The 54049-nt window shown below is 37.5% G+C and carries 53 protein-coding genes and 2 pseudogenes; 4 read left to right on the forward strand and 51 right to left on the reverse strand.

The features are described from left to right. From HMPREF1495_RS00320 to HMPREF1495_RS14305, 11 genes and pseudogenes are all read right to left on the reverse strand, one after another. Positions 1 to 186, reverse strand: a pseudogene (locus HMPREF1495_RS00320) (hypothetical protein); the annotation flags it as partial. Continuing rightward, entirely contained in the window at positions 183 to 407 is a 225-nt protein-coding gene (locus HMPREF1495_RS00325) for a hypothetical protein (RefSeq protein WP_034211105.1), read from the reverse strand. The gene HMPREF1495_RS00325 and the pseudogene HMPREF1495_RS00320, both read right to left, overlap by 4 nt. A 52-nt stretch (positions 408 to 459) precedes the next feature. Further along, complete coding sequence (locus HMPREF1495_RS00330) at positions 460 to 876, reverse strand: hypothetical protein (protein WP_034211166.1); 417 nt, start codon at positions 874 to 876, stop codon at positions 460 to 462. Further along, the gene (locus HMPREF1495_RS00335) at positions 876 to 1310 is read right to left on the reverse strand and encodes a hypothetical protein (RefSeq protein WP_242832818.1); all 435 of its coding nucleotides are present in this window, start codon (positions 1308 to 1310) and stop codon (positions 876 to 878) included. Before HMPREF1495_RS00335 ends, HMPREF1495_RS00330 begins: the two co-directional genes overlap by 1 nt. A 151-nt stretch (positions 1311 to 1461) precedes the next feature. Further along, positions 1462 to 3180 carry a leucine-rich repeat domain-containing protein gene (locus HMPREF1495_RS00340; RefSeq protein WP_034211168.1) on the reverse strand — a complete coding sequence of 573 codons (1719 nt, stop codon included), beginning with the start codon at positions 3178 to 3180 and terminating at the stop codon, positions 1462 to 1464. A 15-nt stretch (positions 3181 to 3195) separates the two neighbouring features. Beyond that, positions 3196 to 3444, reverse strand: coding sequence for a hypothetical protein (locus HMPREF1495_RS00345; protein WP_051402789.1), 249 nt, complete (start codon positions 3442 to 3444; stop codon positions 3196 to 3198). Next, positions 3444 to 3740 (reverse strand): hypothetical protein, encoded by a 297-nt coding sequence (locus HMPREF1495_RS00350; RefSeq protein WP_242832819.1) that lies wholly within the window; start codon positions 3738 to 3740, stop codon positions 3444 to 3446. The genes HMPREF1495_RS00345 and HMPREF1495_RS00350 overlap by 1 nt, the downstream gene beginning before the upstream one ends. A gap of 219 nt (positions 3741 to 3959) precedes the next feature. Continuing rightward, positions 3960 to 5579 (reverse strand): leucine-rich repeat domain-containing protein, encoded by a 1620-nt coding sequence (locus HMPREF1495_RS00355; protein ID WP_034211107.1) that lies wholly within the window; start codon positions 5577 to 5579, stop codon positions 3960 to 3962. A gap of 18 nt (positions 5580 to 5597) precedes the next feature. Next, a complete protein-coding gene (locus HMPREF1495_RS00360; RefSeq protein WP_034211109.1) occupies positions 5598 to 5804 on the reverse strand; it encodes a hypothetical protein in 207 nt (68 codons plus the stop codon). A 114-nt stretch (positions 5805 to 5918) separates the two neighbouring features. After that, positions 5919 to 6575, reverse strand: coding sequence for a hypothetical protein (locus HMPREF1495_RS00365; protein ID WP_034211111.1), 657 nt, complete (start codon positions 6573 to 6575; stop codon positions 5919 to 5921). Positions 6576 to 6791: 216 nt separating this feature from the next. Further along, positions 6792 to 7690 (reverse strand): annotated as a pseudogene (locus HMPREF1495_RS14305) (hypothetical protein). Between the two features lie 510 nt (positions 7691 to 8200). Between HMPREF1495_RS14305 and HMPREF1495_RS00375 the strand changes: the two are divergent. Continuing rightward, entirely contained in the window at positions 8201 to 9565 is a 1365-nt protein-coding gene (locus HMPREF1495_RS00375) for a TrpB-like pyridoxal phosphate-dependent enzyme (protein ID WP_034211113.1), read from the forward strand. 73 nt (positions 9566 to 9638) lie between these two features. On the opposite strand, the gene HMPREF1495_RS00380 is transcribed toward HMPREF1495_RS00375, so the two are convergent. From HMPREF1495_RS00380 to HMPREF1495_RS00570, 39 genes are all read right to left on the reverse strand, one after another. Continuing rightward, positions 9639 to 10589, reverse strand: coding sequence for an ROK family protein (locus HMPREF1495_RS00380; RefSeq protein ID WP_034211114.1), 951 nt, complete (start codon positions 10587 to 10589; stop codon positions 9639 to 9641). Beyond that, positions 10586 to 11500 (reverse strand): dihydrodipicolinate synthase family protein, encoded by a 915-nt coding sequence (locus HMPREF1495_RS00385; RefSeq protein ID WP_034211115.1) that lies wholly within the window; start codon positions 11498 to 11500, stop codon positions 10586 to 10588. The genes HMPREF1495_RS00380 and HMPREF1495_RS00385 overlap by 4 nt, the downstream gene beginning before the upstream one ends. Before the next feature lie 183 nt (positions 11501 to 11683). Next, on the reverse strand, positions 11684 to 12034 hold the full coding sequence (locus tag HMPREF1495_RS00390; RefSeq protein ID WP_034211116.1) for an arsenate reductase family protein: 351 nt from the start codon (positions 12032 to 12034) through the stop codon (positions 11684 to 11686). A gap of 89 nt (positions 12035 to 12123) precedes the next feature. Next, positions 12124 to 12468: a protein-export chaperone SecB gene (locus HMPREF1495_RS00395; RefSeq protein ID WP_242832821.1), complete on the reverse strand. Its 345-nt coding sequence runs from the start codon at positions 12466 to 12468 to the stop codon at positions 12124 to 12126. A 43-nt stretch (positions 12469 to 12511) separates the two neighbouring features. Next, positions 12512 to 12766 carry a hypothetical protein gene (locus tag HMPREF1495_RS00400; RefSeq protein WP_007595577.1) on the reverse strand — a complete coding sequence of 85 codons (255 nt, stop codon included), beginning with the start codon at positions 12764 to 12766 and terminating at the stop codon, positions 12512 to 12514. Next, positions 12759 to 13346: a hypothetical protein gene (locus tag HMPREF1495_RS00405; RefSeq protein ID WP_034211117.1), complete on the reverse strand. Its 588-nt coding sequence runs from the start codon at positions 13344 to 13346 to the stop codon at positions 12759 to 12761. The genes HMPREF1495_RS00400 and HMPREF1495_RS00405 overlap by 8 nt, the downstream gene beginning before the upstream one ends. 97 nt (positions 13347 to 13443) lie before the next feature. After that, positions 13444 to 15825, reverse strand: a complete 2382-nt coding sequence (locus HMPREF1495_RS00410; RefSeq protein WP_034211119.1) for a glycoside hydrolase family 31 protein — start codon at positions 15823 to 15825, stop codon at positions 13444 to 13446. A gap of 24 nt (positions 15826 to 15849) precedes the next feature. Beyond that, the gene (locus tag HMPREF1495_RS00415; RefSeq protein ID WP_034211121.1) at positions 15850 to 16533 is read right to left on the reverse strand and encodes a D-lyxose/D-mannose family sugar isomerase; all 684 of its coding nucleotides are present in this window, start codon (positions 16531 to 16533) and stop codon (positions 15850 to 15852) included. Next, positions 16530 to 17837, reverse strand: a complete 1308-nt coding sequence (locus HMPREF1495_RS00420; RefSeq protein WP_034211123.1) for an ABC transporter substrate-binding protein — start codon at positions 17835 to 17837, stop codon at positions 16530 to 16532. Before HMPREF1495_RS00420 ends, HMPREF1495_RS00415 begins: the two co-directional genes overlap by 4 nt. Continuing rightward, positions 17834 to 18487, reverse strand: coding sequence for a response regulator transcription factor (locus tag HMPREF1495_RS00425; protein WP_007595572.1), 654 nt, complete (start codon positions 18485 to 18487; stop codon positions 17834 to 17836). The genes HMPREF1495_RS00420 and HMPREF1495_RS00425 overlap by 4 nt, the downstream gene beginning before the upstream one ends. Further along, the gene (locus tag HMPREF1495_RS00430; RefSeq protein ID WP_034211125.1) at positions 18480 to 19811 is read right to left on the reverse strand and encodes a sensor histidine kinase; all 1332 of its coding nucleotides are present in this window, start codon (positions 19809 to 19811) and stop codon (positions 18480 to 18482) included. The genes HMPREF1495_RS00425 and HMPREF1495_RS00430 overlap by 8 nt, the downstream gene beginning before the upstream one ends. 1 nt (position 19812) lies before the next feature. Further along, on the reverse strand, positions 19813 to 20775 hold the full coding sequence (locus tag HMPREF1495_RS00435; RefSeq protein WP_034211127.1) for a sugar ABC transporter substrate-binding protein: 963 nt from the start codon (positions 20773 to 20775) through the stop codon (positions 19813 to 19815). Further along, a complete protein-coding gene (locus tag HMPREF1495_RS00440) occupies positions 20775 to 21746 on the reverse strand; it encodes an ABC transporter permease (protein WP_007595567.1) in 972 nt (323 codons plus the stop codon). Before HMPREF1495_RS00440 ends, HMPREF1495_RS00435 begins: the two co-directional genes overlap by 1 nt. 12 nt (positions 21747 to 21758) lie before the next feature. After that, the gene (locus HMPREF1495_RS00445; RefSeq protein WP_034211128.1) at positions 21759 to 23243 is read right to left on the reverse strand and encodes a sugar ABC transporter ATP-binding protein; all 1485 of its coding nucleotides are present in this window, start codon (positions 23241 to 23243) and stop codon (positions 21759 to 21761) included. A 93-nt stretch (positions 23244 to 23336) separates the two neighbouring features. After that, entirely contained in the window at positions 23337 to 24347 is a 1011-nt protein-coding gene (locus tag HMPREF1495_RS00450; protein ID WP_034211129.1) for a sugar ABC transporter substrate-binding protein, read from the reverse strand. Positions 24348 to 24452: 105 nt separating this feature from the next. After that, positions 24453 to 25292, reverse strand: coding sequence for a class II fructose-bisphosphate aldolase (locus HMPREF1495_RS00455; RefSeq protein WP_034211130.1), 840 nt, complete (start codon positions 25290 to 25292; stop codon positions 24453 to 24455). A gap of 3 nt (positions 25293 to 25295) precedes the next feature. Next, complete coding sequence (locus HMPREF1495_RS00460; RefSeq protein ID WP_034211131.1) at positions 25296 to 26411, reverse strand: carbohydrate kinase family protein; 1116 nt, start codon at positions 26409 to 26411, stop codon at positions 25296 to 25298. Positions 26412 to 26503: 92 nt separating this feature from the next. After that, complete coding sequence (locus HMPREF1495_RS00465; protein WP_034211132.1) at positions 26504 to 27400, reverse strand: magnesium transporter CorA family protein; 897 nt, start codon at positions 27398 to 27400, stop codon at positions 26504 to 26506. Between the two features lie 30 nt (positions 27401 to 27430). Further along, positions 27431 to 28075, reverse strand: a complete 645-nt coding sequence (locus HMPREF1495_RS00470; RefSeq protein ID WP_034211134.1) for a YigZ family protein — start codon at positions 28073 to 28075, stop codon at positions 27431 to 27433. 107 nt (positions 28076 to 28182) lie between these two features. Further along, positions 28183 to 28878: a lecithin retinol acyltransferase family protein gene (locus HMPREF1495_RS00475; RefSeq protein ID WP_034211136.1), complete on the reverse strand. Its 696-nt coding sequence runs from the start codon at positions 28876 to 28878 to the stop codon at positions 28183 to 28185. A gap of 86 nt (positions 28879 to 28964) precedes the next feature. Then, positions 28965 to 30212 (reverse strand): GTPase HflX, encoded by a 1248-nt coding sequence (hflX, locus tag HMPREF1495_RS00480; protein ID WP_034211138.1) that lies wholly within the window; start codon positions 30210 to 30212, stop codon positions 28965 to 28967. A 7-nt stretch (positions 30213 to 30219) separates the two neighbouring features. Continuing rightward, complete coding sequence (locus HMPREF1495_RS00485; RefSeq protein WP_034211140.1) at positions 30220 to 31065, reverse strand: tetratricopeptide repeat protein; 846 nt, start codon at positions 31063 to 31065, stop codon at positions 30220 to 30222. Then, positions 31037 to 31468, reverse strand: a complete 432-nt coding sequence (locus tag HMPREF1495_RS00490; protein ID WP_034211142.1) for a dUTP diphosphatase — start codon at positions 31466 to 31468, stop codon at positions 31037 to 31039. The genes HMPREF1495_RS00485 and HMPREF1495_RS00490 overlap by 29 nt, the downstream gene beginning before the upstream one ends. A gap of 1 nt (position 31469) precedes the next feature. Further along, on the reverse strand, positions 31470 to 32075 hold the full coding sequence (scpB, locus tag HMPREF1495_RS00495; RefSeq protein ID WP_007595538.1) for an SMC-Scp complex subunit ScpB: 606 nt from the start codon (positions 32073 to 32075) through the stop codon (positions 31470 to 31472). Next, the gene (locus tag HMPREF1495_RS00500; RefSeq protein WP_034211144.1) at positions 32068 to 32862 is read right to left on the reverse strand and encodes a segregation and condensation protein A; all 795 of its coding nucleotides are present in this window, start codon (positions 32860 to 32862) and stop codon (positions 32068 to 32070) included. The genes scpB and HMPREF1495_RS00500 overlap by 8 nt, the downstream gene beginning before the upstream one ends. A gap of 50 nt (positions 32863 to 32912) precedes the next feature. After that, complete coding sequence (locus HMPREF1495_RS00505) at positions 32913 to 33773, reverse strand: metallophosphoesterase (protein ID WP_034211146.1); 861 nt, start codon at positions 33771 to 33773, stop codon at positions 32913 to 32915. Between the two features lie 7 nt (positions 33774 to 33780). Further along, complete coding sequence (locus tag HMPREF1495_RS00510) at positions 33781 to 35166, reverse strand: serine hydrolase (RefSeq protein ID WP_034211148.1); 1386 nt, start codon at positions 35164 to 35166, stop codon at positions 33781 to 33783. 285 nt (positions 35167 to 35451) lie between these two features. Then, on the reverse strand, positions 35452 to 36633 hold the full coding sequence (locus HMPREF1495_RS00515; protein WP_007595530.1) for an NAD(P)H-dependent flavin oxidoreductase: 1182 nt from the start codon (positions 36631 to 36633) through the stop codon (positions 35452 to 35454). Between the two features lie 17 nt (positions 36634 to 36650). Beyond that, positions 36651 to 38351 carry an acetyl-CoA carboxylase carboxyl transferase subunit gene (locus tag HMPREF1495_RS00520; RefSeq protein ID WP_007595528.1) on the reverse strand — a complete coding sequence of 567 codons (1701 nt, stop codon included), beginning with the start codon at positions 38349 to 38351 and terminating at the stop codon, positions 36651 to 36653. A 24-nt stretch (positions 38352 to 38375) separates the two neighbouring features. Further along, entirely contained in the window at positions 38376 to 39719 is a 1344-nt protein-coding gene (locus HMPREF1495_RS00525) for an acetyl-CoA carboxylase biotin carboxylase subunit (protein WP_007595525.1), read from the reverse strand. After that, entirely contained in the window at positions 39720 to 40145 is a 426-nt protein-coding gene (fabZ, locus tag HMPREF1495_RS00530; protein ID WP_007595523.1) for a 3-hydroxyacyl-ACP dehydratase FabZ, read from the reverse strand. It lies immediately after the preceding gene. Between the two features lie 4 nt (positions 40146 to 40149). After that, positions 40150 to 40584, reverse strand: a complete 435-nt coding sequence (gene accB / locus HMPREF1495_RS00535; RefSeq protein ID WP_034211150.1) for an acetyl-CoA carboxylase biotin carboxyl carrier protein — start codon at positions 40582 to 40584, stop codon at positions 40150 to 40152. Between the two features lie 4 nt (positions 40585 to 40588). Then, a complete protein-coding gene (gene fabF, locus HMPREF1495_RS00540; RefSeq protein WP_034211152.1) occupies positions 40589 to 41824 on the reverse strand; it encodes a beta-ketoacyl-ACP synthase II in 1236 nt (411 codons plus the stop codon). A gap of 38 nt (positions 41825 to 41862) precedes the next feature. After that, entirely contained in the window at positions 41863 to 42609 is a 747-nt protein-coding gene (gene fabG, locus HMPREF1495_RS00545) for a 3-oxoacyl-[acyl-carrier-protein] reductase (protein ID WP_034211154.1), read from the reverse strand. Further along, positions 42606 to 43523 carry an ACP S-malonyltransferase gene (gene fabD, locus HMPREF1495_RS00550; RefSeq protein ID WP_034211156.1) on the reverse strand — a complete coding sequence of 306 codons (918 nt, stop codon included), beginning with the start codon at positions 43521 to 43523 and terminating at the stop codon, positions 42606 to 42608. Before fabD ends, fabG begins: the two co-directional genes overlap by 4 nt. A 3-nt stretch (positions 43524 to 43526) precedes the next feature. Then, positions 43527 to 44465, reverse strand: a complete 939-nt coding sequence (gene fabK, locus HMPREF1495_RS00555) for an enoyl-[acyl-carrier-protein] reductase FabK (RefSeq protein ID WP_034211158.1) — start codon at positions 44463 to 44465, stop codon at positions 43527 to 43529. A gap of 49 nt (positions 44466 to 44514) precedes the next feature. Continuing rightward, complete coding sequence (acpP, locus tag HMPREF1495_RS00560) at positions 44515 to 44751, reverse strand: acyl carrier protein (protein ID WP_007595511.1); 237 nt, start codon at positions 44749 to 44751, stop codon at positions 44515 to 44517. A 55-nt stretch (positions 44752 to 44806) separates the two neighbouring features. Next, a complete protein-coding gene (locus HMPREF1495_RS00565; protein ID WP_034211160.1) occupies positions 44807 to 45748 on the reverse strand; it encodes a beta-ketoacyl-ACP synthase III in 942 nt (313 codons plus the stop codon). A 119-nt stretch (positions 45749 to 45867) separates the two neighbouring features. Further along, on the reverse strand, positions 45868 to 46794 hold the full coding sequence (locus tag HMPREF1495_RS00570) for a M14 family zinc carboxypeptidase (protein ID WP_034211161.1): 927 nt from the start codon (positions 46792 to 46794) through the stop codon (positions 45868 to 45870). A 244-nt stretch (positions 46795 to 47038) separates the two neighbouring features. On the opposite strand from HMPREF1495_RS00570, the gene HMPREF1495_RS00575 reads away from it, so the two are divergent. The 3 genes from HMPREF1495_RS00575 to HMPREF1495_RS00585 all read left to right on the forward strand — a co-directional run bounded on the left by HMPREF1495_RS00575 (position 47039) and on the right by HMPREF1495_RS00585 (position 51283). Next, positions 47039 to 48583, forward strand: a complete 1545-nt coding sequence (locus HMPREF1495_RS00575; protein WP_034211162.1) for a carbon starvation CstA family protein — start codon at positions 47039 to 47041, stop codon at positions 48581 to 48583. Positions 48584 to 48668: 85 nt separating this feature from the next. After that, complete coding sequence (locus tag HMPREF1495_RS00580; protein ID WP_034211163.1) at positions 48669 to 49586, forward strand: AAA family ATPase; 918 nt, start codon at positions 48669 to 48671, stop codon at positions 49584 to 49586. Next, positions 49583 to 51283: a hypothetical protein gene (locus HMPREF1495_RS00585; RefSeq protein WP_034211164.1), complete on the forward strand. Its 1701-nt coding sequence runs from the start codon at positions 49583 to 49585 to the stop codon at positions 51281 to 51283. The genes HMPREF1495_RS00580 and HMPREF1495_RS00585 overlap by 4 nt, the downstream gene beginning before the upstream one ends. A gap of 465 nt (positions 51284 to 51748) precedes the next feature. Here the strand turns inward: HMPREF1495_RS00585 and cooS are convergent, their stop codons facing one another. Then, entirely contained in the window at positions 51749 to 53920 is a 2172-nt protein-coding gene (cooS, locus tag HMPREF1495_RS00590) for an anaerobic carbon-monoxide dehydrogenase catalytic subunit (protein WP_034211165.1), read from the reverse strand. Positions 53921 to 54049: the final 129 nt, after the last annotated feature.

A 54049-nucleotide genomic window follows, 5' to 3' on the forward strand; every position in this document is an offset into this window, starting at 1 on the left:
TATTAACCACTTAAGTTCCTCAAGATCTGATTCTGATAATCCATCCACCTTATTATCAAACTCTTCATATTGGTTCTGTTCAAATTCAGAAGTTTGTTCTACAGACTTCTCATCACTTGCTAAACCACAGGAAAGCAGAATATTTGTGCATACTATGAGTATTATTACTATAAAAATTCTTCTCATTTTTCTATTCTCCAATATACTGATGTCCTACCATATAGTCCGGATTTTGTTCTTAGCGTCGGCAATGATTTATAAACTTTACCCCATAACCAAACTTGAGCCTCTTTTCCATCATATGAATCAACTATCTCAACATGTTTAACATTCTCTTTTCCATAATGTTCATGCTGTACTAATATGTCTCCCTTCTTTGGAATATACTTACTGCTTTTTCCAGTCATTTTGCCTTTCCATTATTCCGATATTAAAGTTATTCGTATTTTCAGCTTTCACCTAATATAAATATGATACTGCCTCCAAGACTATATTCTTAGGCTCCACCTCGACTTGAGTTGCTCCTGTATGTACTCCTGATATTCCTCCCCCATATAAGCTATTTGCAAATAAAGTATTAATATCTCCATTTTTCCAATTTGACGGGTTAAATGCCTCACTGTTTCCTACTACAGTAGGTATACTTCCCAATGCTATTTGTGCTATGTATGTTTTTATGACTTCTGTTTCTGTTCCTTTTACAGTACCCATAGAAGGAATAGCTCCCAATGCAACCTGCCACGCTCTTCTCATATCTACTTTAGGAAGTTTATTTATTTGTGATTTGGCATATTCTCCGGTTTCATTACCTATAAAAACTGTTCTTTTACTGTGTATATCAATATTTCTTTTTATTTTTAACGAAGTATTACTCATTATTTGCCCCCATGATACATACTAACTGTTTTAATAACCTCCAATGCCACTCTTTTCCATTCTATTCTATCTCTATACAGACAATTAAAAGTTCCCTGTATTAAACTATTTCCTGTACTTGCAATATACATTATGTTATAAGCTTCATCATCTATTCCATAACTTTTAAAATCAAATCTATTTATGATTACTTCTTTTTCTATATCCTCACTTTCTTCAAAAAACTCATCTCCCGGATTTGCATTTCTTATAATCTGTTTTATAAGTCCTGCCGCAAGTCTTGTATCTTCATCATTTCCTGAAATTCCAAGATCTGTAAAAGTAAAATTTACAGACATATAAAGACTTGTATAAATCTCATCAGGTCTCTTCCCTGAAAAGTACTTAACCTCTACTATCTCAGGTAATATCGGAACAAAATTTTCGGGTAACATAACACTTACTCTATTATTAAAAAAGAAGTGTTTTATTAAATCTGATCAATTCATTTGAAAAACGATACAAAGGATTCACTTCCAATTTGTATCCGTTTTTCTTTGCTTTTAATACAATTTCCCATATACAGTTCATACTTTGCTCCTACTTTTAATAATAAATAATTTCCGGGTTCATTCTTAGTAAGTCAAATTCATTAATAAAATATTTACCCTCCATATGTTTCGGCAGTCTTATAGTTTTTAAATTTATACAATCTGACACAACATCATTACTTATATATTCTATACTGTCCGGAAATGTTATTGTCGCAAATCCTGTACATCTATGAAAAGCAAAACTTTCAACTCTTTGTAGCTTTAGTGGCAAAGTGATTTCTTCCAGACTTACACAGCCTTCAAAAGCTTTTTCATCAATTTTTTTTAGTTCACTCCCTTCTGCAAATCTGACTTCTTGTAAATTTTCACATGATCTGAATGCACCAAATCCTATAAATTCCACACTTTTGGGAATTTCCACTGTCTCAAGTCCCTTTGATTCTGAAAAAACCAACCCTACTATCAGTTTTGTTCCGTCTTGAATTTTTACAAAACCCTCATTTCCTGAATGTTCCAATAATATGTTTTGAAAATATTTACAGTGATATTCATCCTGTTCCAAATTTTTAAGCCATAATGTATTTTTAAAAACACATGCACTTACTTTTTCAGGTGTATGAGACATTTTTACTTCCTTTAAACTTACACAATTTTCAAATGACCTAAAGCCTATAAAACTTACTGTTTCAGGAATATCTACACTTTCTATATTGCAAGCATAAAACGCCTTACTTCTAATCTTCTCCAATTTGCTTGGTATATTTATATCTTTAAGTTCATGACACCCAGCAAATGCTTCATCTCCTATACAAATAAGACTTTCAGGCAACTCTGCCGAAACCAGATTCTCCATTCCGGCACAAGCTCCATTTGCTATAACTCTGGTTCCCTCCTTTACCTTAATATCAGAACTCCCCCTATTACACTTTATCAATACTTTACCTATATAAATATCATTATTCTTATCTGATAAATTCTCTATATAATACTTCGTTTCATTAAATACCTCTGTCTCTACATATCTTATTCCTTCGGACATTTTTATCTCTTCAAGATTCTTACACGAATAAAACGCTTTGGACTCTATTTCTTCTACAGAATCCGGAATTTTTATACTTTTAATATTCTCACATCCTGAAAAAGCCTCTGCCCTTATAGACTTTATTCCTTCTTTCATTTCCACTTCTTCTAATCCTTGACAATTTAAGAAGGCTCCTGTAAATATCTTCTCTATTCCTTCATGAAGTATGATTTTTTTCAAACTTTTGCATTCTTCAAAAGTATATCCTTCAATTGCAGTAATACCCAAAGGAATATTTACTTTTTCCAAACTATGGCAACCTCTAAACGCATTAAATCTCAGTTTTTTTAGATTTTCAGGTAGCTCTATGGCTTTTAAATTAACACAATTTCTAAATGCACTTTCTTCAATATTTTTCAGATTTTTAGGCAATTCTATATGCTCTAATTTATAACAATCTTCAAAGGCAGAATCGCCTATAGTTTCAATTGTTTCAGGTAATTCTACACTTTCTAATTTTGTACATTCTCTAAAAGCATTCTCACCCAGTTTTGTAACACCTACAGGAACTATAATTTGTTTTATACTTGACCTTCTCTCAATTATTCCGCTTTCAATTCCTATTAACACATTGTCCTCTATTATAAGTTTAGATTTTGTATGAGTAGAAATATACAGTAAAATGACTGTCAGTATCGGGATTAATACTATAAATCTATATCGTCTCTTTCTACGCCTGCTTCTATGCATATTTTCTCCGCACAATTATCTTATCCTCCACTCATTACTTTTTAAGCTATTACCTAGTTCTTCAATATTCTCTGCTTTTTTATCATTATCTTCTGTACTGTATCCTGTCAGTAATATTATTTTCGTCGGCATTGTACCTCTTTTAATAATCTCATTTTTTAACTTTTTTAAAAGACCTTTAGATGACAAAGTGAACAATGCCCCAATAACTGCTAAACCTGCACTAATGCCTCCTGTAACTGTCACAAATATTTCAGCCCCCATTAATCCGTTCCGCTCCTAAGATCCCATACTGCTATATAATGCATCATCACATCAAGAAATAGTTCTCGTATGTTTTCATATCCTACTATATCCGGCAAAAATATATCACCCAGTTCATTTGAAAAACGATACAAAGGATTCACTTCCACTACATTATCTTCAATCATATTAGCATTCAAAAATTCAAATGTACTTTCAGTATACAGACTTGGACTCCCACTATTTATAAATCTAAGATTATCTAAGTTATATCCGCTTCTTTGTGCTTTTAATACAATTTCCCATATACAGTTCATACTTTGCTCCTGCTTTTAATAATGAATGATTTATTGTTTATAAAGTACTTTAACATTCCTCCACTTAACAATATCAACTACTTTAGCTTATTCCTATTCATAATACTCCACGTTTACAGCATCAACATACTTCAAATCTAAAGAAAACCCTTTTGGTAATATTATTTTTTAAGTCAAAACTATATAGCAAGTTTTTCCAATAGTAATGACTTATACATCCTACTCTATATATATCAGCTTAACATTTTCATCAAATTCAATACTGTCGGCTATCGTCTTACTTACAGTAACTTCTTTTAATTTTTTACAATTTAAAAATATTTCGCTTCCAATATTCTCCATAGACTTCGGCACATAAACTTTTTTTAAATTTTTACAATCAAAAAAGCATCTGTAGCCTATATAAGTTACCCCCTCCGGAAACTCTACAGTTTTTAAATTATCACATTCACTAAAAACCATTGGTCCAATTATTTTTAATTCTTTTGGAAATATCACATTGTCTATTTTAGACTGATAAAAGGCATGGTTTGCTATGCTGACCGTTCCCTCCTTAATAATAATTTTCCGTCTTTCTTTATCTACAACTTCTATAAGATGATTACCTACATATTTGCAACCATACTCATCTTCTTTAATATTATTATAGAATTTTGTATCTTTAAATGCACAGCCTATATATTCCGGACTGCTCTCAAATTTTATATCTTCTAAATTTATGCACCCGGAAAAAGCTGCCCATTCTATTTGTTTTACTTGACTTGGAATTACTATGCTTTTTAATTCAATACAGTCTCTAAATGCCTCGCTATCAATCTGCTTGAGACTCTTAGGTAATTCTACCCTTTCCAGTTTCTCACAACCACTAAATGCCCAACTCCTTACATTGACTATTGAGTTCGGTATTTCTATTTCAGTCAAACTTTTACAGTTGGAAAATGCTGATATTCCTATATATTCAACACTTTTAGGTATAAAAATACCTTCAAGATTTATACAGTCTGCAAAGGTACTGTTTTCTATGTATTTTAAACTTTCCGGTAAAGCAATACTTTTTAAATTTGTTGAACCTTGAAATGCACCACCTGCAATCACTGTTATATTATCAGGTATTATAATATTTTCTTCTCTATCGGTTGATTTAAACAAAATATGCTTATAACATTTTAGTCCATATGGATTTATCGGCAGCCTTTTAAACCACTCCGTTTCTTCAAAAGAATTCTCACCAATCCGCGTAATGCTATCCGGCATATTTATTTCCATAATATTATTGCACCTACTGAAAGCATCATCTTTTAGTTCTTTGATATTTCCTAAATGCACATATTTAAGGTTTTCACATCCATCAAATGTTTCAAACTCTATAATTTTTAAATTTTCGGGTAAAACCACTTCCCCCAAACTTATACAATCTGCAAATGCTCTTTTACCAATATTTGTTACAGAAGACGGCAACTCTACAAACTCAAGCATAGCACAATTCCTAAAGGCTCCATCTTCTATTGTTGTCAAAGATTTACTAAAGTGTATTTTTTTCAAATTAATACAATACCGGAAAGCATCTGCATGTATTATTTTTACACTTTCAGGAATATACAATTCCACCATAAAAATACTGCCTATAAAAGCTCCATCCATAATTTCCGTCGTACCTTCAGGTATATTTATAGTTATATTTCTTTTTACCTTTTCTACTATTCCCCATTTATAATCTACAACTTTATTATCTCTTATAACTATATGCCCTCTAAAATTTAACACTATGTAAAGTATACCGATAATAACTATACCGAAAACAATTATCCAAAAATAATTACCTTTTAACTTCTTCAACATATAATCACCTATATATTCTCATTCAGAAAAGTTGTATGATTTAATTATATTTCTCACACTTTCCCCTTCTTTCTTGAATTTTTGAGTTGCTTTTATTAAATCGTCAGATTTTTCTTTTAATTTTTTTATCTCTCCCCACATGTATTTTTCACCATACAGTGTATAGACATCGCCTGCTTTGTTATTCTTGTCGTACCATGAAACTTCTATTCTTCTTCCCTCCACATCACAAATATTACTTGTACTTGTATATCTATTATCTTCATATATATCTATCTTTATAAGTTCATATATTCCCCTTAGTCAAAATATTTCCATAATACTTTAATCGAAATTATTTTAATATTTTTCGAATAAATCTCCTAAATACAATACCCCATATTCATATATGATTTTTTCTTCTCCATTATCTAATTTATATGTTATTCTGCCACTAAATCCCGTTCCGTCTAATCCAACCACAGAAAGAGCATACAGATAATATTCACCATTTTTTGTTAATTTGTGCATATATGTTATCAGTTCATCTAAATTCTTTATTTCTTGAAACTCATCCATTTTCTCTACCTCAGATATAGTCTTTGGTGGAATAGTAATTCCTGCTCCGTTCTCTCCACTTATTCTTATATGCTTCATATTGTCATTGAAATTATCTATATATTTCTGCATGTTTTCATTTTCTATAATTTTATAGCTGTAAAGACTCTGCTTATCCCATGATATATAATCTGTAATATCCCTAGTAACTATGTCAAGTAAACTTGTATCACTCCCATTCATGACCCAAGTATTCCCTTTATTATCACTGCATTCCAAGTCCATTCCCAGTGTATCTGCCAGAATTACTGTAGTAGATATCTCATTATAGTATTTAAGTGCTCTATCTCTTCTTTTTTTATTCAAATACTCTATGCCAACTATCACTATAAACACTAAAGTCAATATACTTGTAATTATTAGGATTATCTTAAGTTTATTTTTCTCAACCACATTCATATATTCTCCTTAGCCAAAACTGCTTTAATACTTTTTGAATAGATCCCCCAAATACAATACCCCATATTCATCTATGATTTTTTCTTCTCCATTTTCTCCACTTATCCTTATATGCTTGGAAGTCCTATAAAAAACTTGACTCCTTCATTTTGAAAGGTTCTTATATACTCTTATCTTCATAGGTTTTAGAAATTATTTGTGTCAACTTTCTTATTATTAACCTGCCCATGATATTTCTTCTCCATCGAAATAATCAACTAATCTCTCTTCCTCTATATAAAATTCACCCGTAGTATTTTCATAATCATCTTTTGTTGCATTAATATATCCCTTATCCCCATTCTCCGTTTTAAAATATATTAAGTTTTGCATATCTGTTTCGTATAAATACAAAGCCTCCCCTTTATGATATGTAGTTATTTCATAAACAGCTGTTTTATCATTATACTTATATGCTTTAAGCTCTTTCACTAATGTATGCTTAGAATCATTTATAATATAATTACCTTCTAAACTAAGCTTCAAATCAGAATTTATTAAATATATGCCTGTTGTATTTTGAAAGCCTATAATATATTTTCTATCTTCCACATATAAACCCAAATTTTGATATGCAGATTTTATATATCCGTCTACAGCTGACATATATACTATATTTTCTTTATTCAATCTATAGAGCTCACTTATTCGTGTATCATTAACATAGTGAATTGCTATGCCAATACAATAATTACCATTGTTATCATTTATAATTACACTTTTCACACCCTCTTCACCATAGCCTATTGTTTTTTTATGATTATTTACCTCTACTGATATATAGCCATCCGCATCAATAAATACCTTTACTGAATCTGTCTCACCATCATTATCAATGTCAATTTCGTATTTCTTATCATATTCTATAAAGTTTACAGCATATCCCTCTTTATTAATTTCATTTGTAATATCTTTTTATGTATACTACAGCTGTTTATTATAAATAAAAGCAATATGCTTACAGATATCAACCTAACTTTAATTACAAACTTAGACTGAAAGTTCAAGCCTATGTAAGCTAAAATAGCTATAAATATAACTAATATGACTCTTTTCCTCTTTTTATAATTCATCATTTATTACCTCACATTTATAATATCTGATGTATAAACCCCATTACCATTTTGGCATACCCACTGTTTAACCTTGCAGTTCCAAAATCACCTCTGTACATATTTAATAGTATCTTATTATATTTAATAACATTTATGCCATAGCATTCTCCTACCACATAAATATTTTTTACACGCTCATAATATTATCTTAATTATATCAAATCCTATGCTATTTTTCATTTGTTTTTTGTTCTATTTTTATAATGTATATTCATATAAAAGTATCTCTCTGTCACAATAAGTCTCCACTATAATATTCTGACCAAAGATATTTCTGGTTGGTTCTGTAGGGAATAAAATTCATTATTTCTCGGTAGACCATTTAATTATTTAACATGCTTGAAATCATATTCACCTACATTGTTATATTTCACCAATTCTTCACTGGACTAAAGCTACTTATCAATGTATACTTTAGAATATAATATTTGCCGGTACTTCGGCAGATGTCCACTTGAAAGGAGAGAGTGTATGGATATACCTTATAAGATTTATTTGGAAGAAAATGAGATGCCAAAATATTGGTACAATGTAAGAGCTGATATGAAGAATAAGCCGGCTCCGCTTTTAAATCCCGGAACACATAAACCTGTGACCTATGAAGAGCTGTCACATGTATTCTGTGACGAGCTTGTTAAGCAGGAGCTTGATGATACCACCGCTTATTTTGAGATACCTGAGGCAATCAGATCATTTTACAGAATGTACAGACCTGCTCCACTTGTAAGAGCATACTGTCTGGAAGAAAAGCTGGGCACACCTGCAAAGATTTATTACAAATTTGAGGGAAATAATACCAGCGGAAGCCATAAGTTAAACTCGGCTATAGCTCAAGCCTACTATGCTAAAGAGCAGGGACTCAAAGGTGTTACTACAGAAACCGGTGCAGGACAATGGGGTACAGCGCTTTCTATGGCATGTGCATACTTTGGACTTGACTGTAAGGTATATATGGTTAAGGTATCCTATGAGCAGAAGCCTTTCAGACGTGAGGTTATGAGAACATACGGTGCTACCGTCACACCTTCACCGTCTATGGAAACGGAGGTGGGAAGAAAAATTCTGGAAAGACATCCCGGCACCACAGGAAGTCTAGGATGTGCTATATCGGAGGCTGTAGAAAAGGCCACAACTACTGAAGGGTACAGATACGTGCTCGGTAGTGTATTAAATCAGGTTTTATTGCATCAGTCAATTATCGGTCTTGAGACTAAGGCCGCACTTGATAAGTATAATATCAAGCCTGATATTATTATAGGCTGTGCAGGTGGCGGTTCAAACCTTGGCGGTCTTATCTCTCCTTTCATGGGTGAAAAACTTAGAGGTGAAAGTGATGTGAGAATCATAGCTATAGAGCCTGCGTCATGTCCAAGCTTTACAAGAGGAACATTTGCCTATGACTTCTGTGATACGGGTATGATGACTCCGCTTGCAAAGATGTACACTTTGGGAAGTGATTTTATTCCTTCACCAAGCCATGCCGGCGGTCTAAGATATCATGGAATGAGTTCTACTCTCTCACAGCTTTATCATGACGGTTATATGGAGGCCGCTTCAGTAAATCAGACGGATGTATTTAAGGCTGCAGAATATTTTGCAAGAACTGAGGGTATTCTCCCCGCTCCTGAGAGCTCACATGCTATCTATGCGGCTATTGAGGAAGCTAAGAAATGCAAAGAGAGCGGTGAAGAAAAGACTATCGTATTCGGACTTACAGGAACCGGATATTTTGATATGGTTGCTTATGAGAAATTCCATGACGGAAAGATGGATGACAGTGTTCCTACAGATGAGGAACTCAAAAAATATGCAGATATGCTGCCAAAGGTAGAGTAAAAAATAAGAGCTTTATTTCATAATACAAGCACTACAAGTATTATGAAATAAAGCTCATTTGCATTTATATATTTTATTTATTCTCTATCAAATAATATATTGCCCCGATAAGGCCGGCATCATTCCCAAGTTTTGCAGGAACTATTTCAAGTCCTTCTGAAAATCTTGGCATTACCTTTTCATGCACTTTTTTACTAAGGCTTTCAATAAACTCTTTTCTGCCGCTTACTCCACCGCCTATAATAACCTGTTCGGGATTAAAGATATGAACCAGTGAAATTATTCCAAGTGAAATATCATCCACCCAGTTATCAACCGCCTGCCTTAACAGGCTGTTTTCATGTAAGGCATCAAATATCTTTCTACCGTTGATATTTTCTTCAAAGTCTTTCGGAAAAGCTGTCGGATTTTCCTTTTGCAATTTTGAGACACTCCTTACAAGCGCTGTTGTGGATGCATATCTTTCAAGACAACCTACATTTCCACATGAACAGCTCTCTCCGCTTCCATGTATAACTATATGTCCTATCTCTCCTGCCAGTCCTCTTTTTCCAAGCAAAATCTTGTCATCAACTATAATGCCTCCACCAACTCCGGTACCGATAGTTATAGCAACTATATTTTTATAGCCTCTTCCCGCTCCTATCCATTTTTCACCGAGGGCCGCACTGTTTGCATCATTTATAACTATAGTTTTGACAGCATATTTTTTTTCAAAACATTCCTTTATCTTTGATCCTACCCAGTTTTTTATATGTCCGGCACTTCCGATAACTTCACCTTTTTCGGAATCTATCTGACCTGTAGCAGATACACCTATTCCCGATATTTCGGTAAAATCAAGTCCGCTTGAAGCCACAAAATACTCTGTCTTTTCCAAAACAGTCTTAAGTATCGGAGTTTCATATCCGTCAAATGAAACCGAGAACTCATCCTTATGAAGTATGTTGCCGTTCTCATCAACCAGACCGAACTTTGCTGCGGTTCCACCTATATCAATTCCTAAATACACTTTATTTATCATAAAAATTTCTTCTTGGCGTCAACTATCATTTTTGCCGCTGATTTTGCAATCTCTTTATCGGCATCTGTCAATGCCACCAACGGTTTTCTTACGCTACCGATATCAAGTCCCTCGTTGATTCTGAGAACTTCCTTTATCATAGCATACATATTTCCATGTCCTGAAGTAAGAGCCGCTATAATATCATTTACACAATATTGTATCTCATTTGCTCTCTTCATATCACCTGAATTTATACACTCATCCATTGCAAGGAAAAGCTCAGGCATTGCTCCATATGTTCCACCGATACCTGCTTTTGCGCCTATTACTATGCCTGAAACAAACTGCTCATCTGGACCGTTAAATACGATATAATCATCACCGCCGTCTCTTACAAAGCCTTGAATGTCAAATACAGGCATGGAAGAATTCTTTACACCTATAACATTTTTATTCTCTCTCATCTTTGCATAGAGACCTCTGCTTAAAGCCACTCCTGCAAGCTGTGGGATATTGTATATAATAAAATCTGTATTCGGTGCGGCACTGCTGTAATCATTCCAATACTGTGCAATGGCATACTCAGGAAGCTTAAAATAAATAGGCGGAATTGCAGCAATTGCATCTACTTTAAGACTCTCTGCATGAGCTGCAAGCTCCATACCGTCCTTTGTATTGTTACATGCTATATGGTTAATTATTGTGAGATCACCCTTAACCTTCATTACATTCTCAAGAACAACTTTTCTGTCTTCAACGCTCTGATAAATACATTCACCTGAAGAACCGTTTACATATACACCTCTAACCTTTTTATCCACAAAGTACTCTGTAAGAGCTCTTACTCTCTCAGGACAGATCTCCCCGTTATCATCATAACATGCATAAAATGCCGGAATGACTCCCTTGTACTTATCTAAATTTCTCATAATGCCTCCTTATTGTAGAGATAATACCAAGAGGGCCAAATATCTTTGACCCTCATCATATAATTATAAGCTTAGAATATCACTCATTGAATAGTTTTTCAATAAGAATAATCATTTTGAAATTATTTTCTAAACTTTCTATGCTTTATTATTTTTAAATAAAATACACTCTATCCGATGCCTTTACTGCCATCTATTCCCCCACTCACTTTCTTTAAAACCTACCAAGGCAAAATCATCTCCCAAAACTATAGGTCTTTTTATGAGCATTCCGTTTTCTGAAAGGAGCTTGAGCTTTTCGTCATCACTCATAGTATCCATTTTTTCTTTGATATTAAGCTCTCTGTATAGCATACCGCTTGTATTAAAAAGTTTCTTTATAGGAAGCCCCGAATAATCTAAAACCTTTTTTAACTCTTCTACACTCGGAGTCTCCTCCACAATATTCTTTTCCGTAAACTCCACATTTTTATCTCTTAACCACTTTCTTGCTTTCACACAAGTTGAACATTTCGGATAATGAAATACTAACATAAAATCTCCTTTAATAAACTAAAAATAGTCCGGCTTAAAATAAGGCCAAAATATTTTTAAAAAATGCTGTTTTTTAGATAAACTATATATCACTTTAACTTCTGCGTATTAATAGGCGGAAGTATAATCGGAGCCATACCGGGCTGTGATGTCAATAGCGTAACTTGGCTTCTAATAAATGGAAACATTATTGCTACAGTATTTGTATTTATTATTGACTCTTCTCTTGAATAATCCTCCGACTCATATAAAAATTGGGCTTCCGCTACCAATTCTATGTTCATATCATCCTTTTCAATTGTAGTTGTCAATATTACATTGTATTCATGCTTACCGATAGGAATGATATTCTTCTTTATATCTGCATTAAGTTCACCATTTTTAATAACCTTATCCCTCACAAATGAAAATTTACTAAAACAAAAGTTCTTCATTTGTAGACTTGATCTAATGTCCTTAATATCCATTCTCACCTCACTAAGCAGCCAAGCCGATATCCTGTTGTATACAGTCATCAACTAAATATACTGTATCCATATTCGCTACTATAGCTGAATCATTCTTATATATAAATTTTTCATCATATGATACAGCTGTGTTTTCTTCTTCTGTGATGAAGCTTACTCCAAATAATGACTCAAATGTATCCGGAGTATCAGCTTCTGTCAGTGAAATATCATATCCAAACTGCTCTTTCGCATACATTATAAACTTGTCCATCAAACTATTCACCTTGCTTACCTCCTATTCGAATATTACTGATTATACCGGTATCTTTTACACAATATATTGTCTCTACTCCAAAAACCATGTCCAATGAATCTGCAAACTCAATTGTATGCTCATATAAAGGTTGTGGACGTTGTTTAAAATTGCCTATTATCAACTTGTAATGTTTTTCTTTTGCATAAAACGAAATCAACATGGACCTTAATACAATTTTTCTCTCTACTTCATCATCAACTCCTTCAATCAAAATTTTATCATCCTCTGATAACATTGAATTGACAAAGCTTTCAAAATCGTCCAAGTCTTTTTTTACCCTTAAGTCAAACGTTTCATCCTTGTATATATCTTCTATATCAGCTAAAATAACCGTGGCTTTAATACTACCTTTGCCCTTTTGCTTTAACTCATTGCATTTTCTTTTAGCTGCCCACCAGGCTTTCGCCTTTATATCATAGAAATATACACCTTCTCCACACCAACTTGTCTTATCTCCTCTTAAAGCAAAGCCATTTGTTTTAATATCTTCTGCAGATTCAATATCTGTCCCATGGCTTAGATTATAGTAGCTTTCAGTATATCTCATTATTTCTCCATGTGACCAATACTCTCTCAATAATGTATATTATATTCTAACATTTTTCTATGTTATTATCTATACAATTCAAAATTTATTTCCTTCTCTATTTTGCAGACAAAAGCTCTATTATAGCTCCTCTTACAAATTCATTTTCACAGACACTGTAAATTTCACCCGTTACTTCACCTGCATTTTGGGAATTATACTTTCGTATTACCTCCATTACCTTTGTCTTTAAATCATATTCTATCTGTGCCTTATTTAGAATGTCAAATACTTTGTTTTGTATGCTCTTATGCAAGCTGTAGCCCAAGTCTTTCACTTCAACCTCCAGCGTGGATATTGTGGAAATTTCAGGCAATTTTATAATCAAAGCATTTTTATTTTCATCATATTCCGTACATAAAGGTGTTACAGAGCCTTTATCCGATAAAATATTAAGCTCGCTTTCACTTCCTGTACCGTAGAAATACAAATTGTATTTTCTTTTTTCTCTTGTAGCATTTTTATTTCCTGAAACCGGATGAATCTTAAATATCTGCTTATCATTTTCATCAATCAGCTCATACTTTGTATAAGCCCAGTCGGACTCCACATAAGTCTTATACTCCTTTTCATCCTCTGCAAGTATAAACTCTCCCGACTTACCTGTAAAAATATTCAAATCAAGCTCTGAAGGGCTTTTAATATCATTTGTACTGATATTTGCATCAAGAGGCAAGATACTTCCGGCTCTTGCAAATACGGCGATATCTTCAAGATCCCTATATATTTCAAGCTCACGATTTCCGCTGTATCTTACTCCGCTAAATATATCAAACCATTCACCCTCAGGGAGCCATATCTTTGTCTTAGCCAAACCGCTTTCTCTGTCAAGTTTTTTTGTCACAGGACATACTATCAAATCTTTTCCGAAGTAATACTCATTTTTGTAATTATATACCTTGTCATTTTCAGGTTCATAGTAATACAGCGGCAGTATTAAAGGAAGCTTATCCACATTTGCTCTTTTGTTCATAGTATAGAGATATGGTATAAGTCTGTGACGAAGTCTTAAATATTTCTTTGTTATTCTTTCCGCAATCTGATTGTACTTCCAAGGTTCTTTTCCTGAAAACTCATTGCAGGTACTGTGCAATCTCATTATAGGTGAGAATACTCCAAACTGTACCCATCTTACAAACATCTCGTCGTCTCTTATCCCGTTCATATGTCCGCCGATATCATGGCTCCACCATGCATAACCGATATTTGATGCTGTGGCTGTAAAATATGGCTGAAAATCAAGACTGTCCCATGTAATAATGGTATCTCCGGAAAATCCTATAGGATATTTGTGACTTCCCACTCCTGCATATCTTGAAAGAATTAGGCCTCTTCCCTCATCTTTTCTTTCAGAATCTTTATAGTGGAAATAGTTTAAAAGCCATAGAGGATCAAGCCCCTTATGGCCTGAGTTTTCTCCTTGTTGCCAGTCTATCCACCAGTAATCGACTCCCTGCTTTTCAAGTGGATGATGTACATGTTTAAAATATCCTTCTCTGAATTTATCATCGGCAATATCAAAAAGTACAGGTTCTTCCTTTTTAATATCTACACCCATAAATTCGCCAATATCCTTGTAGCAATCTTCATATGCCCTTATACCGTCTGCCGGATGTACATTCAATAAGACCTTATATCCTCTTGTATGCAGTTCACTTAGAAAATCTTTTGGACTTGGGAAAAGTTCCTTATTCCATGTATAACCTGTCCATCCTGTACCGAATCTTCCTTCCACGTCAGTAATGTGCCAGTCCATATCGATAACCGCCACACTGAACGGAATATCCTCACTGTCAAATCTGTCCATCAACTCCAGATATGACTTTTGAGTGTATTTATAATATCTGCTCCACCAGTTACCAAGTGTAAATCTCGGCAGTAGAGGTAATTCTCCGCTAAGAGTATAGAAATCCTTCAATGCCGTCAAGAAATCAAGTCCATATCCGAAGAAATATAAATCTATTGCTTCAGGATCTTTTCTTAATTCAAACCCATCCTTTGTTATAAGCATTGAATTGCTGTCATCCACCACAGACCACATCTGCCTTGAAACAATTCCCTCTCCAAGCTCTGTTGCTCCGTCTATGGCATCAAGAGTTCTGGTTGTTCCTTTTAAACTCTCATTCTTATCTCCATAATACCATACACTTGAAGTTGTTCCGTAATTTCCGCTTACATTAATCCTTAAGCCTTCACCTGTAAATTCTTTTTTATCATATATTACTCTTAGATAATCTGTAACTATAACCAGTTTGTCTTCACTGTCTAAAACATCAAATTTTGCTTTCGGGAACTTTCTGTTTGTAACAGCCGCCGTCTCTTCATCGACAAATATATTTTTTTTACTGTATTCAAACCTTATAAGTCTGTCGGTAAGAATACTTATTCGATAATTATTTCCTTTAATTATTGAAGCCTCTGCCGCCTTTGTACTTACCATTTTTCTCTCTTTCTATATTTCCCCTCAATCCTTCGCTACCGGATACTCATTACAAAGCAGTCTGTACGGCTCTTCGTCCTCTTCTATCTCAGGGAATCTGCCTATATCTTCATAGAATCTGTTGTCTATATTGTCATCATTACATTGTGAAACTTCACCTATAAGCACACTTCCGCTTCCCGGCTCCACATGGAACTCATGGTATTGATGTGGCCATATAGTGATACTCTCTCCCGGCAAAAGCTTTACAAGGCTTCCCGCCTTTACATAGTATGATCTTCCGTCTGAATTTATAAGTACATCCGAGTCGGCAAGTCCACCCTTACCGTCATCATTATATACTTTTATAAGAAGTGTACCGCCACCTCTGTTTATAATATCCTCCGATTTAAACCAATGGAAATGCATAGGTGCCATCATATCGTCTCTTAAGAATAAAAGCTTCTCCGCATATACCTTTTTATACTTCTCATTGTTCCTGTTCCCGTTTCTGAGTGTAATAAGCCCGAAACCTACCTTATCAAAATCTCCGAGTCCGAAGTCTGTGATATCCCATCCGAGCATATTATCTCTTATTTCATCATATTCATGGCCCTTGTTTTCCCAATCCTTTGGAGTCCAATTGCAAAACGGCGGCAGATTAAAGCCGTTATCTTTTATAAGTTCCTCCATCTCTCTTATGATGCTGTTAATTTGTGATCTTTTCATTCCTTTCCCCTTTCTTGTAACAAATATTTGCTCATTTGTCTTTGCAATATTCTAAGTGCATTTTCTATATCATCTCCCAGATTCAGCTTTGAAATTTTTGAATCCGCCAGAGATATCGCTCCTTCATAACCGCTGAATTTCGGTTTTGCTATACCGTTCTCAAGTATATGGCATATAAGTCCCGAATCTATAATATCTTCATCTTCCTTGAAAATATTCTCAGACTCCTTACTTTCCATAACCTCTTTAAGTACCGATGCCACAGGCATATCATTGTACAATGTCTGCTGTATTTCGGTATCATAGGTGAGTGTTTTTAAGAATTCCCATGCCTGCTTCTTCTTATTTGATTTTGAGCTTATCGCAATATCCAGACTGTCAATCATACTTACATTATTTCCTGATTTTCCTGCCGGCATCGGTATGCAATCCCACGCAAAGCCGGTATATTTTTTTATCTTATAAGGATATGACTTATAAGTCCTATATTCGGCAAGTGACATCTGGCTGAATGCCACCTTACCGCTGTCAAACTGCTCTTTTGTTATGTTCTTATTGCCGTTTAATGACTCCAGACTTTTTACAAATCGTATAGACTCTGCAAACTTCTCCTGATTGAAATATGACTTCTTTCCGTCTTTTGAAAAAAGCACAACATTATTTGAAAGTGCCGCATTTATCCAGTCATATTTGTATATTCCGAAGTAATCCGGGCTGCCGTCAAGATCCCTGTCCAAAGTTATCATTCTGCACATTCTGTAAAAATCATCAAATGTGTAGTCATTTCCCGGTATATCAACATGCAGCTTTTCAAGCAGTGTACGGTTTACAAACATAAGAGTAGGCATCGCTTCATACGGAAGGGCATATCTATGACCCGAGAAAACTCCGGAATTTGCAATTTCACTGTAATATTTATTTATATCAAAATCTTTGTCTTCCATGACATATCTGTCAAGATTTTCTATAAGCCCCAGATTTATATAATTTTCAAAATCCTCATCCAAAACCATAAAAATATCCGGCATTTCATCCTTCAATATTCTCTCAGCCATCCATTCGCTGTAGTCATCTTTTTGTATTCCGCCGATATATTTTATCTTTACACCTTTATGTTCATTCTCAAACTTCTCTATCGCTTTGTCAATAACGGAATAGCTCTCCTGTACGGCAACATCCCAATTACTGCCGTTAAACATGGCAAATTCTATTACTGTTTCTTTAGGTCTGCATATATAAAAAAATATGCCGAGTATTGCCGCAAAAAGAATTGTCCCCACAAAAAGTTTACTTTTCTTTCTCAAAGTTCACCTCTGCCTATTGCCCATATGGCAAGCTGTGTTCTGTCACGAAGTTCAAGTTTATCAAGGACCGTTGATAAATAATTTCTTACCGTACCTTCTGAAAAACTCAAATCCTTTGCAATTTCTTTATTGCTCTTCCCCTTTGCCACCTCTTCTATTATGGCCCATTCATTCTTTGTAAGAGTTTTTACATTCTCGGAATCTACATGTATGGTTTCATTGTTTACAGCCAGTTTTGAGAAAAACTTTAAAACCTTTGAAGCAATATCAGGATTTATCATTGCCTGTCCCTGATATACCGTATTTATCGCCTCTACCAGGCTGTCCATACTTATACCTTTTAAAAGATAACCGCTTGCTCCGTATTTTAAAGCGTTAAAAACATATTCATCATCATCAAATGTGGTGAGTATAATAATCTTTATATCCGGATAACCTTCTTTTATAATCTTGGTACATGACACTCCGTCAAGTCTCGGCATTCTTATATCCAGAAGTATTATATCGGGCTTATTTTCTCTGACACTCCTTATTACCTCAAGTCCGTCAGACACGGCATCCGTTACCTCTATGTCAGGTTTACTGTCAAGGATTATCTTTAAGCTTTCTCTTATCAGCTCCTGATCATCTGCAATTAAAACTTTAATCATATTCCTCTCCCCATCTTATCGGTATCATAGCTTCCACCTTAAAGCCTTCTTCACTACTGAAATTTACCTGGCCTTTTAACATATTTACTCTTTCTCTGATATGTCTGAGTCCGAATCCCGCCTTGATATTTTCGCATCCTATTCCGTCATCACATATCAAAAGATTGATGCTTCCATAGTTTTTCTTAATTGATACATCTATATTTTTTGCCCTTCCATGCCTTATAGCATTTGTAAGACTTTCCTGTACTATCCTGTATATGGCCATCTCTTCGTCTTCATCAAACTTCAGATTAATAATATCACAATCAAGTTTTATATTTACACCGGCAACCCTTTTTGTATTCTCTACAAGTTCTTCTATGGCACTTTTAAGATTAAGTCTTTCAGGTGCATCCGGTCTTAATGAGCTGACACTCATTCTGATATCTTTTATACCGTTCCTACTGACCTTTGAGAGCAGATTCAGCTGATTTCTCAGAGCCGGTTTATCATCTCCTGCCAAAGCTATACAGGCATCTATACCTGCTGCAAGCCCTGTAAGAGTATGTCCCAGAGTATCGTGAATTTCCCTGGCAATACGGTTTCTTTCTCTGATCTCTGCAAGCCTTGCATTGTCCATTAAAGACTTCTCAAGTTCTTCATTTGTCCTTTGCAAATCTGTATTTGCTATCTCAAGTCTTTTATTAAGCTCCAGATTTTTCTCTATTATCTCTTCCTTACTTACTATTATAATTATACAGCATAATATAAAACATACCACAGTCATAAGATTTAGCGCATTGTAGATAAAGTATATTAATGTCTGTATACTTTGACTGCATACCTCTATGTAAGATGAGATATCATACACATTTATAAAGAGCTTCACCAGCTCATGAGTTGTTAAAAGATAGCTTATCATCGCGATAACAACTACCATCGGCATATATTTATTTCTTTTTAAATACATCAAAGCGTTTGCAAAAGTCCAAAGCAGTATTCCGTTATAATTAAAATTTAAAAGTATGATACATATTAATCCAAGTATAAATTCCAATGCGAAAGTTGCAACTATAATACCGGTATCATTTATGATATTGCCGTTTCTAATGCAGAAAGTTATTACAAAGCATACTGATGATATAACTGTAAATGTGAATATATACAAAGTATTGCCCGGTACATTTACCGCATTTGATAAAAACAGCTTTGCCTCATGTATACTTACCGTTCTTTCTGTAACTATCCATATAAAGCCTGAAATCAAAATAACTGCCGCAAGAGATATGACCAGCATTATTTCCTGTATTGTATTTATTTTAAAATTTCCTATACTTTTCATCTTATTGCCACTTCGATATATCAAATCTTGTTAAATTTCCTGCGTTTATCAAGTCGACATTTATGCTTATGTCGGATTCTATTTCTTTTCCGTTTAGATAATCGTACGCCGCTTTAGCCGCTTCCTTACCCATATATATAGGATGTTGCGCAACTGTTGCCGTAAAAAGCCCCTGCCTTATCAGCTCCTTCGCATCCGGGGATCCGTCAACTCCGTAGATTAAAACTTTCTTTTCGCTCTTCTCTCTAAGCGCCGCAACTGCACCGATTGCTGTAGGATCGTTCAACCCGAATATAACATCAAAATCTTTATCATTATTTTCAATATAATCAATAACAGCATGATTTACAGTTTCAATCTCACTTACTCCGTCTATTTCCTCTACAATCTCATACTTTTGATTATCCTTTATAGTGTCAATAAATCCCTGTCTTCTTTGTATCATGGATAAAGCTATAAGATTCTCAACAATAAGTATCTTTGCACCTTCAGGCTTTTTTCTTATTAAATCCTGTGCCAAAAGTACTCCGGCTTCATAATTATCCGATTGTATTGCACTTATTACACCGATTCTGTTATCAACATCGGTATCAATTAAAATTACCGGAACCCCTCTTTTTTCGCATTCAAGCAATGCACTTTCTATTCCGCTCTTGTCTACGGCATTTACAAACAAAAAATCAATTCCTTCATTTAACATATCCGTTATTTGAGCATTTTGTCTTTCCTGACTTTGCGCCGGATCTCTTGTTATAAGTATATCACCGTTTGCTTCAATAGTGTCTCTTATATTCTCATTGAGCACATTAAAGTAAGGATTATTCATTGTCATAAATGTAGATCCGAAAACAATTTTTTTGTCTTCAGTTTTCAATTTAAACAAAACTACCGATAACCACAATAAAAAAACATATGCTAAGAGCATATAAAATGCCCTTAGCCTGTTTTTGTCGATTTTTTTCATTATTTACTCTTTTTTAAATTTCTAATATAGTCGATAAATACTGCAAGTAATATTACAATACCCTTTACAACAGTCTGCCAGAAAGAGTTTACATTCATAAGGTTAAGTCCGTTACTTAAAATTCCTATGATAAGTGCACCTACCAAAGTACCTCCAAGCTTTCCGTATCCGCCCGACATTGATGTTCCGCCTACTACTACCGCAGCAATGGCATCCATCTCGGCGCCGTCACCTGCTGTAGGCTGCCCTGAATACATACGTGAAGCCAAGATAACTCCTGCAAGACCTGCCATAAGTCCTGAATAAGTATACACCATGAATTTTACTTTTGAAACACTTATGCCTGAAAACTTTGCCGCAAGTGTGTTTCCACCGACTGCATATATATATCTACCGATTTTTGTTCTGTTCATTATAAGAACCGATATTATAAATATAATAATCATTATAATAACAGGTACAGGAAAAATACCGATATATCCGGCACCCAGCCACTGCCATTCTTTTGATACAACTCTTACCGGTGAACCTCCTGTATAAACACCTGCAAGACCTCTTGCGATATTCATTGTTGCCAGAGTCACGATAAATGGCGGGATTGTTGTTCTTGAAATAACAAAACCGTTGAATGCACCTATTACTATTCCTATGATTACTCCGATAATCATAGCAAGGTAAATATTCATTCCGTATCTGGATACACATCCTGCAGCAAATACACCTGAAAGTGCTATTACCGAACCTACCGACAAGTCGATACCGCCAAGTATGATTACCATAGTCATTCCACATGCAAGAAGCATATTTGTGGATATCTGTCTAAGTACATTGAAAACATTCTTTGTTGTAGGGAACGAACTGCTTGTAGCAGGAAATACTGTCAGAAATATTGCCAGCACCAGCAATGCGATTATGATTCCCATATTCTCTTTGAAAAAATTTAACGCCTTTAAATTATTCGCTTTTTTCACTTTTTACCTCCATCATATAGCTGCCAATGCCATAATGCTCTCTTGTGATATTTCTTCATGATCTATACAGCCTCTTATCGTTCCTGCCGCCATAACATATACTCTGTCACTCATGTTGATTATTTCCGGCAGTTCCGAGGATATCATAATGATTGAAACACCCTGTTTTACCAGGTCATTCATTATTCTGTATATCTCCGATTTTGCTCCTACATCTATTCCTCTTGTAGGCTCGTCCAAAATAAGGATTTTAGGATTTGTAGCCAGCCATCTTCCAATCATTACCTTTTGCTGATTTCCACCTGAGAGATTACCGATCACCTGCTCCTGTGAAGGTGTCTTGGTCGCCATCATGTCTATATATTTTTGAGTTATCTCAGACTCCTTTTTTGAATTTACATTCAAATTTTTTATAAAATCGTCAAGAACTTCAATAGTGGTATTGTATTTTATATCCTGCAGTAAATAAAGTCCCTGCTCTTTTCTGCTCTCAGGCACAAGTGCAAGACCGTTTTTTATCGCATCTGTCGGATCTTTTATATTTACCTTTTTCCCCTCAATATATATATCTCCGGAAACATCCTTTGAAAGTCCGAATATTGCCTGCATAGCCTCGCTTCTGCCCGCTCCGACAAGCCCTGCAAAACCTATTATCTCGCCTTTCTTTAACTCAAAGCTGACATCTTTTACCCTATCGCCGTCTTTTAAATTCTCTACTTTAAGTATAACTTCCTTAGACGGCATAAAATCCCTTACATAGTAGTTTGTCAAAGTTCTTCCAACCATCATGGCTATAAGTTCGTCCTTGTTGGTCTCCTTTACGACTTTTGTTCCTACATATTCGCCGTCTCTCATTACCGTTACTCTGTCACATATTTCTTCGAGTTCGCTCATCTTATGTGATATGTAGATTATTCCGACACCCTTCTTTGTCAGATCTCTCATGATATTGAAGAGATTTTCAACCTCTCTGTCACTTATGGAAGAGGTAGGCTCATCCATAACCAGTATCTTTGCATTAACAGATACCGCCTTTGTTATTTCCACCATCTGCTGCTTAGCTATAGGAAGATTCATAACAAGTTCTCTTGCATCTATATCCATGCCCAAATCATCAAGAATCTTTTGAGCATCTTTTTCCATCTTTGAAATATTTACAGTAAATCCTTTTCCGGATTCTCTGCCTAAATATATATTTTCCGCCACTGTCATATAAGGTACCAAAACAAGTTCCTGATGTATTATCGCAATATTGTTTTTTGATGCATCATGAACCGACTCAATCGATACCTTCCTGCCTTCGATTTCTATTTCTCCCTCATCAAGGCTGTATATTCCGCCAAGCACTTTTATAAGAGTTGATTTGCCGGCACCATTTTCACCCAACAGTGCATGCACTTCCCCGGACTTCAATTCGAGGTTTACTTTATCTAAGGCCTTAACTCCCGGAAAGCTCTTAGATATATCTTTCATTTTCAATAAAATATTGTCTGCCACTGTTTCACCTGCTCTTATTTTCTAAATAAGGCATCCCTGGGGATGCCTGAAATTTTGTTATATTAATAATATCCGCCGTTTAACTGCGACTGTTTACTGCCAGCCGTCTGTTCCGTACTTTGCTACATTGTCTGATGTGATAAGGAATGTTTCTACAGGATATCTCTCTTCAACCTGCTTTCCTTCCACATAATCATACATAATCTTCACTGCCTGCTCTGCGATAGATACAGGAGACTGAGCACCGCTACCCTCTATTAAAGAGTTACCTGATGCAAGCTCGGACTTAATGTCAGGTGAACCGTCAACACCGTAAATCATGCAATTCTTGATGCCTGCCGCATTTGCTGCCGCCAAAGCTCCTAAAGCTGTAGGATCGTTTCCTCCGAAGATTGCAACAACGTCAGGATTTGACTGCAAAAGATCCTCTGCAATACCCATTGCCACCTGAAGATTTCCCTTTGCATCCTGCTGTGCTACAACTTCAAATCCATGATCTTTTATAGCATCCATAAAACCGTTTGTTCTGTCTACAACAGACTGCATAGTAGGTGAGTCAAGAACTATAATCTTTCCTCCGTTAGGTGCCTTCTTAACAAGGTCCTCTCCAACAACTTTTCCTGCATTGTAGTTATCCGATCCTGTATATGATACAAGATATGACATATCGCCTACTTCAGTATCAAATCCCACCATAGGAACTCCTGCATCCTTTGCAAGATCAAGTGCAGGTATGATACCCTGTGCATCAACAGGATTCATAAACAATCCGTCAAGATTCTGTGAAAGCATATCTTCAACCTGTGAAATCTGCTTTGTAACATCATTTCCCGGATCTGTTACAATAAGTTCGTCACCGTTTGCCTCTACCAATTCCTTGATTTTATCCTGAATTGTAACGAAGAACGGGTTTGTTCCGTCCATACATGTGTATCCGAACTTATAATGCTTCTTTTCTCCGCTTTGGCTTTCACCACTCTGTGCTGTTGTAGCAGCCTCTTTGCTTTCTCCCTCTGATGCGGCCTTTTTCTCTCCGCCACCACAAGCTACCAAACTACCTACCATTGCGAGTGCCAATGCACCTGCCATTAATTTTCTTCTCATAAGACCTCCTCATATTACCTTTCGGTTGATATGGTAATAATATCAATAAAAGCTATTTTACATAATTGTTTTTTGTAACGGGTATCATATGACAATTGTCATATACTATTTTTCGTTCTTAAATACTCTTATAGCATCCCTGTAAGTCTGCTTCATGCTCTCTCTTGCAGTCACAAATACATCATGTGAATACAGATTTCCACTTGTATCCTCAGCCATTTTTCTTATTGCATCTCCTGCGAATTTTGCCGCATAGGTATAGAAGTTAATCTTCCTTACTCCACGGTCAATACATCTTCTGAAATCATCATCACTGATTCCGGATCCTCCATGCATTACCACAGGAACTCCCGTAAGTTCTCTGATATTTTCTATTCTTTCAAAGTCAAGCTTGGGTTCACTCTTATATATTCCATGTACCGTTCCGAATGAAGCCGCCAGTGCGTCAATACCTGTTTCCTCTACAAAGATTTTTGCAAGCTCGGGATCCGTATAGGCACCCATAACATTCTCCTCTACGCCCTCGGCCCCCATAGCGCCAAGCTCTGCTTCTATACTTGCACCGTATTCATCTGCAAGAGCTGCCGCATATCTTGTATTTGCCACATTTTCTTTAAAAGGCAATGAGGATCCGTCATACATTATCCCTGTAAATCCAAGGTTCAGCGCAGTCTTTATCTCAAAGAAATTATCACCATGATCCAGATGTACACATACCGGTACCTTCGCCTCATCGGCAAGCATTACCATTATTTTTCCTATCTTTTCAAGAGGTACATATTTTCCATGTGCCGCATTTGCAAACTGCAATATTACAGGAGCATTCTCCTCCTCTGCGGCCTCTATCACAGCCATTATCCCCTCAAGAGAAGTGGCATTAAATGCGGCAACAGCCATATTTTTACTCTCTGCTATATCCAAAATATTCTTAAGTGTTATTAACATAATCTACTCCTTTATAAAATCCTGAGTTTCCCAGTTATTTCCTATCTTTTCTTCAAGTTTTTTTATATCAATTAAACCGCTATAGGTATCGTATTCCGTAATACACATCGCACCTGTACCTGCCGCTATCTCCATAGCGGATTTTGGTAAGTAGTCATTTACTATTCCGTAAATAAATGCTGCTATGGCAGTATCCCCCGCTCCTATTGCAGACTTTATTCTGTCAGGTTTAAAGCTCTTTTGAAAACATTTAAAGCTGTCCCATTCTCTGCCAAGTCCGAGTTTTTTTGAAACATCTCCTGCCGTACAAAGATACATACCTGCCGCACCGCATTTTATAAGCAATATTGAAACTCCAAATTCCATGATCTTTTCTGCCAGCGGCAATATATCCTTTTCAAGGCTTAAGCACATGCAAACATCTTCTTCTCCCGCTCTTTCCAAAAGATTTTCGTATGCTTCTTTATCCATCATACATAAAAGCTCTTCAAAACTCGGCTCAAATACATCAACATATGGAAGCACCTGCTTTAGTATTTCTTTCCAGTCAAGTTTTCCTGCATCGCCCTCAGGGTCTATGGCCGCCACATCAAGACTTGTTATCAGTCCGGCTTCCTTTACACTTCTATACATTTCTATAAGATCTTTAGCATTGTTCTTATAAAATCCTGCCATTAGTGTAGGATAACCGAAATGGAACAGATACCCGTTCTTTATATCCTCCATATCTAAATCTGAAAATTTGAAGGTATCGTTTGTTCCCGTAAAATGTAAGAAACTTCTGTCAAAGCCCGGCGGTGATAATACTATGGTATATGATGTATCTTCTCCCACAGCCTTTATAAAATTTGTTTTTGCGCCCTTTTCTTCACATTTTTCTATTATCTGACGACCGAACTCATCATCTCCGACCTTGGCAATAAGATCGACATTTGCTCCGAATTTGTGCAATGCCATACCTGTATTATTTACAGCTCCGCCATTTGCCACTGTTGCCCTGCCTATATTTATAAGTTTTCCGGGTTTTAAAAGCTTGCCGAAGTTTTTCCCTTTTGTATCATATATTTGAGGTGTAATATCATAGGATATATGGCCTGCAACTATTATTTTTCTGTCCATATTGCCCCCTTTCAAAAATAATTTACTAAATTTTACAAAAAAATAATAGTTACATTAGTCATTCTTTTGGACTGATATAACTATTATATTTATTAAAGTTTATTCCAAATAAATTTCCACATCGCCCATAACAAAACCGCGGTAATAACACTTATAATTATCCATCCGCCTTCCACTTTTGCCAATGGCAGATCCACATTCATACCGAAAAATCCTGAAATCACTGTAGGTATTGTCATAAGAAGCGACCATATGGTCATAATACGCATTGTTTCATTTAACCTGATATTTATCAGGTTATTGTACATACCGCTCATCTGCTCCACTATGCTTGTCGCCATCTCGGCCATATCGCTTGCCTGCTTGGCCTCTATGTATGCATCCTCAAGCTCTTCCTTTTCGGCTTCACTACATTTTTTAATTGCCGAGGTTATCCTCATCTGTCTTATTGCCACCACATTCTGTCTTGTTGCGGCACCGAGGTAGATAAGACCGACCTCAAGGTCTGAGAGATCCCAGATACCCTGATTATTTGTATTCATTCTGAGTCTTCTGTTAAGATGCAATCTCTCTTCATTGAGCTTATCAAGTATCGGTAAAAATGAGTCCGATATAACGAAAAGACTTAAAAACAAAAGCATCATCGGACTGCTTGCCTCTTCCGCTTTTATATACTTTTCAATAAGCGGAACTATATAGTTCGTGTCATATGTAACGAACATAAATATGCTTTCTGAATTTACAAAAAACTTTATTGACCTTGTCTCATAATGTCCGTTGTTTTGTGTAAATGCCGGCACATGTATTACTACAAGCAGATTTTTTCCGTCATATTCCACTCTCGCTCTTTCATTTGAGTCGAGAACATACTCCGCCATTTCCTCCGTTAATTCAAATTTTGTCTCCAAAGTCTCCACATCAGCAATATTACTGACATCTACGACTCTCCAATAATACTTTTTTCCCTCTTCTCCCAAATATAACTGCATTTATCAAACCTCTGAGTATATTAACCTTTTCTATTTGTATTCTTTATACCATTTATCGTCTACGGTAATATATTTTATCTTTTCAATAAGTAATTGTTCTATATTGGCATTGGTCTCTTCCACAAGCTTCTTTTGAAGTCTTTCGCAAGTCTCTTTTTCAAATATCAGACTTATGGTCACCATCTCATCAAATACGGTATCTTCTATAACTATATTTTCACTGTCTGCTATATATTTTATTTTTCCGTAAAAATCATATCCGAATTTATACTGTACTCTGAAACCGTCTCTGATCTCTCCGGTTTTCGTATTGGCAAGCGCCTCTATAACCACCCCCTGATATGCACGTATAAGTCCACCCACACCAAGTAAGGTGCCTCCGAAATATCTCGTAACCACCGCCACTATATCAAAATAACCCTGATTTTCCAGTACTTCCATCATGGGCATTCCGGCACTTCTTTGCGGTTCACCGTCGTCCGAACATTTTTTCTTATTTCCGTCTTCTCCTATGATATATGCATAGCAATTGTGTCTGGCATCATAGTACTTTTTCTTTATTTTATCTATAAATTCAAGTGCCTCTTCTTCAGAGCTTACCATAGCAATATTTGCTATAAATCTTGATTTCTTTTCTACAATCTCGGCTTCATTATTTTCCAGAATGATTTTCATAGACCTTCTCTCCTGTTTTCACCAAGGTATTATAACAAATGATTGAGGAAATAAAAAGGCTCATAAAAAAAGCCTCCGGGTTAAAAACCCGAAAGCTCTTAAACTTACTATATTGAAAGTACCATATCCACCTGACGTGAAAAAGATACTCCTGTTTTACACCAAAGTGCAAAATGCTCACAGTTGTTTCTGGTAAAATTGTAGGCTCTTTCTCCAAGCCTTGATTTTGCCCTCTCTATAGTCTCCTCAGGTGAAAACAGCTTATACTTTGCTTTAAATAAAAAATCAAATATACCGGTCTGTTCTCTGGGATTTTTATCAAAGTTTGTACTGCTCCTAAGTTTTCTTGGCGGACCTCCCGCCTTTGGAAAATGAAGTACAAAATAATCCTCCGACCCTTCTGTAAATTCCTTTAAGTCGGTCTCATATATGCTGACATTCCTGCCGAAATCCTTGGTTTTGTCCGCATAGTGAATGACCTTGCCGTCTCCTATATAAATACCGTAGTGATCGTATAATGCTCTGGATACTCCTATCACATCTCCGGGCTTTAGGAAACTGCCTGAAACCAATCTTTCAAATTTCTCTTCCATAGCACTCATTGTACCGGTAGCTTTTCTTATATTATTTTTATCAAGAATCCTTGCATGTCCGTCAAGAAGACTGTACTGCAATCTGTAGCCCATTTCTTCTTTTTTATCTCTCCAAAAATGTTGCTTACCGCAAATTTTCTCTTCTCTGTTCGGTCTGTCACCACCGGTTCCCATCAACATCTTACCGGCAATCAAAAGTGCTAATAACATATCCACTCCAAGTAATATATAACATTTTACCAAGTTAGGCTTTGCTAAGTTAGGTACTACTAATATATATTACCTGTATGGATTTTTCAAGTGGAAATTACTTTTCCGAAGATTTCAGCCGGAATATATGCTTTTATACTGATTCCTTCATCAATATATTCTTCACTGAGGATTTCACCGAATTTTCTGACAATTGCTATTTTACCGGCATCCTTATACGGGAATACATGCTCAAGATAAACTCTTTGCTTTTGTAATATATCTTCAACAGTCTTTTTTAAATCCTCTATACCCTCTCCGGTCTTTGCCGACATCTTTAAAACTTTGTCCGCGTGGAAATCTCTTGGAAGTTCCATATTTTCTTCCATCAGATCTGTCTTATTAAATACGGTAATTATATCTTTATCAACTACATCAAGGCTTCTGAGTGTGTCGTATACCACCAGCATCTGTGATGATGCCTCTTCATTTGACGCATCCACCATATGTATCAGAAGATTTGCATACTTTGCCTCTTCCAGAGTGGATTTGAATGCTTCTATAAGATGATGCGGAAGTTTTCTTATAAAACCTACCGTATCCGTTACCAGTATTTCCTGTCCGCTTCCAAGTTTTAACTTTCTTGTAGTAGGATCTAGAGTTGCAAAGAGCTTGTCCTCCGCCAATATATTTGCATCTGTAAGCTTATTAAGCAAAGTGGATTTTCCGGCATTGGTATATCCCACTATTGCCACATTAAAGGCAAGGTTTTCATCTCTGGATTTTCTTATCAGTTCTCTGTGATTTTCAACCTTTTTAAGTTCCACTTTCAACTGTGAAATTCTCTCATGGATAAGTCTTCTGTCCATCTCAAGCTTTTTCTCTCCCGGACCTCTGGTTCCTATACCTCCACCAAGTCTTGAAAGACTGCTTCTAAGTCCTACCAGTCTTGCTGCAGAAAATTTCAGCTGTGCCAACTCAACCTGAATCTTTCCTTCACTTGTTGTTGCTCTTTTTGCAAATATATCCAGGATTACCATTGTTCTGTCCATTACCTTGGTGTCCAAAAGATCCTCAAGATTTCTAAGCTGCGCAGGTGTGAGCTCGTCATCGCATACCACTCCTGTAGCTCCAAGATCTATAACTCTGTCTTTGACTTCCTCTATCTTACCCTTTCCTATATAGGTACCCGGGTGAATCCTCTCTCTCGATTGTATAATACTGTCAAGCACTGTTGCGCCTGCAGTATCCACAAGCTCTGCCAGCTCTTTCATGGATTCCTTTGTATCGTCACCCACATCAACTCCCAGCAGAATTACCTTTTCAACTATTTCTTTTGTTTCATATGTACTCATATACTACCTATCTGATTCTTGACTTTAAAAAAGCCACTTCATGAGAAACCGCTTCGTCCTCACCGTATTTTAAAATATATGCATTGAAGCATTCCAAAGCCTTGTCATAGTCACTCATATATTCATAACATGAGCCCTTTGAAAACATCAAAGACTTTAATGTCTCATCGTCATGTGCACTTAAAGTCTTATTTTCCAAAAGTGCCATGCCCTCTTCAACGGCTTCAAGTGCCTTTTCATAATCTTCTCTCTTTGACATATGCTTTGCATAGACAGCCAGCACCTTGGCATTTTTTCTGTTGGTTTCTTTTAACTGATTTTCTAAGAATTCCTCGGCCTTATCAAGATATGATGAATCTGAACTCTTATCATACATATCCTCATAATACTGCACTATACTGATACCTGCATTGATATGAAGTTCACTTCTGTCATCAAGGCTCTCCGCCTTATCATACATTGCCGTAGCATCTGCTATTTCTATATCCATATCTATATTGCAAAGCTTCGTATATATGATAGCCAGCATGTCCAAGTATTCCGTTCTTTCTTCATCTGCGGATATAAGAAGTCTGTATGTATGTTCGGCCGCCTTGTAATCACCTGCTTTGTACTCGGCTTCCGCTCTGTATCTGAGTATATCTATTTCAAGACCTCTGATATTTTTGCTTCCATGCACACCTATCGCCTTATCAAAGACTTCCACCGCTTGTGCATATTTCCCCTCTTCAAGCAAGGCCTTGCCGCTTTCAAAGTATTTCTTTTCATTTGCTCCACAACCGCTTAGTAAAACGAGAGATAATATGCCTAATGCAAATATATTTTTAATTTTTCCCTGTACTGCCAAAGCCACCTCTGTCTACTCCATCCAATTTATTCACTTCTTCAAATTCAAATGCATCCTGATGCTTGATAATTCTAAACTGGCATATTCTGTCATTTACTTCTATAACGGTATCTCTCATAGCCAATGCGGGAAATCTCCATTCATCATTGTCACCGCAATATGACTCATCAATAACTCCCATTGAGTTGGTCTGTAAGATTCCAAAGTTTTTGAAAGTGGAACTTCTAGGTACCACCAATGCTTCATATCCGAGTGGCAATTCCATTCCCACTCCGAGTCTGATAAGCTTATAATCTCCCGACTTCATCTCAACTCTTTCAGCGGCTCTTAAGTCTATCCAGTCACTTTTCCCGTCTATAAATTTTAATTTTTCAATTTCCTCACTGAAATATTTTATCTTTATCTTCATATCAATTATCTTCCCCTACTCCGTTTACTTCACTTTCAAAGCCGAACTTCCATCCGGTCTCTTCCTCAACCTCATGCACTATCTCGGCTTCAAGATCCGAATTGAGTCTTGGCAATGATTCTTTTGACTCCACTCCGAATCTTCTTAAGAATTCTTCGGTAGTTGCAAACTGTGAAGGTCTTCCGGGTGCATCAAGTTTTCCGGCTTCATACACAAGTCCGAATTCTACCAACCTGCTGACCACATGGTCCGATGATACGCCTCTTATGCGCTCTATTTCAGCCTTTGTAATAGGCTGCTTATATGCGATAATTGATAATGTCTCAAGCAGGGCATCGGTAAGTACCTGCTTTTTGGGTGTCTTGCATACCTTTATAAGTTGTTCATAGTACTCTGTCTTTGTACACATCTGAACACAATCTCCCAAATCAATTATCTGTATTCCTCTGTTATCATTATTATACTTTGCTTTTAAAGATTCGAGATTTTGAATTACTTCACTCTCTTTCATATCAAGAGCGGCACATAATTGTCTTATTTCTACAGAGGTTCCCAAGGCAAAAAGTATCGCCTCTATTGCCGCTTCTGTTTTACTCAATTTAGCCATCTAATATATCGCTTAGATCCAGCGTCTCCTCCTTTCCCTCTTCCTCCAAAGTTTCTATTTGCATTTCTCCGAAAGTCTCCTCCTGTAAAAGAGCTATTTTGCCTATTTTCATAAGCTCAAGTACACTTAAAAATGTAACCACAACTTCAAGCCTGGTTGCCTGGCTTTCAAGTAAAGATCTGAAAGTGAATTTTCTATGCTTTCTGGCATATGCCATAACCTCCGTTATCTTGGTTTCCAAAGATACAGGTTCCTTTTTTATGGTACCGAAATTACTCCTTACCTTATCAATCCTGTTTTCCTTTTGCTTCATTACACGGTCAAATACTTCTTTTAACTTGTGCAGATTTAAACCGCCGAAAAGCTCATCCAAGTTTACAGGCTCCTTGTACTCTTCCACCTCTGCAGGAATACTCGGCTCCTTAAAAAGTATTTTCCCGGCATCAAAGTATCTTCCGGCAAGTTCATTTGCCATCATCTTGTATTTTTTATATTCCAAAAGTCTTGCCACAAGCTCTGCTCTCGGGTCTATGATTTCCTTTGTTTCCTCATCCTCCTCAAGCGGTAAAAGCATCTTAGCTTTTATATCAAGAAGCGTGGTCGCCATTACAATAAATTCGCTCATCAAGTCAAGGTCATCGGTTTCCAGCTTGTTCATATAGTTTAAATACTGCTCTGTAATACTCACGATCGGAATATCATATATATCTATTCTATCCCTTTCTATAAGATATAAGAGCAAATCAAGCGGTCCTTCAAACCTATCCAATTTGTATGAAATCTCCATACTCACCTCTCAAATATAAATATCACTCAACCTTACTATTGTACCAAATTTCAAGATTTATTGCGACACTTAAGATTAATCACAATCAGCTCCGACATATCATTTAATCTTATATTGATACTGTGAGTTCCAAGTCCCGCTCCGATTATCTGAATCATATTTTCGACTTTTTTCATTCCTACAACCAATCTGTTAAAGAAATGAAACTGTGGTGTCATCACGCCTATACCGCCCGGAAGCCTTATCGTTCCACCGTGAAAATGCCCTGCAAGTGCCAAATCCACATGACTGTCTGCATAGTCTTTTACAAACAGTGGTGAATGTGCCAATAAAATATTAAACTTTGATTCATCTATACTTATGCGCTTATTTATATAACCGGAATCCAGAGGCTTTTTAAATCTTCTCAAATAATATTTTCTCTCAAGGTCCAATCCGTGAACACATATATTATCATCCAAATCACAGCTTTTATTTGAAAGATATACTATCCCCATATCCTCCATTATCTGCTTATATTGCCTGTAATTTAATCCGAATTTATTCTCACTAAGTCTTTGTTCATGATTTCCGTTGGCATATATACATTTATACTTACTTGAAAGCCTTTTTAAAAGAGGCAGGACATTTTCTATACCTAGTCTGCTCTTTACGGTTATCATATCACCGCCTATAAGCACCAAGTCCGGCGATATGTCCTCTATAGCCGAAAATAGCTTCTCATTGTTTTTTCCGAAACTGTTATTGTGTAAATCTGTTAAAAAGACTATTTTCTTTTCACTCTCAATCTTTTCGCTACTTATATTATATTGTACTGTTTTAAAGTTCTTTCTTTCATAAAAAGAACGGAGCAGCAAGGAAATACTCCCCACTGCTCCCAATCCTATAATTTTAGAAAATATATTTTTCATCAAACTCCTAGCTTACCCAAACTCCGTCACTGTTTAAAGTGTATCCGTCAGGTGTGGTGGTATTTGTCAACATTTTACCATCACTTCCCAAATAATACCATAGTCCGTTGTACTTAAGCCAGCCTGAAGAATTCATAGCTCCCGAATCTTCCATAAAATACCAAGATCCGCTTGTATCCTGTCTCCAGCCTTTTGCCATTTTGCCGTCCGCATCAAACCAGTATTTTTTTCCGTTAATATTTAAAACTTCAGCTCTTGCACTTGTTTTATCTGATTTTACATAAAACCAGCTTCCGTTGCTCTCTTTCCAACCTATATCCGGTGCCATACCCGGACCGTAGTTTTCAGCTCTTACATCAGATGTGGCAATTGACTTCGGTGCAGCATCAACTTTTGCACTGTCCGCATTTGTTACCTGAGCTTGCTGTTCCGATTCTGTTCTTGCAACAACTTCCTTTTTTGCGGCCTGCACTGCAGCCCCTGTAATACTCTTTTTCACACTTACATCTTTTGATGCAATATCCACACCGCCTGTTGAAGCTATCGCAAAGCCGTAGTCAAGTAAGGCTCTTGTGTCGGTATAATGAGTTCCCTGACTCTTAAGTATTACAACTACCAGTCTTACACCGTTTCTCTCCGCACATGTTACCAAAGTATTTCCGGCACTCTTCGTATATCCGGTCTTTCCGCCTATAACACCCGGATAATATCTGTTGTCATTGGTCTGAATCATCTTATGATGCATTGCAATTGAAGTGACCGGGTTTCTCTGAGTTGCGGGAAATGTATAATATCTTGTACTTGCAATCGCTCTGAAATTAGGATTTCTAAACGCTTCAGCCGCAATCAAAGCCATATCCTTAGCTGTAGTCTTGTGGTTTTGATTGTTCAAACCGCTCGGATTTACAAAATTTGTGTTTTTTGCCCCTATCTCTCTCGCTCTTGCATTCATCATATTTGCAAATCCCGGTATTGAACCTCCGACATGCTCCGCAAGTCCGTTTGCAACCTCATTTGCCGAGGCAAGCATTGTTCCGTAAAGTGCATCTCTTACACTTATTCTGTCACCTTCCACTACACCTAAGTTTGTGGCTCCCGATTCCAGATTTGTAGTTGCACTCTTTGAAAACACCACGGTATCATCAAGATCCGCCTGCTCCAAAGCAAGCAATGTTGTCATAATCTTAGTGATTGAGGCAGGGAAAAACTGCTTATTTCCCTCTTTTTCATACAGGAATTCACCTGTATTTGCATTGTAAAGTGCAGCTCCCTGCGATACTATGTTTGGAGGAGTAGCTGCATGTGTTACCATTCCGTTCCCCGGCGCAAAAGTTATCACACCCACCGACAATAATATCGACAGGCCGCCGGCTATAATTTTTTTGATTTTCATATTTCATTCCCACTTAAACTTTTTATTTACCCTCTAACTTATTAATACTATATCACAAATATTGAACATATGTATTAAAATAACCTTACATACCTGTTACTTTATGCTAAACTATATTTTAGAGGTAAAGTATCTTTAACAGTCTAATAAAAACTCATCTGAAAATCAATGAACATTTGTCTTTGAATCCGTCTTATATTTATAATCAAAGGCTAAACGCTTTCTTTGACAAAGAGCCATTAAAAAAATTCGGACCGGTTAAGGTCCGAATCAAATCTTAATTATTTATTTTTCTGTAAGTTCTTTCATTATATCTTCCACATGCTCCAGCGCTGTTGCTCTGTAAGCATTTGAGCCGCAAAAGAGCAATGCATGGCTTTCATCCGAGTTTGCAGCGGAACACAGTGCATCTGTTATACAATACGGTATTGTCTTTCTGTCACATACCGACAATGCCAAACAGTTGTGACAATGTCTTATCGGTATAGGACCCGTCTTCAGTCTGTCCATAAAGTCGTTTCTTATAGCTCTTCCCGGCATACCTACAGGTGATTTTGTGATAACAATATCTTCTTCTTTTGCATCAATATATGTCTGCTTGTAATCATCCGGTGCATCACATTCATATGTGGTAACAAATCTTGTACCCATCTGTACTCCGTCCGCACCCAGACTCATGGCATGCTCCATATCTTCTCTTGTATATATACCGCCTGCCACAAACACAGGAATCTTTTTACCGAACTTTTCTTCATAGATTCTTACTTCCTCTATGATCTCTTTTATTTCGGCATCATATTTTTCTCTTTTATAGTTTTTACTTGCCATAGTGTCGGCGCCAAGCTCGTGAAGCTCATCATAGGAAAATCCCAGATGTCCGCCTGCAAGCGGTCCTTCTATTACTACGGCATCAGCTGTGGTGTTATATTTTCTGTCCCACATCTTTAAAATAACTTTTGCACTTTTTCTGCTTGAAACTATCGGTGCAATACAGGTCTTTTTTGCGTTTTCGCTTAAGGCCTGTCCCTTTTCCACAAGCTCCGGCAATTCTATCGGCAGTCCGGCTCCTGATATTATGATATCCGCACCGGCTTTTACGGCTTCTATTACATAGTCCGCATATTTGTTTGTTGCCACCATTATATTAAAGCCTATAAAAGGATTATAGTTTTTTAATTTTTCCAAGAATTTAGAAGCCTGCTTTGAAACCTTAAATCTCCTTTCGAATACTTCCGCCGCTATATCTCTGGCTTTTTGAAGTTCGGTCTTTACGGCACGAAGATTTGCTTCTATAGGATTTTTATAAAAATCATCCTCTCTGAATCCGATCTGTGCTGTTGATATAATTCCCATTCCTCCATTGCCTGCCACATGTGCCGCAAGGGATGAAAGGCTTATTCCTACACCCATACCGCCCTGGATAATGGGATAGAGCAAACTTTTATCTCCTATTTTTAAGAATTCCATATTTCCCTTTCAGCTATTTAAAACTTCCTGAATCTGTTGTATCTGTCCTCTGCAATTTCTTCCTTGGATTTTGAATCAATTTTCTCAAAGAAATCATCGATATTTGAAACCATCTCTTCTATTACAACATACATAGTATCGACAGTCAAAGGTAATTCTTCCTTTATAACTCTGTCTATTACCCCCAAGCCTAAAAGTTCTTTTGAGGTAATCTTCATAACCTCTGCAGCCTCTTTGTTCTTTTTTGCATCTTTATAAAGTATTGAAGCGAAACCTTCAGGTGAAAGTATTGAGTATATTGAATGTTCAAGCATCCAGACTTCATTGGCTACGGCAAGTGCAAGTGCACCTCCCGATCCGCCTTCACCTATTACAACAGATAAAATAGGCACAGTCATATCGCTCATTTCAAAGAGTGCTCTTGCTATTGCCTCGGCCTGCCCCTTCTCCTCGGCTTCTATTCCGCAAAATGCTCCCGGAGTATCCACTATACATATAACCGGCATATTAAACTTCTGCGCATGCTTCATAAGTCTTAGTGCCTTACGATATCCGCTTGGATTCGGCATACCGAAGTTTCTGATTTTATTTTCCTTTATGCTCTTACCTTTTTGCTGGGCTACAACCATTACAGGTTTTCCATAGTAGTTTGCTATGCCGCCGACAATGGCACCGTCATCTCCGGAAAGTCTGTCTCCATGTAGTTCAAAAAAGAAACTGAACAATCTGTCGATATAATCCTTTGCGGTAGGTCTGTCAGGTCTTCTTGATAAGAGTACACTGTCCCAGGCAGTCTTCGGTGCCTTTACCTTCGGTCGCTTCTCTGCGGCCTTTTCGGTATTTTCATCCTGACTTTCCTGACGTGCAACTTTCTTAAATCCTGAAGTATGAGCTCTCAGTATCTTCTTTAAGACGCTTCTTTGCTCCGATCTTTCCACTATAGCATCTATAAAGCCGTGCTCAAGTAAAAACTCTGCACTCTGGAAACCTTCCGGCAGCTTTGTTCCTATAGTCTGTGCAATAACTCTCGGGCCTGCAAATCCTATAAGGGCCTTCGGCTCTGCCAGTATAATATCTCCAAGCATTGCAAATGAAGCACTTACTCCACCCATTGTAGGATCTGTAAGGAAGCTTATAAAAAGTTGTCCTGCCTCATGATGCTTCTTTAACGCGGCCGATGTCTTTGCCATCTGCATAAGTGAAATCATACCTTCCTGCATTCTGGCACCGCCTGAACATGAGAAAATAATAATCGGCATTTTCTCTTTTGTCGCATTTTCTACAGCCGCTGTTATCTTTTCACCTACAACTCTTCCCATAGAAGACATCATAAATCTTGCATCACATACGGCTATAGCTGTTCTTATATTACCTATGGTAGCCTCTCCTGTGACTACAGCTTCATCAAGCTTGCTCTTTTGTCTTTCCTCTTCAAGCTTGATCTCATAGTCGGGGAAATCCAAAGGATTTGATATAGGCATTGTCTTATTCCACTCGATGAAACTTCCGTCATCCACAAGCATTTCTATTCTTCTGTATGCATGAACTCTAAAATATCCGCCGCATTTCGGACATGTATAAAGATTTGACTTTACATCTTCAGCAAAAATCGGCTCTTTACAGATTCTGCACTTTTTCCAAAGTCCCTCCGGGATATCTATCTTTTCACTTTCCGGTTCTATCTTTGCATATGTCTTTTTAAACATATTTCTAAACATGACAACACCTCAAAACTTTCATTGCTACATTTTAAACTGTTTTTCTATAAATGAAGTATCTATATCAGCATCTATAAAGTACGGATTATTAATAATCTCATAGTTAAAATCTATATTTGTATCCACACCTTCTATTACAATTTCACCAAGAGCCGATCTCATCTTTGCAATAGCTTCCTGTCTTGTTTTTCCATGAACTATCAATTTTAAAAGCATGGAATCATAAAAAGGTGATACCGTGTAATCTTCATAAATATGTGTATCTATTCTTACACCGTTACCGCCGGGCAAATGCATGCTCTCAATTCTTCCCGGAGAAGGTGCAAAATTCTTATCTGGGTTTTCGGCATTTATTCTGCACTCTATGGAATGTCCTTCAATCTTCACATCCTTTTGAGTAATTGAAAGCTTCTCTCCCGCAGCTACTCTGATCTGCTCCTTTATAAGATCCATACCGGTGATCATCTCCGTTACAGGATGCTCTACCTGAATTCTTGTATTCATCTCCATAAAGTAGAAGTTTTTATTCTTATCCACCAGAAACTCAATGGTTCCGGCATTCTCATATCCTGCAGCCTTTGCCGCACTTACTGCAGCCTTTCCCATCTTTTCTCTGAGCTTACTGTCAAGAAATACCGACGGTGCCTCTTCCAATACTTTTTGATGTCTTCTTTGTATGGAACAATCTCTTTCACCGAGATGTATTACATTTCCATAGCTGTCCGCCAAAATCTGGAACTCTATATGTCTCGGTCTTTCTATATATTTTTCAATATACATGGAGTCGTCGGAAAATCCCTTAAGCGCCTCCGCTTTTGCAGTCATAAAATTCTCTGCAAAATCGTCTTCACTTCTTGATATTCTCATTCCCTTTCCGCCTCCGCCAAGAGCGGCCTTAATCATTACGGGGAAGCCCACTTTTTTTGCAAGCTTTAATGCCTCATTCACATCCTTAACACTTCCGTCAGTTCCCGGTATTACAGGGATATGAGCCTTTTGCATGGTTGCTCTGGCTACGGCCTTATCGCCAAGCTTGGCAATTGTTTCAGATTTAGGTCCGATAAACTTTATTCCTACTTCAGTACAAAGTCTTGCAAATTTTTCATTCTCAGATAAAAATCCGAATCCCGGATGAATGGCCTCGGCACCTGTTGTAACGGCCGCACTGAGTATCCTCTCCATATCAAGATAGCTCTTCATCGCAGGTGCAGGTCCTATACAAATAGCCTCATCTGCAAGCATCGTATGTAAGCTGTCTCTGTCCGCCTCGGAATATACGGCAACACTTATAATACCCATTTCTCTAAGTGCTCTGATTATTCTGACTGCAATCTCTCCTCTGTTTGCTATCAATACTTTTCTAAACATTTATTCTCCAATGATAAAGGTAAGTTCGGCATCAACCGCTATCTCACCGTCCACACTTGCTATAGCTTTTCCTATTCCTATTCTTCCTTTTGATCTGATTATCTCACAGGATAATTTAAGCTTATCTCCCGGAACAACTTTTCTTTTGAATTTAGCGGAATTTATAGCTCCGAAATATGCTGTCTTTCCCTTATTCTCAGGTACCGACAATATAGCAACCGCACCTGTCTGTGCCAGTGCCTCTATCATAAGCACACCCGGCATTACAGGCTCCTCTGGAAAATGTCCCAAAAACTGTGACTCATTATATGTTATACATTTATATCCGACACTTTTTTTGCCCGGCTCCAGCTCCTCAATACAGTCAATTAGCAAAAACGGATGTCTGTGAGGTATTATCTCTTGAATTTCCTTAATTCCCAACATATTTTTACTCCAAAATAAACAGCGGCTGTCCGTACTCTACCACATCCTCATCCTTAACAAGGATTTCCTTTATAACACCGTCAAAATCACTCTCAAGCTCATTCATAAGTTTCATTGCCTCAATGATACCTATTACCTGACCTTTCTTTACTCTGTCACCTACATTTACAAAGCTTGGTGAATCAGGTGAAGGTGCACTGTAGAAAGTTCCTACAAGCGGTGATGTTACGGTATGACCTGCAACCTTTGTGTTCTCTGCCGTGTTTGCGGCTTCAAAACTTACGCTCTGTGCCACCGGTATGGCCTGAACCTCTCCTGCTACAAGTTTTGTTTTGTTTTTCTTTATAACGATTTTTTCGGAATCTGTAGCATAGTTTAATGTATCAACATCATTCTTACTTACTGTTTCTATAAGTTTTATAATCTCATCTATTTTCATCGGTTTACTCCACGAATTTTTTTATAACTATACTTGCATTGTGACCGCCAAATCCAAGTGAATTGCTGATTGTTCCGTTGACTTCCACCTCTTTTGACTCTGTCAAAAAGTCCAAATCACACTCAGGATCTTTATTTATAAGTCCTACATTCTTGTGCATAAATCCGTCTTGTATAGACTTTACACATACAATTGCCTCAACACCTCCGGCCGCACCGAGAAGATGTCCGACCATTGACTTTGTAGAGCTTATTCCCACTTTATTTGCATGCTCACCAAGTGCGGTCTTTATTGCTTTGGTCTCAAATAAATCATTGTGATGAGTTCCTGTACCATGTGCATTTACATAGTCAATATCCTCAGGCTTCATACCTGCATCTTTTATTGCAAGCTCCATAGCCTTTGCTGCTCCCGAGCCGTCTTCTGCAGGTGAAGTAATGTGGAAGGCATCACAGGTTGCACCGTATCCTGCCAACTCGGCATATATATGTGCACCTCTTTTTTTAGCATGCTCAAGTTCCTCTAAAACCAAAACGCCTGCTCCCTCTCCCATGATAAATCCGTTTCTGTCCTTATCAAAAGGTATTGATGCTCTGTCCGGATCATCTACTGTATTAAGTGCTGTGAGTGAAGTAAATCCCGCCACCCCGATAGGAGTGATTGAACTTTCCGTACCTCCTGCAAGCATAACATCAGCTTCTCCGTAAACGATGGATCTGAATGCCTCACCTATACAGTTTGTTCCTGTGGCACAAGCCGTTACTACATTTATATTCTTTCCTTTACATCCATAGGCAATTGCTACATTACCTGCCGCCATATTTGAAATCATCATCGGTACCAAAAGAGGTGCCACTCTGCTTGGCCCTTTTTCCAAAAGCTTTCCGTATTCCTTTTCCATAGACTGCAGCGATCCGATTCCCGATCCTACCGCAACTCCTACCATATAAGGATCTTCCTTTGACATATCAAGCTTTGCGTCTTCAATGGCCTCTTTTGTTGCCGCTACTGCAAACTGTGAAAACTGCTCCATTCTTCTGGCAGATTTTGGATCCATATAGTTCTTGGCATCAAAGTCCTTTACTTCAGCCGCCAACTTTGCCTTATAGTCTGTAGTATCAAAGTATGTGATAGGTCCTATACCGTGTACACCTGCTTTTATATTTTTCCAAAAATCATTGACATTAAGACCTATCGGTGTGATAGCTCCCAAACCTGTAATAACAACTCTTCTTCTCATAGTCACCTCTTTTTCAGTTGTTCTTTCAATCCTTCTTATTACATGCTCATTCCGCCATCTATTTTGATGACCTGACCTGTAATATATCTGCCCTCTTCACTGGCAAGGTATGCCACCATATTTGCAATATCCTCTACCTCACCCTGATATCCCAACGGAATAAATGAATTTATTTTTGCCTTGGCATCATCTGTCATGGCATCCGTCATATCTGTTCTTATATATCCCGGTGCTATGGCATTTACGGTAATATTTCTGCTTGCCATCTCTCTTGCTGCAGTCTTTGTCATTCCTATAACTCCTGCCTTTGATGCCGCATAGTTTATCTGTCCCGCATTGCCCATCACACCGCTAACAGAAGAAATATTTATTATTCTTCCGGCTCTTTTCTTAATCATGTATTTTGAAACCACCTGCATGGTATTAAAGCTTCCATTTAAATTGGTAGCTATTACCGCATCAAACTCTTCAGGTTTCATTCTCATCATCAGATTATCTTTTGTAATACCGGCATTGTTTACCAATATATCCACAGCACCTTCCTCTGAAATGATATTTTCAATCATCTGCTTTGTGCTCTCATAATCCGATATATCACATTGGCAGATTTTTGCCCTTCCGCCGTTATCCTCTATCTCTTTTGCAACTTTTTTTGCAGCCTCACTTGATGCCGCATAATTTACATATACCAGTGCTCCGTCAGCTGCCAGTTTCTTTGCTATAGCAGCCCCGATGCCTCTGCCTGCACCTGTTACCAAAGCTGTCTTGCCTTCCAATCTTTTCATTTCGCCTCCAAAATCTGACTACAAACATTTGCCACATCCGCATACTCTTCGATATTGAAGACTTTTACCTCTGTATCAATTTTCTTTACAAAACCTGCCATGGTCTTTCCCGGGCCGATTTCTACAAAGGTATCAACTCCCCATTCAATCATTTTTCTAATGCTTTGTTCCAAATGTACACTTCCGGATACCTGATCTATCAAATTCTTTTTGATATCGTTCTTATCTGTAACAATTTCTGCATTGATATTTGCCACATAAGGTATCTGAATATCTCTTATCTCAACACCGTCGAGTACTTTTGCAAGTTTTTCTCCGGCTTCTTTCATAAGTCCTGAGTGAAAAGCACCGCTTACCTTTAAAGGCAGTACTCTCTTTGCTCCGGCTTCTTTTAATTTTTCGCCTGCAAGTGCAACCGCTTCTTCGGTTCCGGATATTACAGTCTGTCCCGGGCAGTTATAATTCGCCACCCAACATCCGTATATGTCATCCACTACAGACTTGATGGTCTCATTGTCAAGTGAGAGTACGGCACTCATTGCGCCACCCTTTATTTCCGACATATACTGCCCTCTTTTATCCACTATCAAAATAGCATCCTCAGCACTTATAGCACCGCTAAGATACAGTGCTTCATATTCTCCAAGGCTTAAACCTGCACATATATCGGCCTTAAGTCCTGTTTTTTCTACAGCCTTTAACATGGCAATGCCTGTTGCCACCATGGCTATCTGTGTATATCTTGTATTGTTTAATTCATCATTTTCTTTGAAAATCAGATCACATGCATCTATCCCCGTGACTGTTTTTACACTGTCAAAAACCGCCCTTGAATCCGCATCATTTTCATAAAAACTCTTGCCCATATTTTGTTTTTGAGCTCCCTGTCCCGGGAATAAAAATGCTATCTTCATAATTTATACTAAGCTCCCTGCATTCTTTAAAAGATTAGTTGCCTCACTCATTATCTCGTCAATGATTTCTTTTGCACTTTGCTTTTTGTTTATAAGTCCCGCTATCTGACCTGCCATAACGGTTCCGTTTACAATATCACCGTCCATAACAGCTTTTCTTAGTGTACCCAGAGTCAAGTACTCAAGTTCCTCAAAACTCTTTCCTTCAGCTTCAAGCTTTGTGTATTCTCTGGTCATAGCGTTTCTTAAACTTCTTACCGGATGACCGTGACTTCTGCCTGTTACGGCCGAATCGATATCCTTGGCAGCGATAACTCTGTCTTTGTAGTTTTCATGTACAATAGACTCATTTGCAACCACAAATCTTGTACCTATCTGTACAGCCTTTGCTCCAAGCATAAGTGCCGCAGCCAAACCTCTTCCGTCTGCAATACCGCCTGCCGCAATAACAGGGATATTTACCGCATTTACAACCTGTGGAACCAAAGTCATTGTAGTAGCTTCTCCTATATGTCCGCCACTTTCTGTACCCTCGGCTACAACGGCGTCAGCTCCGCATCTTTCCATTCTTCTTGCAAGTGCAACACTTGCAACTACGGGAATTACCACTATTCCGGCTTCCTTCCACATCTGCATATACTTCTCAGGTGAACCTGCGCCTGTAGTAACTACCTTTATACCTTCTTCCACAACTACCTTGGCAATTTCTTCCGCATGAGGTGACATAAGCATTACATTTACTCCAAAAGGCTTATCTGTAAGCTTTCTTGCCTCTCTTATTTCATTTCTTACAACCTCTGCCGGTGCATTTGCTCCGCCAATAAGTCCAAGTCCGCCTGCCGCACTTACCGCTGCAGCCAAATGATGCTCGGCAACCCATGCCATACCGCCTTGAATTATCGGATATTCTATACCTAATAGTTTTGTTATTTCTGTTTGCATTAATTTCCTCTGCCTTTTTAAGAAAACGCCCGTAGGCGTTTTTTATTTTTTATAAATTATCTACGCCCTTGTCCTTAAGGTAATTTACTACATCACCTACAGTTAAAAGCTTCTCTAAATCCTCAGAAGGTATCTCAACACCATAGTTATCCTCAAGTGCCATTACCATCTCAAAAAGGTCAAGTGAGTCTGCATTTAAATCGTCCTTGAAACTTGACTCCAATGTGATTTCTGATGCATCGATATTTAACTGCTCTGCAATAATTGATTTCATTTTCTCTGACATAATTTTCTCCATCCTTTTAAATGTTTATTTTATTTATATTTAAGTTGTAAAATAATTACAATCTTAATACACAAGTTCCCCAGGTTAATCCTGCTCCGAATCCGCAGAGCAAAATCAAATCCCCTTTTTTTGCAATACCTTTTTTTATTACCTCATCAAGCAGTAAAGGGATACTTCCTGCAGAAGTATTTCCGGTATTTTCCAGATTGTGAGGTAACTTTTCAAGAGGTATATCCAGCTTTTTGGATACGGCCTCAAGTATTCTCAAATTTGCCTGATGTAAAAGATATAAATCTATATCATCCTTATGTACCCCGGCCTTTTGTATAGCCTGTTCAATGCTGTGAGGTACCGTTCTGACAGTGAATTTAAAGACCTCTTGTCCGTCCATTCTTATATATCTGTCATCACCGTAAGAATTATCATACAGTGCAAATCCCTTACTTCCGTCAGCTCCTATATCAAAGCTTAAAAATCCTTCTTCAATATCCGCTTTCTTAAGTACCGCGGCTCCCACTCCGTCACCGAAAAGTACACAGGTGGTTCTGTCACTCCAATCCATCTCTCTTGAAAGTACATCACCGCCTACTACAAGAGCATACTCAATATCCAGAGTATTCATCATGGAATATGCAATGCTCAGTGCATAAATAAATCCCGAACATGCGGAGCTTACATCCATACATGCACAGTCCTTTGCACCAAGTAGAGGCTGCAACTCACATGCGGTATTTGGAAGTCTCTTATCCTGAGTGGAGGTACCCACTATAATAAGTCCCAAATCCTTACCTTCAATATTTGCAGATTCTAATGCTTCTTTTCCGGCTGCAAATGCCAGACTTACCAAATTTTCATTTTCACCTATGATATGTCTTTTTTTGATTCCGGTTCTTTGGCTGATCCACTCATCACTTGTATCTACGATTTTACTCAAATCATCATTTGTCAAAACCTTAGAAGGCAGTTTTGAGCCAGTTCCTGCAAGTGCTATCTTCATCCTTCATAAGTCCTTTCATAAGACTTTCATCAAAACAAAAAATACTTTGAATCCCAAAGCAAATAGTTTGATACTCAAAGTATTTTAATTTTACTGTATAAATTTGTCAAGTGATTTGTTCATTCAGTTCCGTATGCTGTCAATGTATCTTTCTTTCTGACCCCCAAGGATAATGTATAATATAAAATATCCGCATCAAATTTTGCCGCAACTTCCTGAAGCTTTTCTCCTTCAATATTTTTTAATACTCCAAGCAGTTCCCCTTTTTTTACTCTCTGTCCCTGTTTAACATAAGGATACCAAAGTCCGTCACACTCCGCCTCTACATACTCCGCTCTCGCTATTTCTTTTTGTTTTTTATTTATGCTTATATCATGGCCTTCTTTTATTATCCCAAGTAACTCCATTAGCTTATAGAGATCTTTCTTTTCGGCAAGCACATCCTCTTCACTCCATATACCATGTGCCCCCCTTTCATAGAGCATTGCCGGAATATTCTTCTTTGTGGCATAGCTGTAAAGTCCGTTGGATGCGTAGGATCCTACTCTGAAATTCACGCTCATTCTCGAAGCTATATCTCCAACGTAATTTTTCATATCTTCACCGGAACCGTAAGGAAAGAAGATAAGAGGAATGAGATTCTCATTAATATCTCCGCCATGCAAATCCACTATAAAATCAGCTGTCGGGTAGAGATATTTTTCTATATCAAAGGCAAGTCTTTGTGTGCTTGTACCTTTTTCATCACCCGGAAATTCCCTGTTTAAATTTTTATAATCTGATGTGGATATCTGTTTTACTCCGTCATAAAATCCGTCGGTATTTAAAACAGGGCAGATAATAACATTTCCGGACAATTTTTCAGCTTCAAGTTCTTTTATAAGTCTTAGAGCAGTTTCTATTCCCACATATTCTCCGCCATGCACTCCTGCAGTTATAACTAAAGTTTTCCCTGTATTTCTTCCACAAAAAGCCGTTCCGCTTATATTCCCAAGTGTGAATTTTTTCTTTTCCCCTTCATTTATAAGAATATCTCCTATTTTCACATATTCCTCCTTTCCGAATACAGCAGGTTTTTATGTTATATTAGCATAGTTAGTCGCCCCTAACCATACATTTTTTCATTTATTATATTTATTTAAATAAAAGACAGCTGTCCGTTTTTCTTAAATTTTTATTTTTTTATGAATGATATTTCCATGTTTTATTAAAAAAACTTGAAAAACTCATTTTCAAGTAGTATGTTTATTATATATTAATTAAACATAGATAGAAAGAGAGGAATTTTCTATGGCAACATTTATGATTGGCCTTGTAATTCTTATCGTCGGCGGATTTATTATGGGACGTCTTTGTGACCATGTTTTTCAGCCTGACGACAGAGAAACACCGGCTTATTCTAAGCAGGACGGTGTAGACTATGTGCCTATGCCTACATGGAAAAATGCACTTATCAACCTACTTAATATCGCAGGAACAGGACCGATTCTCGGACCTATCCAGGGTATTCTTTTCGGGCCTATTGCACTTCTTACAATACCTATCGGTAATGTAATCGGCGGTGCGGTTCATGACTATTTTGCAGGTATGATTTGTACAAGAGACGGCGGTGCTCAGATGCCTGAGATGGTTCGCAAATATACAAGCAAGACAGTATTCTGGATTTATGACGTATTTGTATGCCTCTTGCTTTTACTTGTAGGTACTGTATTTATTTACACACCGGGTGATATAGCCGCAACTCAGGTATTCGGTTTCAGCGGTGCTCCTACAGAAGTTTCTACATGGGTCATCTACGCTGTGATTTTTGCTTATTATCTTATTGCAACAGTATTCCCGATTGATAAGATTATCGGACGTGTATATCCTATCTTCGGTGCGATTTTGGTATTCTCTGCACTTGGTGTATTCGGTGCAATGGTTATCTTCCATTATCCGCTTGTAAATGTTTGGGGAAGCTGGGCAACACAGTCATTTGACTATGCAGCATATTTTAAGGCAGGTCATTTTATTCCGATTTTCTTTGTTACTGTAGCCTGCGGTATCCTTTCAGGATTCCACTCATCACAGACAGCTTTAGTAGCTCGTACAATTAAGAGCGAAAAAGAAGGTCGTATGACTTTCTACAATATGATGGTTGTTGAAGGATTTATCGCTATGGTATGGGCTGCCGGTACAATGGCACTTATCCAGTTCACAGCCGAGCACGGCGGTATCACAATGCAGCTTAGTGACAAGGGTGTATGGCAGTACATGATTCAAAAAGGAGGCGAGCTTGTCGCTATTTCTCCTACCAGTGTTGTAGGTGTGGTATGTAGATATGCACTCGGACCTATCGGAGGTGCCGTAGCACTTATCGGTATCATTATCCTTCCTATCACATCAGGAGATACAGCACTTCGTGCACTTAGACTTACTATTGCGGATACCTTCCATATCAAGCAGGATAACAATGCAAGAAGACTCAGTCTTGCCGTTCCTATCTTCGTTATAGTAGGTGCAATCCTTGTTTGGGCAAAGATCGATCCTAAGGGATTCAATATTCTTTGGAGATATTTCGCATGGTCTAACCAGACAATGGCACTCTTCCCGCTTGCTGCCGCTACTATTTATTTGATAATAAATAAGAGAGGAAAGTGGGCATGGATGACTCTCATACCGGGTGTCTTCTACACATTTATTTGTGCATGCTATATCTTGAATGCAAAGCTTGGCTTTGGTTTAAGCTGGAATGTTGCTTATATCGGCGGTGCCGTAATTGCCGCATTATACGCAGTTCTTACTATCTGGAGAGGTAAAAAGGGTGGATACACTCCTGCCGATCCTGTAAAATAAACAAAATTATTGCTCCTCCCAAGACAGTTGTAATATAATATTGTCTTGGGAGTTTTTTTATTATTTTTTATTAGACAGAGGAAATATGGAAATTTTAGAATTTTTAAAACAGGAAAATATATCGGATAAAATCATTTCGGAAATAAAGTCATTCAGAAGCTTCTATAAGCTTGAAGCCGAGGATGAGAAAAGAATCCCTAAGGATTCATATCTCTACTACGGCAAGGAGATTTGGGAAGAAGCGGCCACAGCCATAATAGCAGGTGAAAATATCTTGCTTGACGGCCCTAAGGCTACAGGAAAGAACGTATTGGCACAAAATCTTGCCATGGCATTTGCAAGACCTCAGTGGGATATATCACTTTATATAAATACCGACGCTTCATCTCTTATAGGCTCTGACACCTTTGAAAACGGCGAAGTCAAGCTTAGAAAAGGCCCTATATTAAACTGTGCCATAAAGGGAGGTTTCGGCGTGCTTGATGAAATAAATATGGCAAAGAATGAGTCACTTGCCGTACTTCATGCGGTACTTGACTTCAGAAGAACCATTGATTTGCCGGGATATGACAGGATAAATCTTCATGAATCCACCAGATTTATAGGCACAATGAACTACGGCTATGCCGGCACCAGAGAGATGAACGAAGCTCTTGCTTCAAGATTTATGGTACTTCATATGCCTGTTATATCTGCTGAAAACTTACAAAAACTTATAAAGGATAAATATCCTACCCTAAAGCCTGAATATATCTCACAGTTTGCCACTCTCTTTGATGAAATAAGAAAAAAATGTGAGGGCGGCGAAATCTCTACAAGAAGTCTTGATCTTAGAGGCCTTATATCCTGTATAGGTATGATGAAAAAAGGACTTGGAGTTACAAAGGCTTTGGAAATGGGACTTATCAATAAATGCTTTGACGAGTATGAAAGACAGCTTGTACTTGATATTGTAAGTGCCAGATTGCCTGAAAGCCTTTCCGGGGAGAGTATCTTTTCATGATCTTGACGGAGTTTGAAAAAAAGAGAGCTGCAAACATGATTTGGAATGCCGCAGGAAATTATGATGTTTCCATCGGTTTTCGTATGTATGACAATAATGCAAAAGCGGATCTTTACTGGAATACAATACTTGGCAGCAGCTACGCACATTTTGACTGGAAAAGGTTAAAGGAATTTTACAATACCTTCCATGAAACCATAGGACAGGGAACCTATGAAGCTTTGTTTTGGATTGCACTTGAAAACTCCACCTTTGAAAAGGAAAAGGACTTAAGGCCCGGTCTCCTACTTCTTAGAAGAGAATATTGCAAACAAAAGCTTGTAGAGTTTATGCCGAGTATTGCGGAAAGCAGAGAAGGATGGATACTTGAAGGGCATTATAGAACCTCTATGGGTGAGGACAGCGGACTGCCCGATCTGGTAGACAGAAAGCTCTTAAGTGAGGTGGAAATCGGTGCGGATGTAGATACTGAAGGTTTTATAAAGAGTCTCTCAAATACTCTTGCAAAGTATTTTACCTATCTTCCCGGTGTCAGTGCAAGGGGGCAAAAACATAGGTTCAAAATCCCCGTTCCAAGACTCTTCTTCGGTAAAAAAGCAGGCGTTTCAAATGAAATCTCAGGTGCCACCAAGCTTGTACTCGGCTATGTCGAAAATCAGGGAGGAACTGACGCCTCCGCATTTGAAACAGACTCTGAAAAGTTCAACAGAATCACGGAAGAAGGACTTAGAAAATATATCAGCAGCTATTTCGGAAAGTCCATCTATGATGATAAAACCTCAGAAAAAATACAAAGGGAATGCTGCACCGGCAATCACGAAGGTACCAGAATATTTTTTACAAGAGGTGAAAGTGAAGACAAGGTAAGCGGATTTGCTGCAAAGATGCGAAAGGAAATGCAAAAGCAGTATACTAAAAACAAAGAATTTTTCTTTGACAATATAGGAAGCAATAATGCATCTATCTTGGAGCTTACAAATCGTATCAAAAATGCCCTGCTGACTCAGCTTGAGCCTACCACCGTCTACTCAAAGACCGGTAAGCTAAATCCGGCTCTTGTATGGAAGGCATTGTATCTTAACAATGATAAGATTTTTGAAAAGCAGGTGGCGGAAGGCAGCGGCAATATAAGTGTCGATATTTTACTGGATGCCTCGGCTTCACAGATTCATCGTATGGACACCGTATCCACACAGGGATATATTATTTCAAAAGCACTTGACAACTGCCATGTTCCCGTCAGAGTATGGGGATATTCATCTATGAACGGATACACCGTAATGAATCTTTACAGAGATTACAATGAAACCTCAAAAAACAATGAAATATTTAGATTCTTTACCACAGGTGCCAACAGAGACGGTCTTGCACTGAATGCTCTAATGGAGCAGATGAAGAAAAACAATTCTTCTCACAGAGTTGTGATATGGCTTACGGATATAAAACCGAATGATATGCTTGAGGTCAAGGGCAAATCAAAAAATTACAGCGGTGATATCGCTATAGAGGATATGACCGAGCTTGTGCATAAGGCAAAGCTTGAAAACATATATGTGCTCTGCGCCTTTACCGGCGATGACGCCGGCCTTACGAATGTTCAAAAAATTTTCGGTCGAAGTTTTGTAAAGGTGAAATCACTTGACAATTTTGCATCTTTAGTCGGAAATATGCTGCAGGCGGAAATTAGGAGAATGTAAAAAGAGCAGTTTACCAAAACGGTAAACTGCCTTTTTAATAAATACTATAATTTTAACTGCTTTGTTACCTCTTCGACTTTACTATAAACCACCTTATAAGAAGTCCAAGGGCAACCCAAGATCCTACATATCCCACTACACTGACAACTGTTATTACAGAGTCCCAAAACAACTGCATGTCCATAAAATTCCTCCTCATTCCCCATACGAAACTTTCACGAAGCTTTTATTTAATTTCATTGTACATCTTATAAATCAGTTGTCAATAGCTGCAGCTTATTATATTTCCTCCACATAAAACAAAAAATCTCCGGGCTCGGCTGACTCCTGATGATGGAGAACTTACTGCTGGAGATTATTATCAATATATATGTACACAAGATATGTACACTGTTATAGTACTATAACAAAGAAAAATCGTCAAAATATTTTTTAATCCAAGCTATTTTTAACCGACTTATACTACTATACTACGGCTAAATCTTCCTCTTTGTGGACTATCTCATCAGGTACAGCCCAACCGAGAGCCTTTCTCTTTTCAATGATATCGGCAACTATTTTTTCACCCAGAGAATCCGGATTTGTATCTACAACCATCACCGAACCAAGTAATTCCTTTGTGCCCTGTTTCAAAAATTCTATTACATTCTTTGAACCGTGAATTTGAGCTTCCACACAGTGATATGAATTGATACCCATAAGTCTGAATCCAAGTGCCGCATCTATTCCCTTTTCATTGCTCCATTCAGGAGATGTAAATGCAAAAGGCATCTCATATAAAGGCTTGCCCGCCTCACCTGCTACACCTGCAAAGATTCCGCTTGATTTGGTATTATCAATACACTCACCCACATGCCATACCGGAGGTAAATCTCCAAGGAATTCTTTTAAACTCTCTCCTGCATGCTCCTGTCCCGAAACATTGCAATATCCCATCTTCATAAGCGGGAATGAGGCACATCCATTTGTGAGTATCAAAATATTGTTTCTAAGAAGTGCATTGGCTACATCAATAACACATTTCTCATACACAACCTTAGGATTGTTACATCCTACCATGTTTACAATACCGAGTATCTTACCTTCCTTTACAGCCTCATATAAAGGCTTCATAGATCCGTAGTGCTTATGCACATACTCAGGTGAAAATCCGACTTCGGCATCCACTTCATAAGGTGGAATGTATACAGGTATACCCTGTCTGTCTTTGAAGCTTTCTATACCTCTAAGTACTATTTTTTCTGCAAGTTCTCTTGTCTCTCCTATATTTGAATGATGATGATCATATTCAAATCTCTCGGCACCCGGCAATCTTGCAGACTCACTGGTTGTAACAACTGTAGTTCTGAAGCACTTTGCAACTTCCATTATTGACGGGAATACATCCTGAACATCGGCAATCCAAAGATCAAGTGCTCCCGTACCAAGTACAAGCTCAGCAGATACCGCATTTGAAAGCGGAATAACTCCTGCATAGCGATACATTGCTGAAAGTCCTGAACAGCAGATTCCGTAGAATCTTATTCCCTTTGCACCCGCCTCTTTTGCAAGATTTATAAACTTCTCTTCCTGGCCGACTCTTACAATCTCACTTACAAGGGTAGGAAGATGACCGTGTACCGCAATATTTACATATCCCTTTTTCAAAGCACCGATATTTACCTTTGATGTAACTCTGTCTCCAACTCCGAAAAGGCCGTCAGTTGCTATTGATGTACTTACAACACCTGAGTATGTAAATGCAAGTCCACAGCGCAAAAACTGCTGCATAATACTCTTCCAGTCACCGTCGGTACCGACACCTGTTTTATGGTAGGCCTCAAATACTTCATGATATGCGCTGATAGGTAGAATATCCAGTTCCTTCCAGACCTTTTTTCTTTCCTCGGAACCAAGTGCCTCTATAATTTTATAATCTCCCGGTACCGTGCGGCTCATATCCTCTAAAAGTATATCCGCAAGTTCTGAAGCAATCTTTTTTATACTTCTTCTTTCCGTCTTTATTCCGAATGCTTTTGCGGTATCCTTTATCTTTTGCTGTCCCAGTATAGGTAAATCAAGCTTTCCTTCAGCTGCCCACTTTAAAGACAGAATAACTTCTCTACCGTGCATACCGTGTTGAGCCGCACCTGCAGCAGCTGAACGAAGTAAATTTCTTGCCACTATAAGGTCCGCATCCGCACCACAGACTCCCTTAGGACTCTTTGAAGTTATCTTACATGGGCCCATATTACAGATCTTACAGCAGATTCCGGCCATACCGAAACCACACTGTGGCTGCTGACTGTCGAATCTGTCAAATGTGGTATCAAATCCAAGCTGATTCTGGCGCAAAATCATCTCTCTTACTGCCGGATCCGGAGTATTTTCCAAAACCTCATCCTTTGACGGAAAAGTCTTTCTGTACTCAGATACGGCATTCATATAATCTCTTATAAAAGCCTTATCGTCTCCGTCCTCTTCATGATCCGACTTTAATGTAATTGTCGGCACTCCATGTTCATCAAATCCTATCAAATTTCTATGGCTGTGAATATGGTCAACTCCATGCTTATGTTCATGATTATGTTCGTGACTATGATTGTGTTCGTGATTATGATTATGTTCGTGACTGTGTTCTTTCTTTCCCATGAGCATTCCTTCCTACTTTACAACAAGAAACATATAACCTATTTACCTATTAATTTAGTATGTTTTACGGTGATTCCGATTATACTGAAAGTTTACTCTCATGTCAATATTTTTTCTTAAAGATAAAAAAATTAT

The sequence above is a fragment of the Lachnoanaerobaculum sp. MSX33 genome (genome assembly GCF_000512995.1).
Taxonomy (GTDB): Bacteria; Bacillota; Clostridia; order Lachnospirales; family Lachnospiraceae; genus Lachnoanaerobaculum.

Excerpts from the sequence above, each read along its gene's own strand:
- HMPREF1495_RS00325 (WP_034211105.1), bottom strand. The coding sequence starts at position 407 with ATGACTGGAAAAAGCAGTAAGTATATTCCAAAGAAGGGAGACATATTA.
- HMPREF1495_RS00330 (WP_034211166.1), bottom strand. The coding sequence starts at position 876 with ATGAGTAATACTTCGTTAAAAATAAAAAGAAATATTGATATACACAGT.
- HMPREF1495_RS00335 (WP_242832818.1), bottom strand. The coding sequence starts at position 1,310 with ATGTTACCCGAAAATTTTGTTCCGATATTACCTGAGATAGTAGAGGTT.
- HMPREF1495_RS00340 (WP_034211168.1), bottom strand. The coding sequence starts at position 3,180 with ATGCATAGAAGCAGGCGTAGAAAGAGACGATATAGATTTATAGTATTA.
- HMPREF1495_RS00345 (WP_051402789.1), bottom strand. The coding sequence starts at position 3,444 with ATGGGGGCTGAAATATTTGTGACAGTTACAGGAGGCATTAGTGCAGGT.
- HMPREF1495_RS00350 (WP_242832819.1), bottom strand. The coding sequence starts at position 3,740 with ATGAACTGTATATGGGAAATTGTATTAAAAGCACAAAGAAGCGGATAT.
- HMPREF1495_RS00355 (WP_034211107.1), bottom strand. The coding sequence starts at position 5,579 with ATGTTGAAGAAGTTAAAAGGTAATTATTTTTGGATAATTGTTTTCGGT.
- HMPREF1495_RS00365 (WP_034211111.1), bottom strand. The coding sequence starts at position 6,575 with ATGAATGTGGTTGAGAAAAATAAACTTAAGATAATCCTAATAATTACA.
- HMPREF1495_RS00375 (WP_034211113.1), top strand. The coding sequence starts at position 8,201 with ATGGATATACCTTATAAGATTTATTTGGAAGAAAATGAGATGCCAAAA.
- HMPREF1495_RS00380 (WP_034211114.1), bottom strand. The coding sequence starts at position 10,589 with ATGATAAATAAAGTGTATTTAGGAATTGATATAGGTGGAACCGCAGCA.
- HMPREF1495_RS00385 (WP_034211115.1), bottom strand. The coding sequence starts at position 11,500 with ATGAGAAATTTAGATAAGTACAAGGGAGTCATTCCGGCATTTTATGCA.
- HMPREF1495_RS00390 (WP_034211116.1), bottom strand. The coding sequence starts at position 12,034 with ATGTTAGTATTTCATTATCCGAAATGTTCAACTTGTGTGAAAGCAAGA.
- HMPREF1495_RS00395 (WP_242832821.1), bottom strand. The coding sequence starts at position 12,468 with ATGAAGAACTTTTGTTTTAGTAAATTTTCATTTGTGAGGGATAAGGTT.
- HMPREF1495_RS00405 (WP_034211117.1), bottom strand. The coding sequence starts at position 13,346 with ATGAGATATACTGAAAGCTACTATAATCTAAGCCATGGGACAGATATT.
- HMPREF1495_RS00410 (WP_034211119.1), bottom strand. The coding sequence starts at position 15,825 with ATGGTAAGTACAAAGGCGGCAGAGGCTTCAATAATTAAAGGAAATAAT.
- HMPREF1495_RS00415 (WP_034211121.1), bottom strand. The coding sequence starts at position 16,533 with ATGAAAAGATCACAAATTAACAGCATCATAAGAGAGATGGAGGAACTT.
- HMPREF1495_RS00425 (WP_007595572.1), bottom strand. The coding sequence starts at position 18,487 with ATGATTAAAGTTTTAATTGCAGATGATCAGGAGCTGATAAGAGAAAGC.
- HMPREF1495_RS00430 (WP_034211125.1), bottom strand. The coding sequence starts at position 19,811 with ATGAAAAGTATAGGAAATTTTAAAATAAATACAATACAGGAAATAATG.
- HMPREF1495_RS00435 (WP_034211127.1), bottom strand. The coding sequence starts at position 20,775 with ATGAAAAAAATCGACAAAAACAGGCTAAGGGCATTTTATATGCTCTTA.
- HMPREF1495_RS00450 (WP_034211129.1), bottom strand. The coding sequence starts at position 24,347 with ATGAGAAGAAAATTAATGGCAGGTGCATTGGCACTCGCAATGGTAGGT.
- HMPREF1495_RS00455 (WP_034211130.1), bottom strand. The coding sequence starts at position 25,292 with ATGTTAATAACACTTAAGAATATTTTGGATATAGCAGAGAGTAAAAAT.
- HMPREF1495_RS00460 (WP_034211131.1), bottom strand. The coding sequence starts at position 26,411 with ATGGACAGAAAAATAATAGTTGCAGGCCATATATCCTATGATATTACA.
- HMPREF1495_RS00465 (WP_034211132.1), bottom strand. The coding sequence starts at position 27,400 with ATGCAGTTATATTTGGGAGAAGAGGGAAAAAAGTATTATTGGAGAGTC.
- HMPREF1495_RS00470 (WP_034211134.1), bottom strand. The coding sequence starts at position 28,075 with ATGAAAATCATTCTGGAAAATAATGAAGCCGAGATTGTAGAAAAGAAA.
- HMPREF1495_RS00475 (WP_034211136.1), bottom strand. The coding sequence starts at position 28,878 with ATGTTATTAGCACTTTTGATTGCCGGTAAGATGTTGATGGGAACCGGT.
- hflX (WP_034211138.1), bottom strand. The coding sequence starts at position 30,212 with ATGAGTACATATGAAACAAAAGAAATAGTTGAAAAGGTAATTCTGCTG.
- HMPREF1495_RS00490 (WP_034211142.1), bottom strand. The coding sequence starts at position 31,468 with ATGAAGATAAAGATAAAATATTTCAGTGAGGAAATTGAAAAATTAAAA.
- scpB (WP_007595538.1), bottom strand. The coding sequence starts at position 32,075 with ATGGCTAAATTGAGTAAAACAGAAGCGGCAATAGAGGCGATACTTTTT.
- HMPREF1495_RS00500 (WP_034211144.1), bottom strand. The coding sequence starts at position 32,862 with ATGGAGATTTCATACAAATTGGATAGGTTTGAAGGACCGCTTGATTTG.
- HMPREF1495_RS00505 (WP_034211146.1), bottom strand. The coding sequence starts at position 33,773 with ATGAAAAATATATTTTCTAAAATTATAGGATTGGGAGCAGTGGGGAGT.
- HMPREF1495_RS00510 (WP_034211148.1), bottom strand. The coding sequence starts at position 35,166 with ATGAAAATCAAAAAAATTATAGCCGGCGGCCTGTCGATATTATTGTCG.
- HMPREF1495_RS00515 (WP_007595530.1), bottom strand. The coding sequence starts at position 36,633 with ATGGAATTCTTAAAAATAGGAGATAAAAGTTTGCTCTATCCCATTATC.
- HMPREF1495_RS00520 (WP_007595528.1), bottom strand. The coding sequence starts at position 38,351 with ATGTTTAGAAATATGTTTAAAAAGACATATGCAAAGATAGAACCGGAA.
- HMPREF1495_RS00525 (WP_007595525.1), bottom strand. The coding sequence starts at position 39,719 with ATGTTTAGAAAAGTATTGATAGCAAACAGAGGAGAGATTGCAGTCAGA.
- fabZ (WP_007595523.1), bottom strand. The coding sequence starts at position 40,145 with ATGTTGGGAATTAAGGAAATTCAAGAGATAATACCTCACAGACATCCG.
- accB (WP_034211150.1), bottom strand. The coding sequence starts at position 40,584 with ATGAAAATAGATGAGATTATAAAACTTATAGAAACAGTAAGTAAGAAT.
- fabF (WP_034211152.1), bottom strand. The coding sequence starts at position 41,824 with ATGAGAAGAAGAGTTGTTATTACAGGTTTGGGAGCTATCACACCGATA.
- fabG (WP_034211154.1), bottom strand. The coding sequence starts at position 42,609 with ATGAAAAGATTGGAAGGCAAGACAGCTTTGGTAACAGGTGCAGGCAGA.
- fabD (WP_034211156.1), bottom strand. The coding sequence starts at position 43,523 with ATGAAGATAGCATTTTTATTCCCGGGACAGGGAGCTCAAAAACAAAAT.
- fabK (WP_034211158.1), bottom strand. The coding sequence starts at position 44,465 with ATGCAAACAGAAATAACAAAACTATTAGGTATAGAATATCCGATAATT.
- acpP (WP_007595511.1), bottom strand. The coding sequence starts at position 44,751 with ATGTCAGAGAAAATGAAATCAATTATTGCAGAGCAGTTAAATATCGAT.
- HMPREF1495_RS00565 (WP_034211160.1), bottom strand. The coding sequence starts at position 45,748 with ATGAAGATAGCACTTGCAGGAACTGGCTCAAAACTGCCTTCTAAGGTT.
- HMPREF1495_RS00575 (WP_034211162.1), top strand. The coding sequence starts at position 47,039 with ATGGCAACATTTATGATTGGCCTTGTAATTCTTATCGTCGGCGGATTT.
- HMPREF1495_RS00580 (WP_034211163.1), top strand. The coding sequence starts at position 48,669 with ATGGAAATTTTAGAATTTTTAAAACAGGAAAATATATCGGATAAAATC.
- HMPREF1495_RS00585 (WP_034211164.1), top strand. The coding sequence starts at position 49,583 with ATGATCTTGACGGAGTTTGAAAAAAAGAGAGCTGCAAACATGATTTGG.
- cooS (WP_034211165.1), bottom strand. The coding sequence starts at position 53,920 with ATGCTCATGGGAAAGAAAGAACACAGTCACGAACATAATCATAATCAC.